This window comes from Burkholderia sp. Bp9142 (genome assembly GCF_003853415.1).
In the GTDB taxonomy this organism is placed as follows: Bacteria; Pseudomonadota; Gammaproteobacteria; order Burkholderiales; family Burkholderiaceae; genus Burkholderia.
This window is the reverse complement of sequence record NZ_QTPP01000019.1, coordinates 55609-110581: the sequence shown is the minus strand read 5'-3', so window position 1 is coordinate 110581 and position 54973 is coordinate 55609. Positions and strand designations below refer to the sequence as shown.

Sequence of the window (54973 nt, the reverse complement as noted above, 5' to 3'; positions counted from 1 at the left end):
TCAGTTCAAATCCCGACTGGCCGAGCGGCTCGAGAATCCCCGCATTCCGTCGGCCAAGCTGCATGGCCATCCGGACCGTTACAAGATCAAGCTGCGCAGCGTCGGCTACCGACTCGTCTACGAAGTGCGCGATACGGAAGTGATCGTACTGGTCGTCGCAGTCGGTCGCCGTGATCGAGATGCCGTCTATCTTGCCGCGATGAAGCGATAGACCGGACGACGCCCGGCGCGCGTGCTGCCGTCGCTTGCGGGCGATGTTGCATCGCTCGTGTTCGGACATGCGATCGACGAAATGGGGGAGTCCACGCGTCTCCGCCAGCTACAAATACATGTCACGACGATGAATCGCAAGTCAATTTTTCGTATGGCAATCCTTATCAATAGAGGCAACCATCCCAAGGTACGTGACCGCTTCAAATGGGGCTCCCCGTCAGACAACATTTTCAGCGTACCGGAGAAGCGGCGTGAGGTCATCGTTCGATGGAAAATCCGTCATAGGAGAACTGGGAAAATCGTCGACGGTGGTGAACGCGGGCGCTACAACTCGGTATGGGTGTCGACGGCCGCGCACGGTAGCACGGTATCCTGGACGCACGATCCCGACGACCCGAAAGCGAGCGGGGGAAAGGCATACCGATGAAATCTGCAGTGATGTGGGCGGCTATCCTGGCGGCCTTCGCAAGCAGCGCCCATGGCTCGACGACCTACGGCAGCTATGACGCGTTCTATGCAGCCCAATCGCGTGCGGCGTTTGGCGGCCCGATCGAGCACGACGCAAGCGTTTTATATTCCGATCGAGGCGGGGATATCTACGGAGATTTCAGCGTCGAGTCGGACGGGAAGACCGTACACGTCGAACTGGCGGGGAACCGCATCGCGATTGGCGGAAAAATCCATCGCTTTTCGAATGCCACGACTTTCCCGGGTGAGCATCCAGTTGAAATTTACCCTGGCAGCGCCAGCGTATTTTTTGCCCAAGGCATGCGCCATCGCCCGTCCGCTCTCTGCGTGGAAGGAAGCGGCAGCGGGTCGGGCGAAGCGAACCGCCACCGGCAGATTTACCTGCTGATCAATCCGTTTGCGGCGAAAAAGCGCGTGACGTTCCTTCATTTGCCCAGCCTGCTTTCGTCCTGTCGGGCTGTATTGGCAACACAGGACGGGAAGCTTGCCTTTCCGAAGAACAGCTATCTGCTGGACGATGCGCAGGCGTCTCGCATTGGCCTTCTCATGTCGTACTACGCTTTTGAAAAGAGACGCTTCGTCCCCGTCCTGAACGACATTCGGCTTCGATTCATGCGTCCGGACGTTCCATTTCAATTTTCGGTTCAGGACAAGGAATAAGGCTCGCCGAAGCAGATCGGCGGCGAACCGTTCTCACGCCGTTTCCTCCGGCGCGTCCGGCATCTTGCCGTCGCCGACCCGATTGATCGTGCCTTGCGCGATCGCGACGAGCCGCTCGTGATCGCCGTCGATGACGAACACATGACACTGGCAGGTCGCCTGGTGCCGGCCCGCGTAGACAACCTTCGCGCGCGCGACGAGCGTGCCGTTCACGGCCGGCCGCAGGTAGTTGATCTTGTATTCGGCGGTGATGACGCGCGGGCCGAGCACGAGCGCGCCGGCGAACGTCAGCGCGTTGTCGGCGAGATAGCCGATCACGCCGCCGTGCACGAAGCCGTGCTGCTGCCGCAGTTCTTCCCGCACGGGCAGGCACAGCGACACCTCGTTGTCGCCGATATGCATCAGCTCCGTGCCCAGCAGCATGCTGAACGGTTGCGCGCGCAATGCGCCGCGCGCGTGGTCCGTGATGTCCGTCATCGACTGCCTCGCAATCCGTGTCCGCTTGCGCTGAACTCTAGGAAGGGGGCTGCGGATAAGCAAGGAAATTCGTCCGCATTTCGCGCAATTGCTGGCGCGATGCGACGCGATTATTGCGCCGAGCGCGCGAGTTGTGCTCGTTTGCGGGCGATTCGGCGGTAATGACGGAGATGCCCAGGCCGGAAGCCTAAAGTCCGACGAAGAAATGCCGCTAATGCCGGGGCATTGCTCCATCGTCGGCTCTCCAGGAATCTCCCCCCATGTTCGGAAAAATCAAGCTCGCGTCGGGTCTGCTCGGCGTGTTGACCGTGTTTTGCCTCTTTCTGTTCGCGATCGAGGCGCTCGGCTTCTGGGCGCTCGCGTCGACGCGCAGCGGCGTCGACGACCTGTCGAACGTCGCGATCGCGCAGGTCGACGCAGCCAGCCAGGCGACCGAGCGGCTGCTCGACGCACGCGTGAACCTGTCGCGTGCCGGCACGCGGATGGTGCGCGGCGGCCCGAAGCCCGACGAGATCATCCGCCACGCCAGCGCTTCGCTCGCCGAAGCGGACAAGGCGTTCGGCGCGCTGACGGCCGCGCGGGCCGTCGATGCAACGAACCGCGCGCGCGTCGCGGCGCTCGCCGAGCGCTATCGCGCGCTGCGCGGCGCGCTCGGCGAACTCGTGCAGTTCCTCGACGCCGACAACATCCAGGCGTTCCTCGACCAGCCGACACAAGGCTTCCAGGATGCGTACCTGGCCGAACTGCACCGCTTCGCCGACTACGGCGGCGCGTCGAGCCGCGCCGCGCTCGACACGATCGACGGCGGGATCCAGTGGTTCAAGTGGGTCGGCATCGTGCTGCTGGTGGCGATGCTCGCGGCGAGCGCGGCCATCTACGCGGCCGCGCGGCGCGCGGTGGTTGCGCCGCTGGACGACGCCGGCCGCCATTTCGAGCGGATCGCTCATGGCCGGCTCGACGAAGCCGTGCGGGCGGGCGGCGTGTTCGAGATCGACCGGATGCTGCGCGGCCTCGCCGCGATGCAGGCGAGCATCGCGGACACCGTGCGTACCGTGCGTCAAGCGTCCGACGCGATCCACCTCGGCGCGGGCGAGATCGCCGGCGGCAACGCGGACCTGTCCGCGCGCACGGGCACGCAGGCCGCGTCGCTCGAGGAAACCGCCGCGAGCATGGAGGAACTGACCGCGACGGTGCGCCAGAACACCGACAGCGCGCGTGCGGCCAGCGCACTGGCCGACGCGGCGCTCGACGCGACGCGCCACGGCGGCGGCGTGGTCGACAGCGTGATCGACCGGATGCGCGGCATCGCGCAGAGCTCCGGGCGGATCGCGGAGATCATTTCGGTGATCGACGGCATCGCATTCCAGACCAACATCCTCGCGTTGAACGCGGCGGTCGAGGCCGCGCGGGCCGGCGAGCAGGGCCGCGGCTTCGCGGTGGTCGCGGGCGAAGTGCGCTCGCTCGCGCAGCGCAGCGCGCAATCGGCGAAGGAGATCAAGGCGCTGATCGAGGCGTCGGTCGCGCAGATCGACGGCGGCTCGGAACTCGTCGAGCGTGCCGGCGACGCGATGCGGACGGTATCGGCATCGATCACGCGCGTCGTGCAGACGATGTCGGAGATCACGGCCGCGTCGGTCGAGCAGAGCGTCGGCATCGAGCAGGTGAACCAGGCCGTCACGCAGATGGACCAGCTGACGCAGCAGAACGCGGCGCTGGTGGAGGAGGTCGCGGCGGCCGCCGCGTCGCTGAACGACCAGACCGCGCACCTGATGCAGGCGGTGTCGGTCTTCGAGCTGGGCGACGCGCGCGCGGCTCGCGGTGTTCGCGATGAGCGCGCGGCGTCGTCGTTTGCCGGCGCCGGTTACGACACGGCGGGCAGCGCCGCGTAAGCGGTCGCGAGGTGGTAGGGCGTCGTCGACGGCATGTCGGCGCGCGACACATGCCCGTCGGCCGTCTTGCACTCGAACCAGCCGCGCGGATGCAGGAAGCGCGCGGCGAAGCGCTCGATCTGCTGCGCGAGCGGCGCGGAGGCCGGCGTGCCGCCGTGCGTCGCGAGCGCGCGCAGGTATTCGGTCTGCGCCCAGATCCGCTGCGTGCCGTCGATGCATGTGCCTTGCGCGTCGACCGCCGCGCACACGGCGCCCGTCTGTGGATCGATGCCGTGCTGTTCGGCGAATGCGAACGCGCGCGCGAGCGCGTCGGGGAGCCCGGTCTGCGCGAGCCGAGCACCGGCCGCGTCGACCAGATAGAACCATTCGAACTGGTGGCCGGGCTCGAAGCGGTTGTCGGCCGCCCCGAGCGGCAGCTCGGCGACGCAGCCGGTCGCCGGATCGACGAACGTGCGTTCGACGGCCTGCGCGGTGCGCGCGAGCGCATCGTCGAACGCCGCGTCGCCGAACGCATCGGCGGCCGCGAGCCATGCTTCGGTCAGGTGCATCAGCGGGTTCTGCAGCGCGCCGCTGCCCGACGACGAGAAATCGGCGTGACGCGCGGCGTCGAGCAGCGCGTCACCCGGCTGCGGCGCGAAGCGGTCCTGGATCAGTGCGGCGGTGTCCTCGGCGACCGTGCGCGCGGCGGCGTCACCCGACGCCGCATGCCATGCGGCGCACGCGAACACGACGAACGCGTGCGTGTACAGGTCCTTGCTCGTGTCGAGCGGCGCGCCTTGCGCGTCGACGCTGTAGAACCAGCCGCCGTGGCGCGGGTCGCGGAAGCGGCTGCACAGCGACTCGAACAGCGTGGCGGCGTGCGCGGTGTTGCCGGCCTGCGCGAACACGAACAGTTGCCGCGCACACGCCATGGCGCGATAACGGGTGACGGGCAGCGGTGCATGGGTGGCCGGATCGACGGCCTCGAACGGCAGCCGCAGCGTGCGGTCGAACCCTGAACCCTGCCAGATCGGCAAGATGACGTGCGCAAAATGGTCGCGCAATCGGGCGGCCTGGGCGGAAGCGGAATCGGGAACGGACATGGCGGGAATGAACGCTTGGATCGAATTGAGTCGGCGCGGCCCGGAGCGGCGCGGCCGGGGCCAAGGATAAACCATTCCGCGCGCCGTCCTCAAAACAGGACACAAATGCGACGCTCGGCAACCAGGCACTCGCGATGCGGCTGGTTCTCGCGGCGGCGCTCGGCAGCGTCATCGGCTTCGAGCGCGAGCGCCTTGCATGGGCGGCCGGCCTGCGCACGCCCATGCCGGTCGGTGTCGGCTCGACGCTCGTCATGAGCGTATCGGCGTTCGGTTTTGCCGATGTGCTCGGCAGCCGCGATCACATCGTGCTCGATCCGTCGCGGATCGCCGCGCAGGTGCTGTCGGGCATCGGTTTCCTCGGCGCGGGCACGACGAGGTGCGCATCGCGCTCGGCCGCGTGTCGGATCTCGAATGCCGTGCGATCGGCGACAAGCTGTGCGGGCTGTCGTGCGTGACGCGGTTCGTGGAACGCAACCGGTTGTCGGGCGACGCGTGGACGGCATCCGATCGGCCGGATCGGCGATCGGTCATGCGACAATGGCCGTCACTGATTCCGTTCGACCTCCGATTCCGCGCTCGCGGGCCTGTCATCCGACTCCATGACCGAATCCGTTTCCCCACCTCGCTCCCGTTCCCGCTCCGACCGCTCGTCGGCCCGTTCTCGCCCGCGCGCCATCGCGGCCGCGGCAGACACCGCCGCCAAGGCAACCGCGCGGCCCGGCAACACGGCGGGCGGCGATGCGCCGCGGGACGAACGCACGCTCGACCTGTTCGGCGATCCGGTGCTCGAGCCGGCGGCGCGTGCGCCGGCCGTTGCGCGCGACGACGCGGTGGCGGACGGCGAGACGGTGCCGGACGGCGAGGACGCCGGCCGGCAGGCGACACTGGACGGATTCACCGCCCCCGGCGACGCTGCCGGTGTGGCGGAGCACACGCTCGACGTCGCGACGACGACAGGGGCGGCATCGACACATGAAAACGGTGAGACGGTCGATGCCGATGCCGATGCCGATGCCGATGCCGCGCGCGATGCCGACGCAGCGAAGCTCGCCGACGTGCGACAGTCCGATGATGCCGCCGCGCCCGTCGGGCACGCCGAAGCCGCGCGGACGCCAGGCGAGACCACGAAGGGGCGTCGCGCATCCTCCGGCGGCAAGCGACGTGCGGCCGCCGGCGCACGCGAAGCGGCAGCGGTGCGCAGCGTGCCGGAAGCGGCGGCTGTCGGCGCCGAGCCGGAATCGCCTCCGGCGCATACCGCACCATCCGCTGAACCGCAGGCGACGGCCGAACCGGCCGAGCCCGCGGTTGCCGCGATTGCCGCGATCGCCGCGAGTCCTCGCGACGCTGCGCGAGCAACCGCGGCGTCGGCCTCGCCGGTCGTGCCGCCGGTGGCGTCCGCGGCGTCGTTCGTGACGAAGCCGTCGGCGGATCGCGTGCAACCGGCCGCGCCGGCCTTCGATCCCGACACCCATCTACGTCCGCTGTCGGATCGGCTTGCCACGCTGCAGGCCGAGACGGCCGGCATCAAGCAGGCGGCCGATCGCGAGATGCGCCGCGTCAACCGGCTGCTGCTGGCGCTGGCGGCCGTCGTGTTCGCGGGACTCGTCGCGCTGGTGCTGCAAACGCGGCAGATCGCGAACCTGAAGCAGGATCTGGAAGCCCGGCAACAGCGGATCGACCGGCTGGCCGCGGATCTGTCGACGCAGCAGGCAACGCTGATGACACTCGCGGAACACCACGAAGCAATGCTGTCGCAGGTCGACCGGCTTCAGCGCAACGCGAACCGTGAGGCGGCAGCCACAAGGCGCGCGCGTCGAACGCACTGAATCTTCCGACCCTACCTGCAAACCAAGGCCTGACAAGGCGGGTGATGACGGTCTGTCCGTCGGCGGTGGCGCGGGTGCGGCAAACGGATGCGGGGAGCTGGCAGAGTTCAGGGAAAACCCTTAGAATGGAGTCAATCTAAGGGAAAACCCTAGCGCCATCTGTCAGGAGTCTCACATGAGCTTCATTTTCGCCCTGCTGCAAAAGATCGACGACCTGTTCGTCTCCCCGCACCTGCCGCTCGACGCCGAATACTCGTACGCCGCGCGTCACGCCGAAGCCGAGCGCGTGCGTCGTGCGAATCTCGTGCCGATCGTCCTGTATCGTCGCTGATTCGCTGATTCGCTGATTCGCTGATTCGCTGATTCTGCGCGGCGCCCGCCGCAACTGCCTGCCCGTTTTCCACCGCCGCCTCGCGCGCCGGTGCGGCCGTCCCGCTACACTGGAAGTTCGACTTCCCTCGCGACACCCGGGCCATGCTGCAGATGCGGCCGATGACGGCCGGCGAATTCCACGCATACCGCACGCGCGCCATTGACGGCTACGCGCGCGATCTCGTGTCATCCGGGCAGAACGAGTCCGGCGACGCGGCGGGCCGCGCCCGCGCCTGCTTCGATACGCTGCTGCCCGACGGCCTGCTCACCTCCGGCCAGACACTCGTCCAGCTGATCGACGCCGCCAGCGGCGACACGGTCGGCGACCTCTGGTACGCGATCGTGCCCGAAGGGCCGAACCGCACGCTGTTCATCTACGACCTCGAGATCGTCCCGTCCCGGCGCCGCCAGGGTTGGGCCACGCGCACGCTCGATGCGCTCGAGGCAGAGGCACGCCGTCATGGCGTCACCGAAATCGGATTGTCGGTGTTCAATCACAACACGGCCGCACGTGCGCTGTATCGGGCCTGCGGCTTCGCGCCGATCACGACGACGCTGATCAAGCCGGTCGTCCCGGGCTGACCCCGTCCGTTTGTGTGCGTGCCGGTGACGTGCATGGCTGTTTCCGCGGCTTTTTTCCGGTTACCTGTCCCGACGCAGGGCATGCAACCCGCGCCCGCAGGTCGGCTGGCGCCGCACTTTCCCCATTCCATGCGCGACGAGCGCCGGACGGCCATCGGACGGTCCGGCGCTCGTCGCGACCCGCTCGTCGCGGCCCGCATCAGCGTGCGCGGCCTTTCCATCTGCGCAGCAGCAACGCGTTCGTCACGACGCTGACGCTGGAGAACGCCATCGCCGCCCCCGCGATCACCGGGTTCAGCCAGCCGAGCGCCGCGAGCGGCACGCCGATCAGGTTGTAGACGAACGCCCAGAACAGGTTCTGCTGGATCTTCCGGTAGGTCCGCTTCGAGATGTCGATCGCATCCGCGACGAGCGCCGGATCGCCGCGCATCAGCGTGATGCCGGCCGTATGCATCGCGACGTCGGTGCCGGTCGCCATCGCGATGCCGACGTCGGCCGCGGCGAGCGCGGGCGCGTCGTTGATGCCGTCGCCGACCATCGCGACGATCCCGCCGTGCGTGCGCTTCAGTTCGGCCACCACGCGCGCCTTGTCGTCGGGCAGCACCTGCGCATGCACTTCACTGATCCCGAGCGACGCCGCGACGGCCGCCGCGCTGCCGCGGTTGTCGCCCGTCACGAGTACGCTCGCGACGCCGCGCGCCGACAGTGCGGCGACCGCGTCGCGCGCGCCGGGCTTCACGGTGTCGCCGAACGCGATCAGCGCGAGCAGCGCACGCGGTGCATCGGCGCGCATCAGCCACGAAATCGTGTTGCCCGCGCGTTCGAGTTCCGCGGCACGCGCGTCGAGCTCGGGCGGCACGACGATGCCGAGCTCGTCGCGCCAGCGGGTGCTGCCGAGCGCGAGCAACTGCCCGGCGACGCGCGCCTCGACGCCGCGTCCGGCCACCGCGCGCGCGTCGGCGGCGACGGCCTCGGCCGAGCCTGCGGCGCCGCCGCGGGCCACGACGTCCGCCTCGTGCGCGGCAACCACGGCGCGCGCGAGCGGGTGATCGCTTTGCCGCTGGACCGCGGCCGCGAGCGTGAGCGCTTGCTCACGCGGGATGCCGACCGCGTCGAACGCCGTTACGGACGGCTTGCCTTCGGTCAGCGTGCCGGTCTTGTCGAACGCGATCACGGTGGCGCGCTGCGCGAGTTCGAGTGCCTGCGCGTCCTTGATCAGCACGCCGTGGCGCGCCGCGACGCCGGTGCCGGCCATGATCGCGGCGGGCGTCGCGAGGCCGAGCGCGCACGGGCATGCGATGACGAGCACCGCGACCGCGTTGAGGATCGCCGTTTCGGTGCCGGCGCCGGCGATCAGCCAGCCGATCAGCGTCAGCATCGCAATGCCGAGGATCACCGGCACGAACACTTCGCTCACGCGATCGACGAGCCGCTGGATCGGCGCCTTTTCCGCCTGCGCGGATTCGACGAGGCGGATGATGCGCGCGAGCGTCGTCTCCGCGCCGATCGCGGTGGTTTCGACGACGAGCGCGCCTTCGCCGTTGATCGAGCTGGCCGTGACCGGATCGCCGTCGTCCTTCGGTACCGGCAGGCTTTCGCCGGTGATCAGCGATTCGTCGACGTGCGAGCGGCCCGACACGATCCGCCCGTCGACGGGCACGCGCTCGCCGGGACGGATGCTGACGGTCGTGCCGACGCGCACCTGCGCGAGCGGCACGTCGCGTTCGACGCCGTGCTCGACGACGCGCGCGCGGTCGGGGCGCAGCGCGTTCAGCGCGCGGATCGCCTCGGTGGTCTGGCGTTTCGCGCGTGCTTCGAGCCATTTGCCGAAGCGCACCAGCGTGATGATGACGGCCGATGCCTCGAAATACAGGTGGCCCGGATGGGCGGGGTCGCGCAGCAGCATCCACAGGCTCAGGCCAAACGCGGCCGACGTACCGAGCGCGACGAGCAGGTCCATGTTGCCGGTGCGCGCCTTCACCGCATGCCAGGCGGCGCGGTAGAAGCGCGCGCCGAAGCCGAACTGGACGATCGATGCGAGCACGAGCTGCAGCCACCCGGGCAGCATCGCGTCGATGCCGAACGGCGCGACGAGCATCGGCACGACGAGCGGCGCGCTCAGCACGGCCGAGCCGATCACCAGATTGCGCTCGCGGATCGCTTCGCGGCGCTTGCGGGCGTCGGGGGTTTGCGCCGCGTCGGCGGCGCGGGCTTCGGCGGCACCGGCGGCGCCGGCATCCGGCGCGGCGGCGAGCGATGCGCGGTAGCCGGCCGTCGTGACCGCCGCGATCAGCGTGGCGGCGTCGAGCGCGCCGGCGCCATGCACCGACGCGCGCTCGGTCGCGAGATTGACCGATGCGCGCGCGACGCCCGGCACCGCGGCCAGCGCTTTTTCGACGCGGCCGGCGCAGGACGCGCACGTCATCCCGCCGATGTCGAATTCGAGATCGGCGGAAGCGGCCGATTCAGCGGAGGCGGCCGGTGGCGTCGCTGCGACCGGTGTCGCGGCATAGCCGGCTTGGTGCACGGCGTCCACCAGTTGCGACGCGGAAACGTCCGCCGCGGCGTCGACCGTCGCGCGTTCGGTCGCGAGGTTGACGGAAGCGCGCGTGACGCCCTGCACCTTCGCCAGTGCCTTTTCGACGCGCGACACGCACGACGCGCAGGTCATGCCGTCGATATCGAGTTCGATCGTGGTCGCGGTCGCGGGCAGTGCCGCCGGCGTTGCGGGCAGCGTTTCGGCGCGTGGCGCGTGCTCCGCATGCGCGGCTGCAACGGCTTCGAACGCCGCTTCGCGCACGGCCGCGCGATAGCCGGCCGCGCCGATTGCGTCGACGAGCTGCACGGGCTCGACCGTGTCCTGCGCGGTCACCGTCGCCGCATGCGCGTCGAGATCGACCGCGGCCTCGACGACGCCCGGCACGGCGGCCAGCGCACGCTGCACGCGGCCCGTGCAGCCGCCGCAATGCATGCCGTCGACGGTCAGTTCGATCGTTTGCACGCCCGCGGACGCGAGTGATTCAGTCATATCGGATTCCCCAAAGGCGCGGTTCGTGCCGCGAATGACTCCAGTATCAACATTCCCATCATGGGAAGGTCAAGGGGGCGATGCGTTGCAGGATCGCGCCGACGGCCGACGTATTCTCGCCGGTCATGCCGGTACGTGCAGTCGGCGGGCTGCTCTCGATAGGGGGCCGGATCAAGGAAAGTCCTGGCTGACGGCAGTCCGGCTAGCGCTCCACCCGTTATTCGGCATATTGGGGGATGCCCTTAGGCGCTATGATACCGGCCTGACATCAGCGCCCGCCCAGCGAACGGCGGTTGGGCAGGCTGGGGTGCCTTGCTTTCGCCGATCGTGAGTCGAACAAGGCGATGACTGACAAGAACGATATTCGGCCAGTACTCAATGATTGAAAACCAACGAGAATCAATTTCTCTGCGGCGCGCGGCAGGCGCGTCGCTGGTCATGGCGGCGCTGCTGGCGGGATGCGCGTCGCAACCGGACGCGATCCAGCGGAAAACCGGCTGGATGCGCGCCGAAGTGGCCGATTCCTATGTGTATGCATATCCGCTCGTGCTGATGGACGTCGCGAAGGAAGCCGCGACGGGCGGCGACGGCGCGCAGCCGGGCCAGGCGCCGCTCAACACGCTGCGTCATGCGCAGGCGCTGCCGCCCGTCGGCGCGCTCAACCCGCCGCTGCCGGGCGTCGACACGCTCGACTCGGCCGGCTGGCTCGACGTCGGCGCGGAGCCGGTGATCGTCACGCTGCCGGACACCCGCGGGCGCTACTGGGATGCCCGCGCGCTCGACATGTGGACGAACGTGCTGTGGTCGTCGTCGAGCGTGACGGCGCGCGTTGCTCACGGCGCCGCGCGATCGCAAACGATTGCCTTTGCCGCGAAGGACTGGCAGGGCACGCTGCCGAAGGGCGCGTTGCGTATCGACGTGCCGTCGGCCAACGCGTGGCTCGAAGTGCGGCTGCAGACGAGCGGCGGTCGCGACCTCACGAACGTGAAGAAACTGCAGCGGGCGATCCGCGTGGTGCCGTTGTCCGTCCATACGGGCAGCGCGCGCGGCGCGTCGGTCGCGGTCCATGCGGGCAGCGCGCCGTCGGAAGCCGCGAGCGGCGGCACGCCGGCCGAGCAGGTCGCGGCGCTCGACCCGAAGGCGTTCTTCACGCGCTTCGCGCAGGCGCTGCAGGACAACCCGCCACCCGCCGACGACGCGCATGCGCAGGAACTGCTGAACGATATCGGCGTGTCGGCCGGTTACCCGGTGCCGTGGACGGGCGATCGCCTGAGCGCCGCAACGGCCGGCGTCGCCGAAGCGCGCGCGCGGCTCGCGGCGCCGCCGCCGAACCTGCTGAACGCGAACGGCTGGAGCTGGATCGGCGACACGGCCGGCAAGTACGGCCAGGACTACGCGCTGCGCGCGTACGCGGCCTATACGCAGTTCGGCACCGCGACGCGCGACGACGAGACGCTCGCACTCGTACGCGTCGACAGCGACGGCCATCCGCTGAACGGCGCGAACCGCTACGTGCTGCATTTCGCGCCGGGTGCCTTGCCGCCGGTGCGCGGGTTCTGGACGCTCACGCCGTATGCGACGAACGGCGCGCTGCCCGACGTCGGCTCGACGCGCCGCTCGCTCGGCGACCGCGACCGGCTGCGCCGCAACCAGGACGGCTCGATCGACGTGGTCGTGTCGGCGTCGCCGGGCGGCACGCATGCGGCCAACTGGCTGCCGGCGCCGCGCGCCGATTTCGCGCTCGCGCTGCGGCTCTACGCCCCGAAGCCGCAAGCGAGCGACGGCGCGTGGATGCCGCCCGTCGTCGTCCGGAAATGAACGGACCGGCGCCGCCGCTGTCCGATCCGCGGGCGCGGCGCTCCGCGCCCGAACGCCGTTCCGTCACCCCCTGAGCCTATACTTTCGGGATAGCGTGCACGGCCGTGCCGGTTTTCCGGTGCGGCCCGGCATCCAATCCCGAGGCATTCAAGCATGGCAAGCGCAGACAAAGAAACCGTACCCTCGACCCTCCATGCCCTTGGCGGCATCGCGCGCTCGCGCCGGACCCGGCGTATCGGCCTCGGCGTGCTGATCTTCCTCGTTTTGTTCGGACTGCTCGGGTTCTTCGCGGCGCCGCCGCTGATCCGCCACGTCGCCGAACAGCAGCTGAGCCAGCAGCTCGGCCGGCCGTCCACGGTCCAGCGCATCGCGCTGAACCCGTACACGCTGAACCTCGAGGCCGACGGCGTGCACGTCGGCGAGCGCGGCGGCCAGGGCGACTTCATCGACATCGGCAAGCTCGTCGTGCGGCCGTCGTGGTCGTCGCTGTTCCGTGGCGCGCCGATCGTCAACGAAGTGCGCGTCGACTCGCCGCGCTTCCATGTCGTCCGCTACGACGCGCAGCGCTTCAACTTCACCGACCTGATCGAGAAGTTCTCGACACCGTCGAAGCCCGAAAGCAAGCCGACGCATTTCTCCGTATCGAACATCCAGGTCAACGACGGCCGGATCGACTTCGACGACCGCCTGCTGAACGAAAAGCACGTGATCGACAACTGGACGCTCGGCATTCCGTTCATCGCGACGCTGCCGTCGAAGACCGACATCTTCGTGCAGCCGAAGCTGCGCGCGCGGGTCGACGGCAGCCCGGTCGCGATCGACGGCAAGACGAAGCCGTTCGCGCAGTCGCGCGAGTCGGAAGTCGCGCTGAAGTTCGACCGGCTCGACGTGCCGAAGCTGATTTCGTACGCGCCGGCGAAGCTGCCGGTGATCGTCACGAGCGGCCTCCTGAGCAGCGACCTCACGCTGAACTTCGTGATGAGCGGCGACACGCCCGCGCTGCGCGTGTCGGGCACCGTCGACCTGAACGACGCGAAGGTCACCGGCCGGGCCGCCGAGCCGCTGTTCGCCGCGCGCGGCGTGCACGTCGCGGCCGCCGGCCTCGAGCCGCTGCGCAACGTGCTGCATTTCGACGAGATCCGGCTCGACCAGCCGGTCGTCGACCTGTCGCGCGACAAGCAGGGCGTGCTGAACGTCGAGAAGCTCGCCGGCCAGCCGGCTGCCGCGCCGAAGGCTGACGCGGGCGAGCCGGCTGCGTCGGGCGCCGCCGCATCGACCGTGGCCGCGACCGCCGCGAGCGCCGCTGCCGCCGCGAGCGGCGCGAAGGCCGATGCCGCCGCGAAGAAGGCGCCGCCGCTCGACCTGACGATCCGTCATTTCGCGATCGACGGCGGCACGATCAACGTCGACGACCGCGTGCCGGCGACGCCGACCGCGATGTCGCTCACGAAGCTCGCCGCGACGCTCGACGGCTTCACGCTGCAGGGCAGGACGCCCGCGAAGTACACGCTGTCGACGTCGCTGTCGCGCGGCGGCGACGTGAAGGCCGAAGGCGCGTTCAGCCTGGCGGCGAAGCAGGCCGACACGAAGCTGACGGTCGACGCGCTCGCGCTGCCGGCGCTGCAGCCGTATCTCGGCGAGGCGACCCGTGCGCGCGTGCTCGACGGCACGCTCGGCGCGAGCGTCAACGCGAAGGCCGACTGGGGCAAGACGCCGCTCGACGCGCAGGTCGCCGACAGCACGGTGAGCCTGAAGTCGCTGAAGCTCGCGACGCCGGACGCGAAGGCGCCCGCGATCGTGCTGCCCGACGCGAGCGCGAAGATTTCGAAGGTCGACGTCGCCGCGCGCACCGCGGAGATCGCGAGCGTCGACGCGACCGGGCTCGCGCTCGACGTGAACCGCCTGAAGGACGGCAAGATCGACCTCGCGACGCTGGCCGAACCCGCGCAGGCGGCGGTGCCCAGGCGCACGGTCGCGCGCAAGGCCGAGGCGGCCGCGCCGTCGTGGCATTACCGGATCGACGCGCTGAACGTGAAGGACTCGTCCGCGAACTTCACGGACCTGTCGACGCCGCGCCCGGTGAAGCTCGCGATCAAGCCGCTCGACCTGTCGGTGCAGAAGATCAGCGACGACATGACGAAGCCGCTGCCGGTGCAGCTGAAGGCGACGCTGAACCGCAAGGGATCGCTGAACGTGTCGGGCGACGTGACCGCGCAGCCGCTGAAGCTCGGCCTGAAGATCAACGGCAACCGCCTCGACGCGGCCGCGTTCGAGCCGTACTTCGGCAGCGCGCTGAACGCGACCATCGCGAGCGCACTGCTCAACGCGCAAGGCAACCTGACGTTCGCGCAGGTAAAGGACACACCGCGTGCGACCTATCGCGGCGATGTCGCGCTGGTCGACGTGCGGATGCTCGACAAGGCGACGTCCGACCCGTTTGCCGGCTGGCGCTCGCTCGCGCTGTCGAACCTGAAGGTGAACTACGACGAGAAGGGCACCGACGTCGACGCCGCGGGCGTGACGTTCTCGAACTTCTACGGCCGCGTGCTGCTCGACGCGCAAGGGCGTCTGAACCTGAAGGACGTCGTCGCGAAGGAGACGGGCCCCGCGCAGTCGCTGACGCGCGACGCGAGCAAGAGCGAACCCGTGCCGCTGTCGCCGGGCGTGACGCCGCCGGCCGCCGCATCGGCCGCGGCGGTGCAGCAGGCGTCCGCGCCGGCCGCCGCATCGGCGACGGTCGTCGTGAAGGCCGCGCCGCCGCCGCAGAATCCGGTGCGCATGCATTTCGGCCAGCTGGTGCTGCAGAACGGCCGCGTGACCTACACCGACAACTTCATCAAGCCGAACTACACGGCGAACCTGGTCGCGATCAAGGGGACGGTCGGCGCGTTCGGCACGGACTCGACGACGTCCGCGCCGGTCGACGTCGCCGCGAACCTCGCGGGCAACGGGCCGATCTCGATCAAGGGCTCGGTGAACCCGCTGATCGAGAAGCCGGCGCTGGACCTGACGGCGACCGCGCACGACATCGAGCTGACCAACCTGACGCCGTACTCGGCGAAGTACGCCGGCTACCCGATCACGAAGGGCAAGCTCAACGTCGACCTGCACTACCAGCTCGCGAACGACCAGCTGTCGGCCAACAATCACATCTTCATCGACCAGCTCACGTTCGGCGATCACGTCGACAACGACACGGCGACCAAGCTGCCGGTGAAACTCGCGATCTCGCTCCTGAAGAACACGCGCGGCCAGATCGACGTGAACCTGCCGGTGTCGGGCTCGCTGTCGAACCCGGAGTTCAGCATCGGCGGGCTGATCTGGCGCGCGGTGCTGAACCTGATCGCGAAGGCCGTCACGTCGCCGTTCACGCTGCTCGCGAATGCGTTCGGCGGCAGCGGCGGCGAGGAGCTCGGCTACGTCGAGTTCGCGCCGGGCTCGTACCAGCTGGACGATGCGCAGCAGAAGAAGCTCGACACCGTCGTGAAGATGCTGACCGAGAAGCCGTCGATCCGGCTCGACCTGATCGGCCGCGTCGATCCGGCGAAGGACACGCCGGGGCTGCGCGACGCGTACGTCGATCGGCTGGTTCGCCAGCAGAAGCTGAAGGACGTGGTCGGGCAGGGCGAGAGCATCGATCCGATGTCGGTGAAGGTCGATCCGGCCGAGTACGGCAAGTACCTGGCGCGTGCGTACAAGGCCGCCGACTTCAAGAAGCCGCGCAACCTGATCGGCCTGCAGAAGTCGCTGCCCGATGCGGACATGAAGAAGGCGCTCGCCGATCACGCGCCGGCCGACGACAACGCGCTGCGCACGCTCGCGCAGCAGCGCGCGCAGGCCGTGCGCCAGTATCTCGACGGCAAGATCGATTCGAGCCGCATGTTCGTCGTGGCGCCGAAGCTCGATGCGAAGGGCATCGAGGACAAGGGCGCGACGACGCGCGTCGACTTCGGCCTGCAGTAAGCCGTTGCGTCATCCTCGGCCGCCGCGTCCGCACCAGCCGGGCGCGGCGGCTTTTTCCTTCAGCGCGCGGCGATCGCCGGTTCGCGCTTGTCCAGCTCCTTCCTCGCGGCCAGCGGCAGACGCGCGTCGTCCCACTGCGTCAGCCATTCGACTTCCTTCGTGGTGAATACCGGCCCGTAGTTGCGCACCGCGTACTGCAGCGCGTCGACGACGTGGTGGCGAATGATTTCGGGGGTGCGTGCATCGTCCAGCACGAACCGGAGAGCTTCCAGGGTCGACATACTCGTGCTCCGGGTCAGGGAAAACCCTTTATCACACGCCAATAGTCGAGCGCCAACCCGAAAAAAAATCGCGCGGCGGGCGAGGGCGCGCACCGTGCACCGGCCCGGTGCGGACGCCGGGCGCACGCGTCGCTTCGTGCGCCGGTTCGCCTGGCTTTGCGACCGCTTCATGTCACTTGCGATTGGTTACGTTTGATAGAGAACAGAAAGCCCCGCTTCATGCGAGCGCCCCACGGCGCGGCGATATTTTGCGCGCCTGATGGCAAGTCACGCAGTTCAACGTCAATCGATGAGGTGGGGTGATGAGGTCTTTCCTTGGTAAGCAGCGGAAGTGGGTGGCGATGGTGGCGGGCGCGCTGGCGCTCGCAAGCGCGGGTGCGCACGCGGCGCAACAGAACGGCAACAGTCAGGGCGAGGATCACGGCCGCGCGAACCGCGTCGTGAAGCACGTGCTGCTGATCAGCGTCGACGGCCTGCACGAGCAGGATCTCGCGCGCTGCATCGGCGCGAACACGTGCCCGAACATCGCGGTGCTGGCGAAGAGCGGCGTGACGTACACGAATGCGTACACGCCCGGCCTGTCGGACTCGTTCCCGGGCCTCGCGGCGCTCGTGACGGGCGGCTCGCCGAAGACGGCCGGCCTGTTCTACGACGTGTCGTACGACCGCAACCTGTACGCGCCGGGCGACACGACCTGCACGGGCAAGCAGGGCTGGAACGTGGTGTTCGACGAGACGACCGGCATCGATGCGCAGAACGGCGGCGCGCTCGTGCACCTCGACGGCGGCGGTGCATTCAACCCGCAGGCGATTCCGCACGCGAAGGTCGACGGCCAGTGCGTGCCGGTGTACCCGCACAACTACGTGAAGACCAACACGGTGTTCGAGGCCGTCAAGGCCGGCGTGCCGAACGCGCATACCGCGTGGGCCGACAAGCACGCGTGGGGCTACGACTGGCTGAACGGCCCGTCGGGCACCGGCGTCGACGATCTGATGCGCACCGAGATCAACTCGATCGACCCGGCGACGAACACGAACTATACGGACGTGTATTCGCATACCGCGCAATTCGACAACCTGCACGTGCAGGCGCTGATCAACCAGATCAACGGCCGCGATTCGACGGGCACGAAGAGCGCACCGGTGCCGACGCTGTTCGGCGCGAACTTCCAGACGCTGAGCGTCGCGCAGAAGGCGCTGGTAACGAAGGGCGGCGGCTACCTGGATGCGAACTTCACGCCGAACGGACAGGTCGCGAACGCGATCACGTATGTCGACAACTCGATCGGCCATGTCGTCGCGGCGCTGAAGCAGGCGAACCTGTATTCGTCGACGGCGGTGATCGTCACGGCGAAGCATGGTCAATCGCCGACCGATCACACGAAGCTCGTGAAGAACGGCGACACGCTGACCAAGCTGCTCGAAGCGAACAACTATCTCGACCCGAACGGCAACTTCGGCCAGAACAACACGACGACGGGCAACCCGAACGACGGTTCGGGCCTGGTCGGCACGGGCCTCGTGCAGACCGACGACGTCGGCCTGATCTGGCTGCGCGACCGTAGCCAGCGCACGGCCGTGGTGCAGACGCTGAAGGCGAACCTCGGCTGCAACGCGCCGGGGATCTGCGCCGACGGTACGCAGGCGGAGATCCTCTACGGCGCGGCGCTGGCCGACCGGTTCGGCGATCCGGCCAACGGCCGCACGCCGGACATCATCGTCCAGCCGAATCCGGGGGTGATCTACACGTCGAGCACGAAGAAGGACGAGGAACACGGCGGCAACGCGCCGGACGACAGCCACCTCGGCCTGCTCGTGTCGTATCCGGGCCTGCATCGCGCACGCACGGTGACCGACACGGTCGGTACGAAGCAGGTCGCACCGACGATCCTCGGGCTGCTCGGCGCGAACCCGCGCCTGCTGCATGCGGTGGTGGCCGAGAACACGCGCGTGCTGCCGGGGCTCGGTATCGAGCGCTGACGACGCCTGCCGGATGCCGCCGCCGGGGCGGTGTCCGGCACACACGGGACGCGCGGCGGCGCGCCCCGCTTCATGACGATGGCGGCCCGGCTCAGGCCGGCGCGCATTCGTCCAGCATCCATTCCCTGAAGTGCCGCAACGCCTCGCTCGTTTCGAGGCGCTCCGGCGCGTAGCACAGGTAGTGCCCCTGCGCGTCGACGTCGACGGGCGCGTCGAACGGCTCGACGAGCGTGCCGGCCGCGAGATTGTCCGCGATCAGGAAGCGCGGCACGAGCGCGAGCCCGAGCCCCGCCTGTGCGGCCTGGATCAGTACCGAATACTGTTCGAAGCGCGGCCCGGCGAGCGCATTCATCTGCGTGGCGCGATGGCGTTCCGCCCACGCGGACCACGCGATTTCCGCCTGCTCGTGCACGAGGCGCGGCGCCGTCACGGTGTCGGCGGGCGTGCGCAGCGCATGCCGCTCCGCGAATTCGTGCGAGCAGACCGGCACGAAGGTTCGACCGTCCAGGTAATCGCTGCGCACGCCTTCCCATGTGCCGTCGCCGTAGCGGATCGCCGCGTCGAGCCCGAACGGGAAGATGTCGCCGTGCGCGAGATGGCGGCGAAAGCTCAGCGTGACGCTCGGCGCGACCGCCAGGAAGCGTGTGAGCCGCGGCACGAGCCACTTGGTCGTAAACGTCGGCACGCTCGCGATCGTCAGCAGGTCGCTGTTCTCGCGTGCGCTCAGCAGTTCGATCGACGCGTTGCCGATTTCGCGCAGCGGGCCGACGACGCGTGCGTGGTACACCTGCCCGGCGCGCGTGAGCACGAGGCTGCGGCCCTCGCGCACGAACAGCTTCACGCCGAACAGTGCCTCGAGATTCGCGATCTGCCGGCTGACCGCGCTGGGCGTCAACCCCAGTTCCCGGGCCGCGTAGGAGAAGTTCAGGTACTTCGCGGAACTCGCGAACGCGTGCAGTTCCGCGACGTTCGGATACAGGTGCTTCATCGCGGCTATTCCTTCTGCGCACAGATCGATGCGGGCTTTGTACGTTTTTTTCATGACGATGCCATGTCGACGCCGCACACTGCCGCCATTCCGAAAACGCGTGACAGCCCCGCCCGGCGGGCGTTGTGCGGTGTGTTTGTCTCTTTCCCGCGAGTGTTTCCATGCCTGCGTCCACCGCCCCGGCACTGGCCGATGGTGTTCCGATTCGTCGTAACAAACCGGCGGGCCCGCGCATCGGCCGGCTGTTGCTGCAGGCGCTCGTCGCGGTGTTCGGGCTCTACCTGCTGCTGCCGATCGTGCTGCTGCTGGTCGGTTCGGTGGGCCAGTCGTGGACGAACACGCTGCTGCCCACCGGCTTCACCGGGCACTGGTTCGCCGACCTGGCCGCGAACCGCAGCTTCACCCGCGCCTTCGGCGTGAGCCTGACGGTGGCGCTGGCGTGCTGCGCGCTCAACGCGGTGATCGGCCTGCCGCTTGCCTATGCGCTGCATCACCGCGCACAGGCCGGGCGCGGCATGGCGACGCGCATCATGATGCTGATGCCGGTGGCCGTGCCCGCGCTGACGCTCGGCTTCGGCTACATCGCGATCTTCAGCGGCGACACGCTGCCGTGGCTCGGCACGCTGCCGCTGATGATCGCGGCGCACGCGGTGCTGACGCTGCCCTACCTGCTGCAGACCCTGCTCAGCGATCTGCGCCACCTGGGCCTCGCGCGCCTCGAGGCCTGCGCGGCGACGCTCGGCGCGACGCCGCTGCGCCAGTTCTTCACGATCGTGCTGCCGAACCTGCGGCACAGCCTGTTTTCCGGGCTCGTGATGGTGGCCGCGCTGTCGATCGGCGAATTCCAGATCTCGAACCTGATCGCCGGCTTTCGCTACCGCAACTATCCGATCGTGCTGCTGCAGGCGTTCTACGGCGCGTCGGGGATGGCGTGCGCGGCCACCGTCGTGCTGCTCGTCCTCGCCGTGCTCGCGACGCTCGTGTCGGTCGGCACCGTGCAACGTATGAAATGAGTCCGTCATGAGTCTCGAATTCGAACACGTCAGTTTCCAGTATCCGGGCGCGCGTCACGGCGTCGACGACGTCACGCTGGCCGCCGCGCAAGGCGAACTGCTCGCGGTGATGGGCCGCAGCGGGTCCGGCAAGTCCACGCTGCTGCGGCTCGCGGCCGGCCTGCTCGACGGCGGCAGCGGCCGCATCGCAATCGGCGGCGACGACATGGCGGGCGTGCCCGTGTGGCGGCGCGAGGTGGGCATGGTGTTCCAGCACTACGCGCTGTTTCCGAACCTGTCGGTGGCCGACAACGTCGCGTACGGGCTGAGGATGCGCGGCGTCGCGGCCGATGCCAGGCGGCGGCGCGCGCACGAGATGCTCGAGCGCGTCGGCTTGTCGGCGCATGCGGAGCGCGGCATCGCGATGCTGTCCGGCGGGCAGCAGCAGCGCGTCGCGCTGGCGCGCGCGCTCGTGATCGAACCGAAGCTGCTGCTGCTCGACGAGCCGCTCGCGGCGCTCGACGCCGGCATCCGCCATCAGCTGCGCGACGAGATTCGCGCGCTGCAGCGCGCGTGCGGCGCGACGACGCTGCTCGTCACGCACGACCAGGACGAGGCGCTGAGCATGGCCGACCGCGTCGCGATCGTCGACGGCGGACGCGTGCTGCAGGTGGGCACCCCGCGCGACCTGTACGAGCGCCCGGCTTCCGCGCAGGTCGCGCGCTTCGTCGGGCATTCGACGCTGCTGCGCGGTCGCGTGATCGCGCACGACACGGTCGACGTGCGGTTCGCGACGCTGCGCGTGGAGACCGGCGCGCACCGGCCGGGCGACGCGATCGAGGTGCTGGTGCGGCCCGAGCACGTCGAGGCCGATCCGCCGGAGCACGGTGTGAACCGCATCGACGGCAGCCCGGGCGACGTGCGCTACTTCGGCGCGACGCAACGTTACGACTTCATTCCCGCCGGCTCGGCCGACCCGCTGCTGTGCGAAGGCCGCTTGCCGGCTACGCGCCGCATCGCGATCGAGCCGCGCCATCTGCTCGTGCTGCCGGCTTCGCCGGCCGCGCAGTGACCCCTTTCATTCAACGGAGATTTCCGATGCTTGCAGGCCAACCCCTTGTGAAGACCCTGCGTGCCGGCGTGCTGGCGCTGTGCGCGCTCGCGGCGCTGGCTGCCGCGCCGGCGCATGCCGCGCCGCTGTATCCGGGCGAGGACGCGCTGTATGCGAAGGCCGCCGACGAAGGGCTCGTCGTGTCGTTCGACACGGGCCCCGAATGGGCGAACTGGAAGGCGCTGTTCGCCGAGTTCCGCAAGCGCTATCCGAAGGTCGAGCTCACCTACAACGACATCGGCTCGGCCGCGACCGTGGTCGCGCTCGACAAGTCGCGCCGCCGTCCGCAGGCCGATACCGCGTACTACTTCGCCGCGTCGGCGCTCGATGCCGAGAGCAAGGACGTCGTCGCGCCGTTCAAGCCGGTCAACTTCGACAAGCTGCCCAACGTGTTCCGCTCGACGGACGGCCGCTGGTTCGCGGTGCACTCGCTGAACATCGCGTTCCTCGTCAACCGCAAGCTCGTGAAGAACGTGCCGCAGCGCTGGTCCGACCTGCTGAAGCCGGAGTATCGCAACGCCGTGGTCTATCTCGACCCGCGTTCGACCGGGCAGGGGCAGGTCGCCGTGTTCGCGGCCGCGTATGCGAATGGCGGCAGCGTCGAGAATCCGAAACCGGGCGCGGAATTCTTCGGCAAGCTCAAGAGCGCGGGCAACGTGCTGCGCGTCGAGGGCACGACGCCGTATGCGAAGTTCGTGAAGGGCGAGATTCCGATCCTGATCGGCTATGAGAACGACGGCCTGAAGGCGAAATACGTCGACGGCATGGGCGATGCGGCCGACGTCGTGATTCCGCAGGACGGCAGCGTGTCGGCGCCGTATGCGATGAGCCTCGTGAAGAACGGCCCGAACCCGTCCGCCGCGCAGCTCTGGCTCAACCTGGTGATGAGCGACGTCGGGCAGGCACTGTTCGCGCAGGGCTTCGTGCGGCCGGCCGTGCCCGGCACGCCGGTCGCGCCGGACGTCGCGGCGAAGCTGCCGAAGGCGCCGCAGGTGCGCCCGCTCGACGTGGCGAAGGCGGCGACGCGCAAGGCCGAGGTCGACCAGCTCTGGTCGCAGGCGACGCTCGGCAACTAAGGGGCGCGCGATGCAGACCTCCCTCGCGGAACGCGGCGCGCTGCGCCGCTTCGGCGCGGCCCCGGCGGCGGGTTTGCTGGCGGTGTGCTTCGTGCTGCCGCTCGCCGCGCTCGTCGGCTCGGCGTTCACGGACGGCGGCCGCGCATTCGGCGCGGTGCTGCGCGACCCGCTCGTCGCCGATGCGATCGCGCGGTCGCTGGCGCTGGCGGTCGGCGCCGGCACGCTGTCGGTCGGCGTGGGCGTGCCGGTCGCGTTCGCGCTGGCCGGGCAGTCGCCCGCCCGTCGCCACTGGACGCTCGCGCTGCTCGGCGTGCCGCTCGCGTTCTCCGGGCTGGTGATCGCGTACGGCTTCATCCTCGCGTTCGGCCGCGCCGGCTTCGTCACGACGCTGGCGGCGTCGCTGGGCGCGGACCCGAACGTGCTCGGCGGCGCGATCTACACGATGCCGGGGCTGGCGGTCGCCTATGCGTATTACCTGATTCCGCGGGTCGCGCTGATGATCTATCCGGCGCTCGCGAATCTCGACCGGCGGCCGCTCGAGGCGGCGCTGACGCTCGGCGCGCGGCCGTGGCGCGCGTGGCTCGACGTCGCGTGGCGCGAACTGTGGCCGTCGGTCGCGTCCGCATGGTGCCTCGTCACGGCGATCGCGCTCGGCACCTACGGCACGGCGCTCGCGCTGGCCGGCACGCAGATCAACATCCTGCCGCTGCTGATGTATCTGAAGCTGTCGGACGGGCAAACCGATTTCTCGCAGGCGGCCGTGCTGTCGATCGTGCTGACGGCGATCTGCACCTGCGTTCTTGCATTGGGGGAAGGCCTTGTTCGGCAACGACGTCATTGAGTGGTCGGAAGCGGCGCGCGACGCGCTCGCGCAACTCGCGCAGCGGCAGCGCGGCGCACGGCGGCATCGCATGCCGGTCGGTTTGATCGGCCCGCGCGACGCGACCGGCGAGCAGATGCGGGTCGCGGAGCGGGTCGCACAGGCGCTCGCGGCGACGGGCGTCGCCATCGTCGGCGGCGGCAAGCAGGGCGTGATGGAGGCGGCCGCGCGCGGCGCGCAGGCGGCCGGCGGGTGCGTGATCGGGCTGTTGCCGGAAGACGATGCTACGCACGCGAATCCGTATCTGAGCGTCGCGCTGCCGACCGGGCTCGGCATCACGCGCAACGCGCTGGTCGCGCGCGCGTCGCTGTGCCTGGTCGCGGTGGGCGGCGGGCTCGGCACGCTGTCCGAGATCGCGCTCGGGCTGCAATGGGGCAAGCCGGTGTTCACGATTTGCGACGCGCCGCAGGTGGCGGGCGTCGAGTGCTTCGACGAAGCGGATCCGCTCGTCGCGCGAGTCGCGCGGTGGCTCGCCGAATCGGCGTAGGCCGCGTCCCGCGCGATCGAAGGCCGGCCGTGTCCGCACGCACGTGGCGGCGCCGGGCTTGAAACGGAGCGCGCGACCCGCCATATTGGCTGCGCACGACCGTTCAACGATGCCTCCAGAGGATTCCCGATGCGCCTTTTGCTTGCCCTGCTGTTGCCGTGGTTCCAGTTCTTCACGATCGGCCGCCCGATCGCCGGCATCATCTGCCTGATCCTGCAAATCACGATCATCGGCTGGCTGCCTGCTGCGATCTGGTCGGTGTATGCGCTGAGCCAGTACAAGACCGATCGGAAGATCGAGGCGGCGCTGCGCGACCGGCGGTAGGCGGGGCTCACCGCGCCGACTCCACGGCGTGATTTTCATTTCGGCAGAAATTTATATAATTCACTGACACTCAGTGGCTTAATTTGTATAGATTTCTACCAAAATGATGGCTTCCTGCACGATCCAGCTTCACGCCGACGGAATCTGGCATGACGTCGGCGGCGTCACCCTGTTCGGCGAACCGGACGAAGGATGGCGCGCGCACGCGTATACGGGCTATGACGTCGAATGGATCGTCCGTCATCAGTCCGCTCGCGACGCGCGCGCGATGTCGTGCACCTTTCCGGTCGACCTCGAGCCGCTGGTCACGCCTCATTGGCCGGTGTTCCTGATCGATTTGCTGCCGCAAGGGTTCGGGCGCCAGGAACTGTTGCGCCACCTCGAACTCCCCGAAACGGCCGAGGAGCGCGCCGACTGGACGTTGCTGCTCGCGGGTGCCGGAAACTCGATCGGCAATTTGCGGGTCAAGGAAGCCGCGCAGTGGCTCGCCGAGCGCGGAGGGCCGCAGCAAGGATTTACGGACGACGATGTTGCTGCACGCGGCGACGCATTCAGCGAATATCTCGCCGAACACGGATTTTTCGTCGCAGGGGTGCAGGGCGAATGGCCGAAGCTGTTGCTGACGCGCGCCGACGACGGGCTGCTCTATCTCGATCACACGCTGCCCGACGAGCGCGCGGTCGAGCATTACATCGTCAAGTTCGGACGTGGCACGAACGAACGTCTTGCCCGGATCCTGCGGCACGAAGCGCCATACATGGCATTGGCTCAGCGCCTTGGCTTGCGCGTGCATGCGTCACTGATGCTGCGGGATCGGTCGTTGTTCATCCCGCGGTTCGATCGCGCGCGCAGCGGCGGGAGCGTCGTTCGGTTCGGGCAGGAAAGCATCGCTTCGTTGACCGGCAACGCAGGCTTCGGCGTCGTGCCGAGTCACGACGAGGTGTGTCGTCATCTCGTGCGTCGATGCACGGATCCCCAGACCGAGGTGGCCGAGTATCTGTGTCGCGATGTGGCGAACCTTGCGCTTGGCAACAAGGACAATCATGCGCGAAACACGGCACTGCAACGAGACTTCGACGGACGCATCGCCTTGACGCCGCTATACGATTTCGCGCCGATGTATCTTCATCCGGACGGCATTGCGCGCCGCATCCGTTGGGAAGGAAATGACGATGGCCGGCCTGACTGGGCGCGGGTGCTCGACGCTGTTGTCCGGTCAAGCGAACCGCAGGCGGGGGAGACGCACGTTGCGCTGGATCGTCACGCGTTGCAGACGCGTCTGCGCGCAATGGCGCCGCATTTGCAGGTCATCGCCGATTACGGTGTCGATCTCGGTCTGGAACACGACGTGCATGCCTTTCTGAAACCCGGTCTCGAGCGGCTTGCTCGCGAGCTCGACAGGCTGCGTTAGCGAGGACGCGACACCATGGACAAACGCTACAACGCGATGTCGCTTCCCGAACAGCTCGCGCTGCGGCGCCAGGCGATCGACGACGTTCTTGCGCATCCGGAATGGCCGTTGCACGAGTCGGTGCGTCATCTGAAGAAGACGATGCGGCTGACGAGCGCCGAAATGGCCAAGCTCGCCGGCGTATCGACGAAGACGATTCAGGATATCGAACAGGGTCGCAGCGACGGAACCGTCCAGACGATGAACCGCATATTCGGCATGCTGGGATTGAAGCTCGGCGTCGTGCGGCGCGCGCCGCAATAACGCCTGCCGTGGTGGCGGGAGCGGCGCATCCGTCGGTCGATCGACAGATGCGCGATGCGTCCGGAGAGGGGGGCCGGTGAGTCGCCCGGCCTACTTCACCGCAAACAGCGTCAGGTTCATGAAGATCTTGAACGCATAGCCGAGCGTGACGGCGCCGAGCACGCCGCCTGCCCACAGGATGACGAACCACATCCAGCCGCGCATCCGCGGCCGCGGCGCGTCGGGCTGGCGAGCGGCGGAATCAGTGGTGGTAGTAATGCTGGTCTTCATGGCGCACCTTGCCTCGGAATACCCAGTAACCCATCGTCGTGTAGGCGATGATGATCGGCAGGATAACCGCTGCGCCGACCAGCGTGAAGGTCTGGCTCGAACGCGGCGCCGCCGCTTCCCAGATCGTCATGGTCTGCGGAATCGCGTACGGGAACATCGTGACGAGCAGGCCGACGTAGCCGAGCAGCACGAGCGCCAGCGCGAGCATGAACGGCGTCATGTCGTGGCGGTCGCGCACCGCGCGATGCATCCACACCGCGCACCCGGCCACCAGGAACGGCACCGGCAGCAGGCGCCAGAACAGCCCCGAATCGAACCAGCGCTGCGCGATGGCCGGATCCTGCAGCGGCGTCCACAGGCTGACGACGGCGATGAAGCCGAGCAGCACGACCGTCAGCGGCCACACGACGCGATGCAGGCGGCGCTGCAGGTCGCCTTCCGTCTTCGCGACGAGCCAGCAGCAGCCGAGCAGCGCATAGGTCACGATCAGGCCGAGGCCCGTCAGCAGGCTGAACGGCGTGAGCCAGTCGAATGCGTCGCCCGCGAACACGCCGTCCTTCACGTTGATGCCCTGCAGGAACGCGCCGAGCGCGATCCCCTGGAACAGCGTCGCGCCGGCCGAACCGCCGATGAACGCGAGATCCCACAGCTGCTTCGTGCGCCGCGCCTTCGCGCGGATCTCGAACGACACGCCGCGGAAGATCAGGCACACCAGCATGAAGATCAGCGGCAGGTACAGTGCCGACAATACCGTCGAATAGACGATCGGGAACACCGCGAACAGCCCGGCGCCGCCGAGCACGAGCCACGTCTCGTTGCCGTCCCACACGGGCGCGACGGTGTTCATCATCAGGTCGCGTTCCTTCTCGTCCGGGAAGAACGGGAAGACGATGCCGATGCCGAGGTCGAAGCCGTCGAGCACGACGTACATGAAGAGCCCCAATGCGATGATCGCGGCCCAGATTACGGTGACGTCCATAGGTTTTCTCGTTTGCGAAATGGGTGGGCTCAGACGGTCTCGATCAGGTCGTCGACGGCGGACATCGGGCGGCGCGCGGTGTGATCGGGGCGTGTGTCGGGCGTGTCGTGTTGCGCGTCGTGCCTGACGTCGGGCAGCGCGGGGCCGGCCTTCATCAGCTTCAGCATGTAGTACACGCCGGTGCCGAACACGAGGAAATACACGATCACGAACGTCATCATCGACAGGCTGACCTGCTGCACCGACAGCGGCGACACGGCCTGCGCGGTGCGCATCACGCCATACACGACCCACGGCTGGCGGCCCGCTTCGGTCGTCACCCAGCCCGCGAGCAGCGACACGAAGCCGGTCGGGCCCATCACGAGCGCGAAGCGCTGGAACCACTTCGATTCATACAGGCTGCCGCGGCGGCGAAGGAACCACGCGAGCGCGGCGAGGCCGATCATCGCGAAGCCGAGGCCGACCATGATCCGGAAGCTCCAGAACACGACCGTCGAGTTCGGGCGGTCTTCCGGCGGGAAGTCCTTCAGCCCGCGGATCTCGCCGTCCCAGCTGTGCGTGAGGATCAGGCTGCCGAGGTGCGGCACCTTCACCGCGTAGCGGGTCGTTTCGGCCTGCATGTCCGGAATGCCGAACAGGTTGAGCGGGGTGCCGCCCTTCTCGGTTTCCCACAGCCCTTCGATCGCGGCGATCTTCGCGGGCTGGTGCTTCAGCGTGTTGATGCCGTGCTGGTCGCCGATCACGGCCTGCAGCGGCGCGAGCACCAGCAGCAGCCACAGCGCCATCGAGAACATCTTCTTCACGCCCTTGTCGCGGCGGCCCTTCAGCAGGTGCCATGCGCCCGTCGCGGCGACGACCAGCGCGGCGACGATGAACGCGGCGATCGCCATGTGGAACAGGCGGTACGGGAACGACGGGTTGAAGATGATCGCGAACCAGTTGGTCGGCACGACGCGGCCGTCGACGATCTCGAAGCCCTGCGGCGTCTGCATCCAGCTGTTCGACGCGAGGATCCAGAACGTCGAGATCAGCGTGCCGATCGCGACCATCAGCGTCGCGCCGAAGTGCGCGCGCGGGCTGACGCGATTCCAGCCGAACAGCATGATGCCGAGGAAGCCGGCTTCGAGAAAGAACGCGGTCATCACCTCGTACATCAGCAGCGGGCCGGTGACGGCGCCGGCGAAGCTCGAGAAGCCCGACCAGTTGGTGCCGAACTGATAGCTCATCACGACGCCGGAGACGACGCCCATCCCGAACGCGACCGCGAAGATCTTCGACCAGAACAGGCAGAGTGTCTTGTAGTACGGCTTGCCGGTCTTCAGCCAGCGATATTCGAGCACGGCGATGAAGCTGGCGAGGCCGATGCTCAGCGCCGGGAAGACGATGTGAAAGGAGACGGTGAACGCGAATTGCAGGCGGGCCAGATCGAGGGCCGAAAATGCGGAGTTCATACGAGTTGACCGAGGCTGACGATACCCGCCGGCGGGTGCCGGCGGACCCCGGCCGGTGGGGCGTCGGGGTTGGCGGGAGTATGGATCGCGATGTTGCGCCGCGAAATGTGCCAACTCGTCGCAGATGTCCAGTCCGCCGCGCGCCATTTCGGGATAAATCGTTGATTCGTATCAAGAACGCGGCTCGCGCCGCATGCGGCCGCGGCGTGGCGGCCTGCCGCACGTGCGGCAATATGGCGCGTCGCGTCATTCGAACGATGCGGCCGGCGCAACGAGGTCGGCGCACGCCGCGGTGTCGCCCGGCGTCCGGTCGGGCCGACGTCGGGTCGCCGCGGCGCGCATCCGGCCACCGGCAGGCGCTGCGCGAATTGCGTACACTCTGAGTCTCGTTTCGTCAGGGCCGGGCACATCGGTTCCGGTCCGCGTTTACTCAGGGCACGAAGTTGACGTCCTCCTCCGCCTAAAGGCGGAGGATTCCCACACCTGGCGATGCACGTCCGCATCGGAGAATGTTCAAAGCAGCATTGACGTCGCGATCATGCACGACACCACAGTCACTACAGACCCACTCTCTAGCAAGAAACGCTTATGGAGCGAGAACGGGTTGAACCTCGCAACCGAGGTCGTTCAAGCGCTTCAGCAAGCGCTGGATAGTTTTGCTCGTGTCGTGCCGGGTAAAGTGATCAGCGCCGAGATCGATTCCGACACCGGAACGGATCGGTCGGGCCTGAATATCGGGTATCTCGATCACGATGTTCAAGAACCAATGGCCGCGCGCATCCTGCGCAAAGTTGGTGCCGTCCTTGATCTTGCCTTCAGGAAGCGGGCGGCTGTTGAACACGCGGAAAGTGTTGCTGGCGAAGCGAAACGCGTCGCCCTCGCGCTTCAGGTCTCGGCCCTTCAGCGGCACCCAGCCCAGCGATTTCCTGCCGCGATAGCGCAGGTAAGGCCGACGGTGCTGACTGCGCGACTTCGCGTATTGCTCGCATGTCGCGTTGATCGTGCCGGAGTGGATACCGAGCGCCTTGCTGCTCCCGTCGTCAGCATGTTCAGATCGAATCCCGTCGGCCACTTCTTGCTCCACTTGAGCGCGTGCTTCTGCGTATCGTTGCAAAAGTTCCAGACATAGTTCACCGCACGGCTCTGCTTGCAAAGCAGTCCGTTGAGCGACCTCACCCGGTAGCGGTAGACAAGAATCATGCCGGTGATCCTAACCCGTGGAAGAAGCTGCCTGTCGACAGCACTCCTTTCCTTCCCGCCATCCGCCCCGAAGGAAGTCCCCTTGGGGGAAATGGCGGGGTTTCTCGGAGCAAATTCTGATGATCGATTTACGCAGCGATACCGTGACACGTCCGAGCCAGGCGATGCTGGCCGCGATGACTGCCGCCGAAGTCGGCGACGACGTATGGGGCGACGACCCGACCGTGCTGCGCCTGCAGGCGGTCGCGGCCGAGCGGGCCGGCAAGGAAGCCGGCCTGTTCTTCCCGAGCGGCACGCAGAGCAACCTGGCCGCGCTGATGGCCCATTGCGAACGCGGTGACGAATACATCGTCGGCCAGCTCGCGCACACCTACAAGTACGAAGGCGGCGGCGCGGCCGTGCTCGGCAGCATCCAGCCGCAGCCGATCGAGAACGCGCCCGACGGCACGCTGCCGCTCGCGAAGATCGCCGCGGCGATCAAGCCGATCGACAACCACTTCGCCCGCACGCGGCTGCTCGCGCTCGAAAACACGATCGGCGGCCAGGTATTGCCGGACGGCTATGTGCAGGAAGCCGTCGCGCTCGCGCGCAGCCGCGGGCTGGCCGCGCACCTCGACGGCGCGCGCGTGTGCAATGCGGCCGTCGCGTCGGGCTGTCCGATCGCGGAACTGTGCGCGCCGTTCGATACCGTGTCGATCTGTTTCTCGAAAGGGCTCGGCGCGCCGGTCGGTTCGGTGCTGGTCGGCCATCGTGCGCTGGTCGAGCGCGCGCAGCGCTGGCGCAAGGTGTTGGGCGGCGGGATGCGGCAGTCGGGCATCCTCGCGGCGGCCTGCCTGTATGCGCTCGACCACAACGTCGAACGGCTGGCCGACGATCACGCGAACGCCGCGCATCTCGCGGCAGGTCTGGCGCGCATCGAGCCGGTGAAGGTGCTGTCGCACGCGACGAACATGGTGTTCGCGCAATTTCCCGAAGCCGATTGCGCGCCGCTCGAGGCGTGGCTGAAGGAGCGCGGAATGCTCACGCAGATGCTGTATGCGTCGCGCTTCGTCACGCACTGCGACGTGTCGCGCGCGGACATCGACACCTTCATCGACGCGGTCGGCGCGTATTTCGCGCAGCGTCGCGCGTAAGGCGGAATGCGCCGGCCGGCGGGGGGGCACCGGCGCGATGTGGCGCGAAGCAGGAAGCGGAGAGGCGACGGGGGCGACGTGGCAACCCGTCCGTCGATATTGGCCGTGCCGGCGGATTACGCTTGCCGGGGCATGTCGGCGGGCGGCGTGCCGTCGCGGAATAGCGCCTTCAACTGCGTGCGCAGTTCGGCGCTGTCGGTGTGCTGGTGCACCGAGACCGCATGTTGCACGGCGGCCTCCAGCAGTTCGTTGTCGGAGTCGGCGGAAATCGCGACCGAGCAATTCATCGCGCTGGGAAACTCGCGGCAATCGATATAGCGGCGGGACATGATGTTCTCCTCACAGGAAAGGGAACGGCCGGATTTGCGTGATCGGCCGCGCGGCGCCTTCGCGAGGCCGATGGAAAAAGTATAGGCGGCGCGGCGGCGTTTCTCGCCGCCACGCTTACCGCACCGCGTGCCGCGTGGGCGATGTCGATCACCCGCGCGTCACGGCAGCGGCGCGAGCAACCGGCGCGCCGCTTCGACCACCCGCGCGGACAGCGACGCCATCGTCGGCGACTGCACGGTCCACGCGTGCCAGTACAGCGTGACGTCGGTCGGATGCACGGGCGCGAGATCGACGAGCCCTTGCGTGTCGAGCGGCGCGCTGCCGATCAGCGGCTCCGGCACCATCGCGTAGCCGAGCCCGTGCCGCACCGCAGCGAAATGCGCATGCGTGCCCGGCACGAAGTGGCACGGATACGCGCCTTCCGGCAACCCGAACTTCTCCTTCAGGAACGTTGACTGCAGCGTGTCGCGCCGCGAATACGCGACGACGGGCGCCTTGCGCGCGCTCGTGCGGTTCAGGCCGCGCGGAAACCAGCGCCCCGCGAACGCGGCGGCGGCGAGCAGCCGGTAGCGCATCGTGCCGAGCGGCGTCGCGACGCAGCCGCGCATCGGTTTCGGCTCGGTCGTCACGCAGCCGACGGCCATCCCGCTTTCGAGCAGTGCGAACGTGTGGTCCTGGTCCTCGACGATCAGCTCGAACAGGATGCGCTCGCCCGCGAGCACCGACGTCAGCGCGGGCAGGAACCAGGTGCCGAGGCTGTCGGAGTTCAGCGCGATCGTGACCGAGATCGGCGATTCGCGCTCGGTCGCGAGCGTGCTTTGCAGGTCGGCCTGCAGCAGCGCGACGCGGCGCAGGTGCTGCAGCACGCGCTGTCCGGCCACCGTCGGCCGGCACGGCCGCGTGCGCAGCACGAGCGGCGTGCCGAGGCTCGCCTCCAGCGCGCGGACCCGCTGCGTGACGGCGGACGCGGTCACGTGCAGGCGTGCGGCGGCCTGCTCGAAGCTGCCGGTGTCGGCGACGGCCAGCAGCGCGGCGGCTTGCTTCGGATCGATCGTCATCGACATGTCGATGGCATTCCTGTGAACGTAAGACGAGAGGCCGTAGTGTAAGGCAGCACGCGCCGCCGGCCCGACGCGGCCAATCGTCCCGCCGTCCACCGGCGGCGCGCGCATTTTGACCTACCCTATAGAAACGCGCGGCGCCCGGCCGGTGCCAGGCCGGCTTGCCGCGTGCGGACGATCGTGCGCCGCGCGGATGCCGCGGCGCGGGCGTCGTGACGATTCCCATTTGACGGAGGACGAACATGTCGATTCGACTAGGCGAGGACGCGCCCGATTTCACCGCGGAGACCACCGAGGGCACGATCCGTTTTCATGAATGGATCGGCGATCACTGGGCGATCCTGTTTTCCCATCCGAAGGACTTCACGCCGGTATGCACGACCGAGCTCGGCTACATGGCCGGGCTCAAGCCGGAATTCGACAAGCGCGACACGAAGATCATCGGGCTGTCGATCGATCCCGTCAGCGACCACCGGAAGTGGGTGGCGGACATCGCGGAAACGCAGGGCCATGCGGTCAACTATCCGCTGATCGGCGACGATGAACTGAAGGTCGCGAAGCTGTACGACATGATCCATCCGAACGCGAGCGGCGGCCCGCGCACCGCGGTCGACAACGCGACCGTGCGCTCGGTGTTCGTCATCGGGCCGGACAAGAAGGTCAAGGCGATGCTCGTCTATCCGATGAGCGCCGGTCGCAACTTCGACGAGGTGCTGCGCCTGCTCGACGCGCTGCAGCTCAACGCGCGGCATACGGTGGCGACGCCAGTCAACTGGAAGCCCGGCGACGATGTCATCATTCCGACCTCGGTGTCGGACGATGCGGCGAAGCAAAAATATCCGCAAGGCTTCCGGACGCTGAAGCCGTACCTGCGGTTCGTGCCGCAGCCGCACTGACGGCTCGGCCCGCATGCAACGGGGCGGCCCGCACGCCCGCGCGCCGGCGACGCGCGGTGCGCGGGCCGGACAACCAGAACGACAGTAGGCGTGAATAAGCGACGGAGCGACTTCGCGATGATCTTCCGGCAACTTTTCGACCCGCAATCGTCGACCTACACGTATCTGCTCGCCGACCGCGGATCGCGCGAAGCGCTGCTGATCGATCCCGTGTTCGAGCAGGTGCGCCGCGATGCGGCGCTGCTCGACGAACTCGGGCTGCGGCTCGTCGCGACCATCGACACGCACGTGCACGCCGATCACGTGACGGGTGCATGGCTGATGAAGCAGCGCACCGGCAGCGCGATCGCGATCTCGGCCGCGAGCGGCGCGCAGGGCGCCGACCGCTACCTGAACGACGGCGATCGCTGCACGTTCGGCACGCGCTACCTGACCGTGCGCGCGACGCCGGGCCATACGAGCGGCTGCATCAGCCTCGTGCTCGACGACGAATCGATGGCGTTCACCGGCGACTGCCTGCTGATTCGCGGCACCGGCCGCACCGACTTCCAGCAGGGCGACCCGCGCGCGCTGTATCGCGCGGTGCACGGCCGGCTCTTCACGCTGCCGGCCGCATGCCTGCTGTATCCCGCGCACGACTACCGCGGGTTGACGGTGACGAGCGTCGGCGAGGAACGGCGCTTCAACCCGCGCCTCGGCGGCGATCTCAGCGAAGACGATTTCGCCGGCTACATGCGCAACCTCGGGCTCGCGCATCCGCGCCAGATCGACGTGGCGGTGCCCGCGAACCTGCAGTGCGGCGTCGCCGAAAACGCGCCCGGCGCGCAGGTGACGGCCGACTGGGCGCCGCTCGTCTACACGTTCGCCGGGTTCTGGGAAATCGATCCGCAGTGGCTCGAGGATCACCTGCCGGCCGTGCAGGTCGTCGACGTGCGCGAACCGGACGAATTCGCAGGCCCGCTCGGCCACCTGCCCGGCGCGACGCCGATTCCGCTCGGCGAACTGGCCGCGCGTACCGGCGAGCTCGCGCGCGACCGGCCGATCGTGACCGTGTGCCGCGCCGGCGGCCGTTCCGCGCAGGCGACGGTGATCCTGCTGAAGGCCGGCTTCGATGCCGTCGCGAATCTCGGCGGCGGGATGCTGCGCTGGCGCGGCGAGGGGCGCGTCGTGATGGACGGCCGGTCGTAGCGGCGCGACGCCGCGCAACGAAAAAATGTTCGGACCGGTGTCGAATCGGCCAGGCGCCGTTCGTCGTCAGGTTATCCGATCACATGGCGCTGCATGACGCGGCGCCGACACCCGAGAGACCACGCGATGATGCCGATGCTTTACGCCCATCCCTTTTCGTCCTATTGCCAGAAGGTGCTGACTGCACTGTACGAGAACGGCACACCGTTCGAATATCGCGTGCTCGCGCACGACGATCCGAAGCCGATGCAGGAACTGGCCGCGCTGTGGCCGATGAAGCGCTTCCCGGTGCTCGTCGACGCGGGCCGCACCGTGATCGAGGCGACCATCATCGTCGAGTACCTCGACCTCTATCATCCGGGCCCCGTGCGGCTGGTGCCCGACGACCGGCGCGCGGCGCTGGAAGTGCGGACGATGGATCGTTTCTTCGACAACTACGTGTCGACGCCGCAGCAGAAGGTCGTGTACGATGCGCTGCGGCCGGAGCACGAGCGCGATGCGCGGGGCGTCGCCGATGCGCGTGCGATGCTCGAGACGTCGTACGCATGGCTGGACCGGACGATGGCCGATCGCGAATGGGCGGCCGGCGACCGCTTCAGCCTCGCCGACTGCGGCGCGGCGCCGTTCCTGTTCTACGCGGACTGGACGCACCGGATCGATCCGTCGTTCTCGAACGTGATCGCGTATCGCCGGCGCCTGCTTGCGCGGCCGTCGTTCGCGCGGGCGGTCGACGAAGCGCGGCCGTATCGTTCGTTCTTCCCGCTCGGCGCGCCCGATCGCGACTGACGGGCGCGGCCGCGCGCGCGGGGCGCGATGCCGCCGCGCAGGGCCGGCAGCGTGTGCCCGGGCGGCGTGACGACAGCAGCGGATGCATCGCGGCGCCGTCCCGTTACATCGTCGTGTGCTTGACCGACTGCGCGAGCGTCAGCAGTTCGTCGAACTGCGTGATCAGCTCGAAGCACAGCAGGAACGCGAGCGTATAGGCCGGCGCGGGGAAGCGCCGGATCGCCGCCAGCACCTGCGGCGCGAAGCGCGACCGGATCGCATCGCGCGTCAGCAGCCATGCAATGGCGATGCCGATCGCGGCACCGGCGATCAGGTCGGTCGGGTAGTGATAGCCGAGATACGCGCGCGGCACGCAGATGAACACGACCGCATACAGTAGCGCGAGCACGCCGGCGCGGCGCGCGATGATGAAGATACCCATCGCGATCGCCATCCACAGCATTGCGTGATCGCTTGGAAACGAACTCCAGGCCTGCAGCGTGGCCGCACGCAGTTCCTCGGACGGGAAGTGCAGGTGCAGGTCGGGGTTGTAGATCGGCCGCACGCGGAACGGCAGGACTTTCGCGAGCAACCGGCCGACCGCGAGTGCGACAAGCCCGCTCGCGACCGTCGCGATGACCAGCTCGCGTTGCCGTTCGCGCTCCGGTCCCGGCTGGAACCATAGCCAGCACAGCACGGGGATGAGCACGAAGCCCTTGAACGTATAGAGGCCGGCGATCACGCGGATCGCATGTTTCATCAGCGGTCCGAACGTGATGTGGGTGAGGAAGATCTGGATCGTGGTGTCGAAATTGTTCATGTTCTGCGACCTCGGCGGACACGTGGCGCATGACATGCGGCCGGCAAGGATCAGGAAGCGCGCTCGCACTGGAGCGCAATGGGGGGCAAGTATGTCATCGGTAATTTCGAAGAAAATGGGAAAAAATACCGGGAATCCCCTGATAAAACGCGATTTCCGCGTGGGGCCGGATGGGGGAGGACCGTGCGGCGCGGCCATGTCGAATCCTCTGACGGTTGTGCGAGGATGCTTCCGTGCCGGCGAAAAATAATCGGTTGAACTAGGCAATTCGTCGAACCGTCGCACACCTTGCACCGGATGACCGGATGCGTCCCGCGTCTCGCACGGATCTGCCGCGCTGCGCCGGGCCGCGCAGCACCGAAAGAAAATAAAAGAAAAGGCGGGCAAGCCCTGCGGCCTGCCCGCCCCGCATGCGCGATGCCGGGCCTTACCGGCGCCACATGCGCACGGCCAGCGCGGCCAGCGACGTCGCCACGGCCAGCACGATCACCGCATTCCAGCCCAGTTGCGCGAGCAATGAACTGCCGAGCGCGGCACCGGCCGCCATCCCGATGAACATGCCGACGAACAGCACCGCGTTGAGGCGGCTGCGCGACGCAGGGTCGATCCGGTAGACGATCGCCTGGTGCGCGATCAGCGTGGCCTGCACCCCGAGATCGAAGCCGATCGTCGCGGCCGCGAGCAGCGCGAGTTGCGCATGCGGCGTCATCAGCGGCGCGGCGGCCATCGCGGCGAACGACACGGTCGCGATCCCGATGCCGACCTGCGTGACGCGCTCCGGACCGTGGTGATCGGCGAGGCGTCCGGCAATGGGCGCGGCCAGTGCGCCGGCAGCGCCTGCCAGGCCGAATGCGCCGGCGGCTGCGCTGCCGAGGTGGAACGGCGCGCCGTGCAGCATCACCGCGAGCGTCGACCAGAACGCGCTGAACCCGACCGCCAGCAGCCCTTGCGCGAACGCGGCGCGGCGTAGCGCCGGATGGCGGCGCCACAGTTCGCCGAGCGACCCGATCAGCGCGCGGTACGACAACTGCGTGGTCGGCTCGAAGCGCGGCAGCCCGCGTGCGGCCACGACGCCGATGGCGGCGACGCTGGCGGCCGCGAGCGCGAACATCACGCGCCAGCCGGCCGTTTCCGCCACGAAGCCTGCGACGACGCGCGACAGCAGGATGCCGAGCAGCAGCCCCGTCATCACCGTGCCGACGATGCGGCCGCGATGCGTGTCGTGCGCGAGTGTCGCGGCGGCCGGCACGACGTCCTGCGCCATCGTCGCGGTCAGGCCGATCGCGAAGCTCGCGGCCAGCAGCAGCCCGAGCGACGGCGCGACCGCCGCGAGCAGCAACGAGACGACCAGCGCGGCGGCTTTCGTCACGATCACCCGGCGCCGGTCGAAGCGGTCGCCGAGCGGCGCGAGCAGCAGGATGCCGAGCGCATAGCCGAGCTGCGTGAGCGTCGGCACGAAGCCGATCGCGCGTGCCGACGCGCCGAGATCGGGCCCGAGCGCGGCGAGCATCGGCTGCGCATAGTAGAGCGGCGCGACGCCGAGACCGGCTGCCGCGGCGAGCAGCAGCACGAGCCGGCGATCGGGCATCGAGGAGGCGGCCGCGCGGGCCGGTGCATGGGCCGCGCGGGGCGCGGCGTCGAGACGGGTCGGAGTGGACATCGCGTACATCCTTGTTCGGGTAACGGATGGACGCGAGTGTGCCGACCGGCGGCCGGCCACGGTAGTGCCGTCCGTCGAAGATTTGTTATACGCTTGGCGAATGACTGAAAAAATCCCCGCTTCGCCCGCTACTGGCGGCTCTCCGCGCGTTCAGGCGGTGCCGGTCGACGGCGCCGGCTATCGTTTCGAGCTGATGGAAACCTTCGTGCGCATAGTCGAGGCAGGCAGCCTGTCGGCCGCCGCCGCGCAGCTGCACACGACGCAGCCGACCATCAGCCGGCGGCTGCAGGCGCTCGAACGCTCGCTCGGGATGCGGCTGCTGCAGCGGACGACCCATGCGATGCGGCTGACCGTCGACGGCGAGCGCTGCTTCACGCGCGCGAAGGAACTGCTCGCGAACTGGGCGGCGTTCGAGGCCGACCTGCGCGGCGCGCAGGAGGAGCCCGACGGCCTGTTGCGCGTCGCGGTGCCGCATGCGTTCGGGCAGGAGCGTTTCGTCGCGCCGCTTGCGCAGTACCTGCGCGAGTATCCGCGCGTCTCGGTGGAATGGCTGCTGCAGGACGAGGTGCGCGATTTCGTCGGCAGCGGGATCGACTGCGCGATCCAGGTGGGCGAGCCGACCGATCCGGGCGTGGTCGCGATCCGGCTGTCGAAGGTGCCGCGCTTCGTGGTGGCCGCACCGTCCGTGCTGAACGGCGCGGATGCGCCCGCCGATCCCGACGCGCTCGCCGCGTTGCCGTGGCTCGCGCTGCGCACGTATTACCGGACCGAGTTGACGTTGACGCACGCCGTCACGGGCGACACGCGACGCATCGCGATCCGGCCGCGCATCACGACCGCGAATCTCTACGCGCTGCGCAGCGCGGCGCTGCTCGGGGTCGGCGCGTGCGTCGGTTCGTCCTGGATGCTGGCGGACCATCTCGCGCGCGGCGAGCTCGTGCATCTCGCGCCCGACTGGCAGGCCGCGCCGTTGCCGGTCTACCTGACCTACCCGCACGCGCAGTTCTATCCGTCGCGGCTCGTGCGTTTCGTCGCGATGATGCGCGAGGCCGTGCCGCCGCTCGTCGAAGGGCGCGACACGTGAGCGCCGTCGCGTGCAGCGTCAGCCGCGCCGGATGCCTTCGGGCAGCGCGCTGATGCGACGCACTTCAGGCGAGTCGAGCCACGCGCGGGACGTCGCGCAGTCGACGAACATGTCGGTCGCATCGTCGCCCCAGAAGAGGTCGCCGTCGAGTTCGAAGGTCGGCACGCCGAACACGCCGTGCGCGATCGCCTGATCGGTGTTCGCGCGCAGTGCATCCTTCACCGGCTGCGCTTCGACGGCCGTCACGCCTTCGGGAAAACCGACCGCCTCGCACAGCGCGGCGAAGCCGTCCGGCGTCGACACGTCCTGGCCGTCGCGCCAGATGTGCCGGAAGATCCGCCGGATCGCATCGGGCGAGCTGCCCATCGCGATCGCGAGACGCAGCGGCCGGATCGGGTTGAACGGGTGCGCGGGCGGCATCCGGAATGGAATGCCGAGCTTGTCCGCGCGGTATTGCGCGTGGCGATAGGTGAAGATGCGCTTCGCCGCGATCTCGGCCGGCGCTTTCTGGCCCCAGTGCGCGAGCAGCGCGCCAAGCACGATCGGCTTCGGCGCGTATGCGGCGGCAGGCGGTAGTTGATCGAACCGTTCCTGCTGCAGGTAGGCGAACGGCGAAACGAAATCGAAATACCAGGTGGCGGTGCGCGCTGCGTTCATCGAGGGGGTTCCCTTCCACGTGTCCGGACGGCAGTTGTGTATCGCGCCGGGCGGCGCGGTGCAGGTGTTGGTGGGCAGTGTCGCATGCGGCCGCCTTTTGCGCTGTCGCGCCGCCGGACGCGCGTGGCCGGCTAGGGCTGCGCGGTATCGTCCGCCGCCGCCGCGAACCGCGCGAGACTGTCGCGCACGGCCGGCGCGTCGTAGCGCGCGCCTGCGCCACCGAGCGCGACGGTCGCCTTCTGCGCGAGCGGCAACAGCATCGCGAGCGCCGCGGCCATCGCCGGCGCGGCGGCAAGCCGCGATTTCGGGCCGGACACCGTCAGCGCGCCGACGCAATCGCCGGCTGCGCCGAACACCGGCGCGGACGCCGACGCCGTCTCCGGGTCGCGCTCGCCGTACGACGCGGCCCACAACTGTTCGCGGACGTCGTCCCACCGTGCATCGTGCGGGTCGGTGAACGCGAGCAGCACTTTCCCGGACGCCCCCTGGCGAACCGGAAACTCCTCGCCGACCCGGATCGACACACGCACCGTGCGCGAGGGTTCGACGCGGTAGAGCACCGAGCGCATGTCGCCATGCCGGACGTAGAACGATGCCGTTTCGCCGAGTTCTCGGCTCAGCGTCTCGAGCAGCGGTTCGACGACCGGGCCGACCCGGAACGAGCGTTGATACAGCGCGGCCAGCCGCAACGGCTCGTGTCCGACCGCGTACTGGCCGTCGTCGAGCTTGCGCACGAAGCCGCCGTGCTCGAGCGCGGCGAGCAGGCGCAGGATCGTGCTCTTGTACAGCCCGGTGCGGCGCGACAGTTCCGCGAGCGACAGCCGGTCGTCGGTGGGTCCGAACGCATGGAGGATCGCGAACGCGCGATCGAGGACGGCGACGCCGCTGGAGGTTTCGGCCGACGAATCGGGCGCTTCGTCGGTGTGATCTGCGGGAGTCGAGGTCGGGGGCACGGCTTGCGGTTCCTTGGGGTGGCGGTCGATCGACTATATCGTTCTGTCTGACAGAACTCAAGTTCCAAAAAATCGCAATTTCACGGGTATACCCCGCTTACGTCACGTTCGATGCGCCTCTAAAGTTCCGTCAAACAGAACGATGTTCTTCTAGATAGAACTTTGAGGTGTCGAATGAGCGTTTCCGAATATCCGAAGGTGCGGGTCAGCGAAGTCGGGCCGCGTGACGGCCTGCAGAGCATCAAGGCCGTGATGCCGACGGCCGGCAAGTTGCGCTGGATCGCCGCGCTTGCGGCGGCCGGCTTGCGCGAGATCGAGGTCGGGTCGTTCGTGCCCGCGCGGCTGTTGCCGCAGATGGCCGACGTGCGCGAAGTCGTCGCGCATGCGCTGGCGATTCCCGGGTTGCACGTCGCCGCGCTGGCGCCGAACCTGCGCGGCGCCGAAAGCGCGTTCGACGCGGGCGTCCACAAGCTGACGCTGCCGGTGTCGGTGACCGAGGCGCACTCGCTGGCGAACATCCGCAAGACGCCGGCGCAGATGATCGACGAGGTGCGCGCGATCGTCGCGCTGCGCGATGCACGGTTTCCGTCGGTGCAGATCGAGGCGGGCGTGTCGGTCGCGTTCGGCTGCACGATCGCGGGCGCCGTCAGCGACGACGAGACGATCGCGATGGCGGTCGCGATGGCCGAATGCGGCGTCGACGAGATCGGGCTCTCCGATACGAGCGGCTATGCGAACCCGGCGCAGGTGCGCCGGCTGTTCATGCGCCTGCGGCGCGAAGTCGGCGACAAGGCCGGCGGCGCGCACTTCCACAACACCCGCGGGCAGGGGCTCGCCAATGTCGTCGCGGCGCTCGACGCCGGCGTGACGACGATCGACGCGAGCCAGGGCGGCCTGGGCGGCTGCCCGTACGCGCCGGGCGCGACCGGCAACATCGTCACCGAGGATCTCGTATTCCTGCTGGAGTCGATGGGGTACGACACGGGCGTCGACGTGGACGCGCTGCTCGCCGCGCGCGCGATCCTGCACGCGGCGCTGCCGGCCGAGGCGCTGTACGGCCATGTGCCGGACGCGGGGCTGCCGAAGGGTTTCCGATATGCGGCCGGCCGGGTGCCGACCGCGGCCCAGCCGGAAGGCTGCCTCGCGGGAGTCGCGCAATGAACGATCGCCAACCGGCTTCGCCGCTGCCGTACGAAGGCGTGCGCGTGATCGAGATGACGCACATGGTGATGGGTCCGACCTGCGGGATGCTGCTCGCGGATCTCGGCGCGGAAGTCATCAAGATCGAACCGATCGCGGGCGACAGCACGCGCGCGCTGCGCGGTTCCGGCGCGGGCTTCTTCGGGATGTTCAACCGCAACAAGAAGAGCCTCGCGGTCGACGTGAAGGATCCGCGCGGGCTCGAGATCGTGCGGCGGCTCGTCGCGACCGCGGACGTCTTCAGCGAGAACTTCAAGAGCGGCACGATGGACCGGCTCGGCCTCGGCTATCCGGCGCTGTCCGCGCTGAATCCGCGCCTGGTGTACGTGTCGCACAAGGGCTTCCTGCCCGGGCCGTACGAACATCGCACCGCGCTCGACGAAGTGGTGCAGATGATGGGCGGCCTCGCGTACATGACGGGCCCCGAAGGCCGGCCGTTGCGTGCGGGCTCGAGCGTGAACGACATCATGGGCGGGATGTTCGGCGCGATCGGCGCGATGGCCGCGCTCGCGCAGCGCGAACGCACCGGCCGCGGCCAGCAGGTGCAGAGTTCGCTGTTCGAGAACAACGTGTTCCTCGTCGCGCAGCACATGATGCAGTTCGCGGTGACGGGGCAGGCCGCGTCGCCGATGCCGAGCCGGATCTCCGCGTGGGCCGTCTACGACGTGTTCTCCGTCAAGGACGGCGAACAGATCTTTCTCGCGGTCGTGTCGGACACGCAGTGGGCGCTGTTTTGCGACGCGTTCGGCTTCGCCGCGCTGAAGGACGACGCGCGCCTCGCCACGAACAACCTGCGCGTGCAGGCCCGCGACTGGCTGCTGCCTGAACTGCGTGCGCGGCTCGCCGCGCATTCGGCGGCGGAGATCGGCGCGACGTTCGAATCGATCGGCTTGCCGTATGCGCCGATCACGAAGCCGCAGGACCTGTTCGACGATCCGCACCTGCTCGCCACCGGCGGCCTCGAAGCCGTGACGCTGCCGGCCGACGCGAGCAGCGCCGGCCGGCCGGTCGACACCCGTACCGCGCTGCTGCCGCTCACGCTCGCGGGCGAGCGCCTGCGGCTGCGTTCGGCACCGCCCGCGCTCGGTCAGGACACCTGCGCGCTGCTCGGCGAGCTCGGCTATACGCCGGACGACGCGCGGGCGCTGATCGAAGCGGGCGTCGTCGCGGGGCGGCACGGACACGGTGCGGACGGGCTGCCGCCGGGCGTGACGGGCTTACCGGGCGATACGCCGTCGCCGAACGAAGTGGCGAGCGCGTAGCGCCGCCGCGATCCATCGAACGAACAAGGCATCCCGCCCGCGATCGCGCGGGCGCGGACTGCCGCATCCACGGAGACAACCATGACATCCGCTTCCCCGGCGCTGGCCGCCGATCGCGAGACCGACGCGTCGATCGAGCAACGGGCCGTGCGCAAGGCCGCGTGGCGCTTCATTCCGCTGCTCGCGCTCGCGTACTTCTTCAATTATCTCGACCGCACGAGCGTCGGGTTCGCGGCGCTGACGATGAACCGCGATCTCGGCCTGACCGCGACGCAGTTCGGCTGGGGCGCGGGGATCATGTTCGCGGGCTATTGCGTGTTCGAAGTGCCGAGCAATCTCGCGCTGTATCGCTTCGGCGCGCGGCGCTGGCTCGCGCGCATCATGATCACGTGGGGGCTGATGGCGGCGGCGACCGCGCTCGCGACGGGGCCGACCAGTTTTTATGCGATCCGGCTGCTGCTCGGCATCGGCGAGGCCGGCTTCTTTCCGGGCGTGATCTTTTTCCTCGCGGTGTGGTTTCCGGCGAGCTATCGCACGCGCGTGCTTGCCTGGTTCACGGTGTCGACACCGCTGTCGTCGCTGATCGGCGGTCCGCTGTCGACCTGGCTGCTGCAACTCGACGGCGCGCTCGGCCTGGCAGGCTGGAAGTGGATGTTCATCGTCGAAGGGCTGCCCGCGTGCGCGCTCGGCTTTTTCGTGCTGAAGCTCCTGTCCGACTCCCCGGCCACGGCTGCCTGGCTGTCGGACGACGAGCGTGCGGCGCTGCAGCGTGCGTTCGAGCGCGAAGGCGCCGCCGGCCGCAAGAAGCGCTTCGGCGTCGCGCTGCGAGACGTGCGCGTGTACCTGCTCGCGCTGATCTCGTTCGGCTTCACGATGGGCTCGTACGGCATCGGCATCTGGCTGCCGCAAATGCTGAAGGCGCACGGGATGTCGACGATGCAGACCGGCTGGCTGTCCGCGGTACCTTACTTCTTCGCGACGGTCGCGCTGCTGTGGTGGGCGAAGCGGGTGGACCGGCGCGGCGGCCCGGTCGCGAACCTGGCGATCGGATTGTTCATCGGCGCGGTGGCGCTCGGCGTGTCGACCCATTTCCTGACGCTCGGGCCCGCGCTCGTCGGCATCACGCTCGCGCTGATCGGCACGATTGCCGGACGTACGATCTTCTACACGCTGCCTTCGCGCTTCCTGTCCGGCCAGGCAGCGGCCGGCGGCCTGGCGCTGATCAATTCGATCGGCGCGCTCGGCGGATTCGCGGGCCCTTATCTCGTCGGCTACCTGAAGGACAGCTTCGGCACCTTCACGGCCGGCATGCTCGGCCTCGCGATCGTCCTGGCGATCACGACGCTGCTGACGCTGTCGCTGTACGCGTTCGACCGGAGCGAATGACATGACGATTTCGATCAAACGACGCCGGTTGCTCGGCGCGGCCGCCGCCACGCTCGCGCTCCCGGCATTGGCCGACACGCGCCCGCCGGCTGAAAACGGAGCTTCCCGCATGACGACGCAAAGCAACTATCTCGCGGTACGAAACGACTGGCTGGCCTCCGCGCTCGAACCCGCACTCGAGCCGGATCTGCCGATCGTCGATGCGCATCACCACTTCTACGAGCGGCCGGGCTGGATCTATATGCTCGACGACTATCTGCAGGATGCGCGGTCGGGCCACAACATCCAGGCTTCCGTCTACATGCAGGCGCTGACGCGCTATCGCGATGCGGGGCCGGCCGAACTGAAGCCGGTCGGCGAGACGGCTTACATCGCCGGCGCGACCGCGCCGCTTCAGCAGAGCGGTCCGGCCGTCGCGAAAGGCATCGTTGGGCATGCGGACCTGCGGCTCGGCGAGCGTGTGCGCGACGTGCTCGAAGCGCATCTCGACGCGGGGCGCGGACGCTTTCGCGGCGTTCGGCACCTGAGCACGTGGGATGCCGATCCGTCGCTCGCGAATCCGCTGTCGGCGGTGCCGCGCGGGTTGCTGCTCGATCCCGCGTACCGGGCCGGTGTCGCGCAGCTCGCGCCGCTCGGACTGTCGTACGACGCGTGGCTGTTCTTCCCTCAATTGCCCGAGCTGTTCGACCTGGCGAAGGCGAACCCCGACACGCGGATCGTCGTCAATCACTGCGGCGGTGTCGTGCGGATCGCGAGCTATGCGGACCAGCGGCCGGAAGTGTTCCAGCGCTGGTCGGCGTCGATGCGCGAACTCGCGCAACTGCCGAACGTATTCGTGAAGGTGGGTGGCCTCGGCATGCGGATCAACGGGTTCGATTTCGAGAAGGGCGCGCGGCCGCCGTCGTCCGAACAGCTCGCCGATGCATGGAAGCCGTGGATGCATACGTGCATCGACGCGTTCGGCGCCGAGCGCTGCATGTTCGAGAGCAATTTCCCGGTCGACAAGGGCTCGTATTCGTACGTGAACGGCTGGAACGCGTTCAAGCGGCTGACCGCGCACGCCAGCCCGAACGAGCGCGACGCGCTGTTCCGCGGGACCGTCTCGCACGTGTACCGGCTCGGCTGACGCGTATCGCGCGCGTCGCGTGGCTCTAGCCCGTCTCCACCAGCGCCGCGAGCCGGGCGAGCGCCATGCACCAGCCGGTCTCGTTGTCGGCGGCCGGCACGCCCGGCGGCACGCCGTCGTGCACTGCATCGACGCGCGTGCCGCCTGCTTCGTCGGACAGCGTGATCGTGATCGTCATGGCGCCGCGCAGCATCGGATCGTCGGTTTCGAACACGTCGATTTCGACGATCCGCTCGTCGGGCACGAGCGTCACGAAGCGGCCGTGATAGGTGTCGGTGTGCGCGGTGGTCTTGCCGGTGCCGTCCGACGGTTCGTCGTAGCTCAGCGACACGCGCAGCGCGCCGCCTTCGCGCGCGTCATAGGCGTCGACGCGGCACGTCATGCCGTCGGGCACCTTCCATTGTTCGACCGCGCGCGGGTCGAGCAGCGCGCGGTAGACGCGCCCGCGCGGCGCGTTCAGGTGCCGGCTGACCCGGGTCGAATGCGTGTGCATGTGCAGCATGTCGCCTCCCGCGGAGCGCGCGCGACGGTGCACGCCGGATGCCGGCGTGTCGTCACGCTTCCTTCAGGAATCCTAGGCGCGCGCGCGGCGGCATGCAATCGGACCGTACACTCGCCCGCATTCAGCGCAACGCGGCCGCGAATTCGTCGAGTTGCGTGATGCAGGTGTTCCAGCCTTCGAAGAAGCCGAGTGCCTCGTGGCGCTCGCGCGTCGCCGCGTCGGGATGCATCACGCGCGCCTCGTAGCGGCAACCGGCGTCGTCGTCGGCCATCGTGATGATGGCCGTGAAGCCCAGCCACGGCACCTGCGGGCGCCAGCCGCCCGCGAGCATCGACGTGAACGCGATCCGCGCTTCCGGCACGATGTCGAGGAAGCAGCCGGGGTTGTCGCTCGTGCCGCCGTCGGGGCCGCGCATGAACGTGTGGAAGGCGCCGCCCGGGCGCAGGTCGAACGCACGCACTTCGGTGGTCCACGGTTTCGGGCACCACCACTCCTTCAGCAGTTCGGGATCGGTCCAGGCGCGCCAGAGCGCCGGGCGCGGCGCGCGCAGCGTGCGCGTGATGACGAGGTCATGGGCTTCGGCGGGTTCGGCGTGGCTTGCTGACATGCGCGTATTCCTCCTGATGGCGGCGTTCGACGAATTCCACGAGACGATCGGCGCGCGCTTCCCACAGCGCGCGCTGCGCGGCGAGCCATTGCTCGGCTTCCGCCAGCCGGCCGCCGACCAGCTCGCAGGTGCGCGAGCGGCCGGCTTTCCGGGTCTGGACGAGGCCGCTGCGCTCGAGCACCGCAACATGCTTCATGAACGACGGCAACGCCATGTCGAACGGCGCGGCCAGTTCCGAAACGGTCCGCCCGCCGTCGCCGAGCGCGCTGACGATCGCGCAGCGCGTCGGATCGGCGAGTGCGTGGAATACGTCGCTGATACCGGGTTGAAAGTTAGCCATGCGGCTAAGTATAGGCGATGCAACGGGAATTTTCACCGCGTAGGATGATGGGGCGGTAACGCGTCGACCGGGCCGGGCGCCGTGTTGCCGGACACCGACCGCCGGCGCGCATGCTCGACCGCATGCCGGTGTTCCTTGTGGATCCTGGCAGGCGCATGCCACCGAACGCGTGCCGTCCGCGTGATTGCCGGAGAAGATATGACCGAATCCGTTACCGTCCGCCGCGTCGACGCGAGCGAAGCGCGTGCGTGCATCGACGCGCTGGCCGACGTACTGATCGATTGCGTCGAAGGCGGCGCGTCCGTCAGCTTCATGTTGCCGATCGAACGTTCGACGGCCGTCGCGTTCTGGATGCGCGTCGCCGACGGCGTCGCGAGCGGCGAGCGCATCCTGCTGGTCGCCGAGAACGCTGCCGGCCGGATCGTCGGCACCGTGCAGGTCGTGACCGCGCAGCCGGAGAACCAGCCGCACCGCGCGGACATCGCGAAGATGCTCGTGTCCCGTCATGCGCGCCGGCAGGGGATCGCCGCACGGCTGATGGCGGCGGCCGATGACGCCGCGCGCGACGCCGGCAAGACCGTGCTCGTGCTCGACACGGTGACGGGCGGCGATGCCGAGCGCCTGTACGAGCGGGCCGGCTGGCAGCGCGTCGGCGTCGTGCCGAACTATGCGCTGATGCCCGACGGCGCGTTGTGCGCGACCACGTATTTTCACAAGCAGCTCGTGTAACGGGGCGCGATGCGATCGCGATCCGGTTCGCGATCGGCACGCGTGCGGCGGAGCGGGGCCGCAGGCTCGAGGCCGGGCGGAAAGGAAATGCCGGCCGGCGGCAGTGCGGCTCCGATATATTCATGCTGGAACACGCCGCCACAGCACTACTAAAACGCCACCACAACGTCACCCGAACCGCCGCCTCGATGAACCGCTCCCATGTCGCCTTTGCCCTCACGGGCCTGCTCGTCGCGCTGCCGATTGCCGCGTACGCGCTCGTCAAGCCGCTGCGTGTCGTCGCGCCCGCGTTGCTTCCCGGCGTGTCATGCCCGAGCGCGGACATCTGCACGGACGACGCGGCGAAGCTCGGCGCCGCGCAGCAGCTCTATCGCGACGGCTACGCGCGCGCGGCGGCGGCCGTGGGCGCGTTTCGCGACGCGCCGCGCGTCGTGTTCTGCTCGACGCGCGCATGTGCCGACCAGTTCGGTCTCGGCGATCGCGCGGCACTGACGCTCGGGGATTTCGGCGTGGTCGTCGCGCCGCGCGGCTGGCAAGCCTACTTTCTCGCGCACGAACTGATCCATCACCGCCAGGCCGAAGTGCTCGGCAACCTCGCGGTCGCGACCAAGCCGCGCTGGCTGATCGAAGGGATGGCGTATGCGCTCAGCGACGATCCGCGTCATCCGCTGAAGCAACCGTTCGAGTCGTGGCGCACGCAATTCGAAACATGGCATGCCGCGTTGGGCCGGCAGCCGCTGTGGGATGCGGCGAGGGCCGTGGAATAGCGATCGCGCGCGACTGGCGCCCGCCGTGCCGCTACGCCGGCACGGCCGGATCGTCGGGTTGCCCGACGAGCGTGCGCCGCCCCGCGTCGAGGATCTCGTCGGCCAGCGCCGGATCGGTGCCGGCGAGCGCGCGCGACAGCACGAGCGCGCCGACCATCTGGCTGAAGACCGCGATCGCGTCGCGGCGCGTGTCGGCCGCGGCCGCGCCTTCCGCGGCCACCATCCGTTCCAGCCGGTCGAGATACGCGGCGACGCCGTGCGCGTAGCAGGCGCGCGCCGCGTCGGTCAGGCGCGGCGCGTCGCCCGCGAAGCCGGACAGCGGGCAGCCGGCTTCGACATTGTCGCGATGCGCGGTCGACAGGTACGACGTCACCTGTTTCGCGACGCTGCCGGCGTTCGGCGAATCCGCGCGGTCCCGCATGGCCTTCTCCATCACCGCGGCGACCAGCGCATCCTTCGATTTGAAGTGGTTGTAGAAGCCGCCCTGCGTGAAGCCGGCCTCCTTCATCAGCTCCGTCAACCCCACCGCGTCGACGCCGCGCACCCGGAACAGCCGCTCGGCGGCCGCGACGATCGCGTTGCGGTTTTCGGCAGCCTGTTGTCTCGAGACGCCCATCGATCTCTCCCTCATTCCGGCAATTGCATCGATTGAAAAACACAATGGTGATCGCCATTGACGTGCCGGAATTGCGCTGACACAATGCAACCGCAAAGACAATGGTGATCGACATTGACATCAAGTGTAGCCGACTTCGCGAACGAAGCGAAGCGACCGGCGCGGCACGGGTGGAAGCCGGCACCGGTCTTTTGCGCCACGGTGCGCGGGCGGCGGGGCGATCCGGCTCCCGGCGCCGGCGGTGCCGCGATTCGGTACGCGATGGCAGCGTGGTTTTCCACCGGATCCGTTCGCGCGGCGAACCCGCGCGAACGGGATTCATTCACTCGCTGAAAGGAACGATCATGAAGATCGAAGGTGCAGTCGTTTTCGTCACGGGCGCGAACCGCGGGCTTGGCCTCGAGTTCGCGAAGCAGGCGCTCGCACGCGGGGCGCGCAAGGTCTATGCAGGCGCGCGCGACCCGGCCAGCGTGACGCTGCCGGGCGTGGTGCCCGTGAAGCTGGACGTGACCGATCCGGCGGCGGTCGCCGCGGCCGCCGACGCCGCGCGCGACGTCACGCTGCTGATCAACAACGCGGGCATCGCGCGGCTCGGCAGCCTGACCGACGACGGCGCGGTCGACGCATTGCGCGATCACCTCGAAACCAACGTGTTCGGGGTGCTGGCGATGTCGCGCGCGTTCGCGGGAACGCTCGCCGGCCACGGCGGCGGCGCGATCCTGAACGTGTTGTCCGTCGCGAGCTGGATGAACCGGCCGATCCTGTCGGGCTACGGCGTGTCGAAGTCGGCCGCGTGGGCGCTGACCAACGGGCTGCGGCATTCGCTGCGCGAGCAGCGCACGCAGGTGGTCGGGCTGCATGCCGGCTTCATCGATACGGACCTGACGCGCGGTCTCGACGTGCCCAAGGCGACGCCGGCCGACGTCGTGCGCCAGGCGTACGACGCGATCGAATCCGGTGCGGAGGAGGTGTCCACCGACGACTTCACGCGACAGGTGAAGGCCACGCTGTCGGCCGGTGTGTATCTGGACGAGGCGACGCCGCTCTGACGCCGCCCGTGGAAGACCGCCCGCCGCCCGCCCCTGCGCGCGGCGGGCCCGGTCGTCAGACAGTGGTGTCGATGATGCCCGGGATCTTCACGTCCGGGTTCACGTCCGCGTCGTAGTCGACGCCGGCGATCTCGAAGCCGAACAGGCGCAGGAACTCGGTCTTGTAGCCGGCGAAGTCGGTCATCTCGTACAGGTTCTCGTTCGTGACGTTGTCCCACATCGCGACGACCTTGCCCTGCACTTGCGGATCGAGTTCCTTGTAGTCCGCACGCAGACGGCCTGCTTCGTCGACGTGCGGCGTCGCGCCGTACAGGCTGTCCTTCAGGAGCCCGTACACCTGCTCGATGCAGCCTTCGTGCGTGCCTTTCTCCTTCATCACCTTGAACAGCAGCGACAGGTAGAGCGGCATCATCGGAATCGCCGAGCTCGCCTGCGTGACGACGGCCTTCAGCACCGACACGCGCGCATCGCCGCCGTGCGCGGCCAGCGTGTCGCGGATCGACAGCACCTTCTTGTCGAGATCCTTCTTCGCTTCGCCGATCGAGCCGTTCCAGTAGATGTCGTGCGTGATCTGCTCGCCGAGATACGTGAACGCGGTCGTCTTCGCGCCGTCGGCCAGCACGCCGGCTTCATCGAGCGCGTCGATCCACATCTGCCAGTCCTCGCCGCCCATCACGGCGACGGTGCCGTCGATCTCTTCCTGCGTCGCCGGCTCGAGCGAGACTTCGCGGATCACTTCCTTGTCGGTGTCGAGGCCGCGGAACGTGACCGACTTGCCGACCGGCTTGAGCGTCGAGCTGATCGTTTCGCCCGTCTTCGGATGCGTGCGGCGCGGTGCCGCGAGGCTGTAGACGACCAGGTCGACCTTGCCGAGATCCTGCTTGATGGTGTCGATCGTGACCTGCTTGACCTTGTCGGAGAAGGCGTCGCCGTTGATGCTGCGCGCATAGCGCCCCTTTTCCGCGGCGAACTTCTCGAACGCGGCGCTGTTGTACCAGCCGGCGGTGCCCGGCTTCGTCTCGCTGCCGGCGCGCTCGAAGAACACGCCCAGCGTGTCCGCACCCGAGCCGAAGGCGGCCGAGATCCGGGCGGCGAGGCCGTAGCCGGTCGACGCGCCGATCACGAGCACCTTCTTCGGGCCGTTGGCGATCGGGCCGTGCGAAGTCACGTAGTCGATCTGTTCCTTGACGTTGGCTTCGCAGCCGACCGGATGAGTCGTCACGCAGATGAAGCCACGCACGCGCGGTTTGATGATCATGGAAACCTCTGTCTAGTCAGAAAGGCGGGGACGGCCTGAAATCGGAAAAATTCCGCGCATTGTAAAGGAAGCGGGCGGGCACGGAGGGAAAGGCGGGCGGTGACGGCCGTCGCGAACGCCCGGCGGCGGACCGCCGGCGCAGCGATTCACGTCGCCGTCAGTTATTTCTCTCTTGACAGAAATAACTGAAAAAACTAAATTTCCCGACATGGAACTCACACCGATCGCCGAACGATTCATCCTCCACTGGGGCGAAATGGGCTCGCGCTGGGGCGTCAACCGCACCGTCGCGCAGATTCACGCGCTGCTGTACCTGGCCGGGCGGCCGGTCGCGGCCGACGAGATTGCCGAGACGCTCAACGTCGCGCGCTCCAACGTCAGCACCAGCCTGAAGGAACTGCAGGCGTGGCGGCTCGCGAAGGTCGTGCACGTGCTGGGCGATCGCCGCGACCACTTCGAGACGTCGACCGACATCTGGGAACTGTTCAAGCTGATTGTCGAAGGGCGGCGGCAGCGCGAGATCGAACCGACGCTCACGGTGCTGCGCGATTGCCTGACGAGCCCCGAGATCGCCGATGAAAGCCGCGAGACCGAACAGCGCATCCGCGACACGCTGCAGTTCGTCGAGACGCTCACGACCTGGTCGGACGAGATGCTGCGGCTCAAGCCCGACACGCTGATGAAGGCGCTCGGGATCGGCGCGAAGATCAGCCAGGCGGTCAGGCGCAAGTCGTCGAAGTAAGCGGGATCGGACGTGCGGGCACGCAGCCCGCTTTTTTTGAGGTCGTTATTTCTGTAATTACAGAAATAACTGTAGATAGAGGATGAAAATGAACAAGGCCATGCTGTCGATCCGCCGGCATGCCGCACCGCGGAGTGCGACATGAACATCCTCGTCTGCGGCGCGAACGGGTTCATCGGGCGGGCGCTGGGCGCGCGGCTCGAAGCCGGCGGCCATCGCGTGCTGCGCGGCGTGCGGCATGCAGCCGGCCCGCACGACGTCGCGATCGATTTCGCGAAGGATCTCGATCCCGACGCGTGGCTCGCCCGGCTGGACGGTGTCGACGTCGTGATCAATGCGGTCGGGATCCTCGCCGACCGGCGCGATGCGACGCTCGATACCGTGCATCGCGCGGCGCCGTGCGCGCTCTTCACCGCATGCTGCCGCGCCGGCGTGCGACGCGTGATCCAGATCTCGGCGCTGGGCGTCGAGCGCGGCGACACGCCGTATTTCGCCAGCAAGTCCGCCGCCGACACCTTCCTGCAGACGCTGCCGGTCGATTACCGGATCGTGCGGCCCGCGCTCGTCTACGGAACGTCCGGCACGTCGGCACGATTCTTCCGGATGCTCGCGAGCCTGCCCGTGCACGCGTTGCCGGCGGGCGGCCATCAACGGCTGCGCCCCGTGCACGTCGACGATCTCGCCGAACTCGTCGCACGGCTCGTCGATTCGCCGGCGGCCGGCAACCCGGTCATCGACGCGGTCGGCGGCGATGAAGTCGAGTACCGCGACATGCTGAGCAGCTATCGCGCCGCGCTGGGCTTCCCGGCGGCGGCCCGCATTGCGCTGCCGGGCCCGCTGGTCGGCGCGGCGGCCGCGCTGTTCGGCACGATGCCGGGCGCGATGCTGACCCGCGACACGTGGACGATGCTGTGCGGCGGCAACACCGGCGATCCCGCGGCGTTTGCGGCCGTGCTCGGCCGGCCGCCGCGCGGCCTGCGCAGTTTCATCGGCGCCGACGCGATCACGCTGCGCCGCGACGCGCTCGCGATGTGGCGGCGGCCGCTGCTGCTCGGCGCGCTTGCGATCGTCTGGATCTGGACGGCCGTCGTGAGCGCTTTCGTCCACCCGCTGAGCGACAGCCTCGCGATGCTCGCCCGCGCGCACCTGACCGGGCTGCCCGCGCTGATCGCGCTCTACGCGGCCTGCGCGCTGGACTTCGCGTTCGGCGTGGCGACCGTTGCCGCGCCGTCGCGTCGCCTGTGGGCCGCGCAAGGCGCGCTGATCGTCGCGTATTCGGCCGTCATCGCGGTCACGATGCCCGGCCTGCTTGCCGAACCGTTCGGCCCCGTGCTCAAGAACGTGCCGATTCTCGCGATCCTGTTGATCCTTTTTTCAGAAGAAGAACACGTATGAATACCTATCTCGTCGTCAAGGCGCTGCATATCCTGTCCTCGGTGCTGATGGTCGGCACGGGCTTCGGCACCGCGTTCTACCTGTTCTTCGCGAACCGCACGCGCTCGGTGCCGGCGATCGCCGCCGTGTCGCGCCTCGTGGTGCGCGCGGACTGGTGGTTCACGACGCCGGCCGTGCTGTTCCAGCCCGCGTCCGGACTGTGGCTCGCGCATACGGCCGGCTGGCCGTGGGAGACACCGTGGCTCGTCGCGTCGATCGTGCTGTATGCGATCGCGGGCGCGTGCTGGCTGCCGGTCGTGTGGCTGCAGATCGAGCTGGCCGCGATGGCGAAGCTCGCGCACGCGAACGGCGACGCCGCGCTGCCGGCGCGCTACTGGCGCTATGCGAAGCGCTGGGAACTGCTCGGCTATCCGGCGTTTTTCGCGATGCTGACCGTCTATTTCCTGATGGTGCTCAAGCCGATGTGAGCGAGGCGGCGGGCCGGAAACACCGATTTCGTGTGCGGCCCTGTCGATTCCCGCGCGCTCGTGTATAACTTCGACGGGAGCGCGTTCGGGCCGTGTCGCGCGTCCCGATCGCTTCGCATCCGACCTCACAAGGAGCCTGCATGCTGCACATCCTCGGCAAGATCCCGTCCATCAACGTCCGCAAGGTGCTGTGGCTGTGCACCGAGCTGAACCTGCCGTTCGAACAGGAAGACTGGGGCGCGGGCTTTCGCACAACCAACGACCCGACCTACCTCGCGCTGAATCCGAACGGCCTCGTGCCCGTCATCAAGGACGACGACTTCGTGCTGTGGGAGTCGAACACGATCATCCGCTATCTCGCGAACCGCTATGGCGGCGACGCGCTCTATCCGGCCGAGCCGCAGGCACGCGCGCGGGTCGATCAGTGGATCGACTGGCAGGCGTCGGACCTGAACCGTTCGTGGGTCGGCGCGTTCCTCGGCCTCGTGCGCAAGTCGCCCGATCACCAGGACCCGGCGGCGATCGCGCAGTCGATCGCGGGCTGGACGACGCATATGAAGGTGCTGAACGCGCAGCTCGAGGCGACCGGCGCGTTCGTGGCCGGCGATCATTTCACGCTCGCCGACATTCCGATCGGCCTGTCGGTGAACCGCTGGTTCGGCACGCCGTTCGAGCATTCGGACTTCCCGGCGGCGAAGCGCTACATCGAGCGTCTGGCGACGCGCGAAGGCTTCAAGCAGTACGCGGGCAGCGCGAACCCGTAACGCATCGCAGGTCGCGCGGTGCGGCGGCGTGGCGGCCTGATTGCCGCCGCCGCGCCGCGGCCGTCACGAGCCGGATGCCGGTACGGCCTCGAGCACGCGCGCGAGA

53 protein-coding genes and 2 pseudogenes (2 of these 55 running past the window's edge) are annotated in these 54973 nt (G+C 68.5%); 34 read left to right on the top strand and 21 right to left on the bottom strand.

Features of this window, described 5'->3' with window-relative positions; all coding sequences use genetic code 11:
* Positions 1–211, top strand: partial view of a type II toxin-antitoxin system RelE family toxin gene (locus DIE22_RS21390; protein WP_124606052.1) — the 3' portion only. 71 nt of this gene lie to the left of the window's left edge; 211 of the gene's 282 nt are visible here — the last part of the coding sequence; its start codon lies beyond the left edge, outside the window; its stop codon occupies positions 209–211.
* A gap of 425 nt (positions 212–636) precedes the next feature.
* The gene (locus tag DIE22_RS21380; RefSeq protein WP_124606051.1) at positions 637–1341 is read left to right on the top strand and encodes a hypothetical protein; all 705 of its coding nucleotides are present in this window, start codon (positions 637–639) and stop codon (positions 1339–1341) included.
* 33 nt (positions 1342–1374) lie between these two features.
* Here the strand turns inward: DIE22_RS21380 and DIE22_RS21375 are convergent, their stop codons facing one another.
* Positions 1375–1818, bottom strand: coding sequence for a PaaI family thioesterase (locus DIE22_RS21375; protein ID WP_059467287.1), 444 nt, complete (start codon positions 1816–1818; stop codon positions 1375–1377).
* A 260-nt stretch (positions 1819–2078) separates the two neighbouring features.
* Here DIE22_RS21375 and DIE22_RS21370 point away from each other — a divergent pair, with 260 nt between their 5' ends.
* Positions 2079–3707 carry a methyl-accepting chemotaxis protein gene (locus DIE22_RS21370; RefSeq protein ID WP_124606050.1) on the top strand — a complete coding sequence of 543 codons (1629 nt, stop codon included), beginning with the start codon at positions 2079–2081 and terminating at the stop codon, positions 3705–3707.
* Here the strand turns inward: DIE22_RS21370 and DIE22_RS21365 are convergent.
* Positions 3680–4789, bottom strand: a complete 1110-nt coding sequence (locus DIE22_RS21365) for an AGE family epimerase/isomerase (RefSeq protein ID WP_124606049.1) — start codon at positions 4787–4789, stop codon at positions 3680–3682. The two genes, DIE22_RS21370 and DIE22_RS21365, sit on opposite strands and share 28 nt — an antisense overlap.
* A gap of 134 nt (positions 4790–4923) precedes the next feature.
* Here DIE22_RS21365 and DIE22_RS21360 point away from each other — a divergent pair.
* From DIE22_RS21360 to DIE22_RS21350, 4 genes and pseudogenes are all read left to right on the top strand, one after another.
* Positions 4924–5232 (top strand): annotated as a pseudogene (locus DIE22_RS21360) (MgtC/SapB family protein); the annotation flags it as partial.
* Positions 5233–5388: 156 nt separating this feature from the next.
* The gene (locus DIE22_RS21355) at positions 5389–6615 is read left to right on the top strand and encodes a flagellar hook-length control protein FliK (RefSeq protein WP_124606048.1); all 1227 of its coding nucleotides are present in this window, start codon (positions 5389–5391) and stop codon (positions 6613–6615) included.
* Between the two features lie 175 nt (positions 6616–6790).
* Entirely contained in the window at positions 6791–6946 is a 156-nt protein-coding gene (locus DIE22_RS38295; RefSeq protein WP_011548928.1) for a hypothetical protein, read from the top strand.
* Positions 6947–7089: 143 nt separating this feature from the next.
* Positions 7090–7569, top strand: coding sequence for an N-acetyltransferase (locus DIE22_RS21350; RefSeq protein ID WP_124497288.1), 480 nt, complete (start codon positions 7090–7092; stop codon positions 7567–7569).
* Between the two features lie 199 nt (positions 7570–7768).
* On the opposite strand, the gene DIE22_RS21345 is transcribed toward DIE22_RS21350, so the two are convergent.
* The gene (locus tag DIE22_RS21345) at positions 7769–10597 is read right to left on the bottom strand and encodes a heavy metal translocating P-type ATPase (RefSeq protein WP_124606047.1); all 2829 of its coding nucleotides are present in this window, start codon (positions 10595–10597) and stop codon (positions 7769–7771) included.
* Positions 10598–10975: 378 nt separating this feature from the next.
* On the opposite strand from DIE22_RS21345, the gene DIE22_RS21340 reads away from it, so the two are divergent.
* Positions 10976–12415 (top strand): DUF1254 domain-containing protein, encoded by a 1440-nt coding sequence (locus DIE22_RS21340; RefSeq protein WP_124497286.1) that lies wholly within the window; start codon positions 10976–10978, stop codon positions 12413–12415.
* Positions 12416–12568: 153 nt separating this feature from the next.
* The gene (locus DIE22_RS21335; protein WP_124606046.1) at positions 12569–16378 is read left to right on the top strand and encodes a DUF748 domain-containing protein; all 3810 of its coding nucleotides are present in this window, start codon (positions 12569–12571) and stop codon (positions 16376–16378) included.
* A 59-nt stretch (positions 16379–16437) separates the two neighbouring features.
* On the opposite strand, the gene DIE22_RS21330 is transcribed toward DIE22_RS21335, so the two are convergent.
* A complete protein-coding gene (locus DIE22_RS21330) occupies positions 16438–16659 on the bottom strand; it encodes a hypothetical protein (protein WP_124497284.1) in 222 nt (73 codons plus the stop codon).
* A 302-nt stretch (positions 16660–16961) separates the two neighbouring features.
* On the opposite strand from DIE22_RS21330, the gene DIE22_RS21320 reads away from it, so the two are divergent.
* On the top strand, positions 16962–18638 hold the full coding sequence (locus tag DIE22_RS21320) for an alkaline phosphatase family protein (RefSeq protein WP_124606045.1): 1677 nt from the start codon (positions 16962–16964) through the stop codon (positions 18636–18638).
* Positions 18639–18729: 91 nt separating this feature from the next.
* Here DIE22_RS21320 and DIE22_RS21315 read toward each other — a convergent pair whose 3' ends face one another.
* Positions 18730–19626 (bottom strand): LysR substrate-binding domain-containing protein, encoded by an 897-nt coding sequence (locus DIE22_RS21315; protein ID WP_124606044.1) that lies wholly within the window; start codon positions 19624–19626, stop codon positions 18730–18732.
* Between the two features lie 161 nt (positions 19627–19787).
* On the opposite strand from DIE22_RS21315, the gene DIE22_RS21310 reads away from it, so the two are divergent.
* From DIE22_RS21310 to DIE22_RS21275, 8 genes are all read left to right on the top strand, one after another.
* Entirely contained in the window at positions 19788–20639 is an 852-nt protein-coding gene (locus tag DIE22_RS21310; RefSeq protein ID WP_124497281.1) for an ABC transporter permease, read from the top strand.
* Between the two features lie 7 nt (positions 20640–20646).
* Positions 20647–21690, top strand: coding sequence for an ABC transporter ATP-binding protein (locus tag DIE22_RS21305; RefSeq protein ID WP_124497280.1), 1044 nt, complete (start codon positions 20647–20649; stop codon positions 21688–21690).
* 26 nt (positions 21691–21716) lie between these two features.
* A complete protein-coding gene (locus DIE22_RS21300) occupies positions 21717–22805 on the top strand; it encodes an extracellular solute-binding protein (RefSeq protein ID WP_124606043.1) in 1089 nt (362 codons plus the stop codon).
* Between the two features lie 10 nt (positions 22806–22815).
* Entirely contained in the window at positions 22816–23646 is an 831-nt protein-coding gene (locus DIE22_RS21295) for an ABC transporter permease (protein WP_124497278.1), read from the top strand.
* A 70-nt stretch (positions 23647–23716) separates the two neighbouring features.
* On the top strand, positions 23717–24172 hold the full coding sequence (locus DIE22_RS21290) for a TIGR00725 family protein (RefSeq protein ID WP_124606058.1): 456 nt from the start codon (positions 23717–23719) through the stop codon (positions 24170–24172).
* A 129-nt stretch (positions 24173–24301) separates the two neighbouring features.
* Positions 24302–24496 (top strand): YqaE/Pmp3 family membrane protein, encoded by a 195-nt coding sequence (locus tag DIE22_RS21285; RefSeq protein WP_124606042.1) that lies wholly within the window; start codon positions 24302–24304, stop codon positions 24494–24496.
* 103 nt (positions 24497–24599) lie between these two features.
* Positions 24600–25907 carry a type II toxin-antitoxin system HipA family toxin gene (locus DIE22_RS21280; protein ID WP_124606041.1) on the top strand — a complete coding sequence of 436 codons (1308 nt, stop codon included), beginning with the start codon at positions 24600–24602 and terminating at the stop codon, positions 25905–25907.
* A gap of 15 nt (positions 25908–25922) precedes the next feature.
* On the top strand, positions 25923–26210 hold the full coding sequence (locus DIE22_RS21275) for a helix-turn-helix domain-containing protein (RefSeq protein WP_124497276.1): 288 nt from the start codon (positions 25923–25925) through the stop codon (positions 26208–26210).
* Positions 26211–26300: 90 nt separating this feature from the next.
* Here DIE22_RS21275 and DIE22_RS21270 read toward each other — a convergent pair whose 3' ends face one another.
* From DIE22_RS21270 to DIE22_RS21255, 4 genes and pseudogenes are all read right to left on the bottom strand, one after another.
* Positions 26301–26480: a hypothetical protein gene (locus DIE22_RS21270; protein ID WP_124497275.1), complete on the bottom strand. Its 180-nt coding sequence runs from the start codon at positions 26478–26480 to the stop codon at positions 26301–26303.
* A complete protein-coding gene (gene cydB, locus DIE22_RS21265) occupies positions 26452–27459 on the bottom strand; it encodes a cytochrome d ubiquinol oxidase subunit II (protein WP_124606040.1) in 1008 nt (335 codons plus the stop codon). The genes DIE22_RS21270 and cydB overlap by 29 nt, the downstream gene beginning before the upstream one ends.
* Positions 27460–27488: 29 nt before the next feature.
* Positions 27489–28910, bottom strand: coding sequence for a cytochrome ubiquinol oxidase subunit I (locus DIE22_RS21260; RefSeq protein WP_124497273.1), 1422 nt, complete (start codon positions 28908–28910; stop codon positions 27489–27491).
* A 460-nt stretch (positions 28911–29370) separates the two neighbouring features.
* Positions 29371–30110, bottom strand: a pseudogene (locus DIE22_RS21255) (zinc ribbon domain-containing protein).
* Between the two features lie 119 nt (positions 30111–30229).
* On the opposite strand from DIE22_RS21255, the gene ltaE reads away from it, so the two are divergent.
* The gene (ltaE, locus tag DIE22_RS21250; protein WP_124606039.1) at positions 30230–31243 is read left to right on the top strand and encodes a low-specificity L-threonine aldolase; all 1014 of its coding nucleotides are present in this window, start codon (positions 30230–30232) and stop codon (positions 31241–31243) included.
* 116 nt (positions 31244–31359) lie between these two features.
* Here ltaE and DIE22_RS21245 read toward each other — a convergent pair whose 3' ends face one another.
* Together DIE22_RS21245 and DIE22_RS21240 are read right to left on the bottom strand one after the other, a co-directional pair.
* The gene (locus DIE22_RS21245; RefSeq protein WP_124497271.1) at positions 31360–31572 is read right to left on the bottom strand and encodes a DUF1059 domain-containing protein; all 213 of its coding nucleotides are present in this window, start codon (positions 31570–31572) and stop codon (positions 31360–31362) included.
* A gap of 159 nt (positions 31573–31731) precedes the next feature.
* The gene (locus DIE22_RS21240) at positions 31732–32637 is read right to left on the bottom strand and encodes an HTH-type transcriptional regulator ArgP (protein WP_124497270.1); all 906 of its coding nucleotides are present in this window, start codon (positions 32635–32637) and stop codon (positions 31732–31734) included.
* 239 nt (positions 32638–32876) lie between these two features.
* On the opposite strand from DIE22_RS21240, the gene DIE22_RS21235 reads away from it, so the two are divergent.
* From DIE22_RS21235 to DIE22_RS21225, 3 genes are all read left to right on the top strand, one after another.
* Positions 32877–33530, top strand: coding sequence for a peroxiredoxin (locus DIE22_RS21235; RefSeq protein ID WP_124497269.1), 654 nt, complete (start codon positions 32877–32879; stop codon positions 33528–33530).
* A 117-nt stretch (positions 33531–33647) separates the two neighbouring features.
* The gene (locus tag DIE22_RS21230; protein ID WP_124497313.1) at positions 33648–34718 is read left to right on the top strand and encodes an MBL fold metallo-hydrolase; all 1071 of its coding nucleotides are present in this window, start codon (positions 33648–33650) and stop codon (positions 34716–34718) included.
* Positions 34719–34844: 126 nt separating this feature from the next.
* Entirely contained in the window at positions 34845–35504 is a 660-nt protein-coding gene (locus DIE22_RS21225; protein WP_124606038.1) for a glutathione S-transferase family protein, read from the top strand.
* A gap of 103 nt (positions 35505–35607) precedes the next feature.
* Here DIE22_RS21225 and DIE22_RS21220 read toward each other — a convergent pair whose 3' ends face one another.
* Positions 35608–36303, bottom strand: a complete 696-nt coding sequence (locus tag DIE22_RS21220; protein WP_124606037.1) for a phosphatase PAP2 family protein — start codon at positions 36301–36303, stop codon at positions 35608–35610.
* Positions 36304–36730: 427 nt separating this feature from the next.
* A complete protein-coding gene (locus tag DIE22_RS21215; RefSeq protein ID WP_124497266.1) occupies positions 36731–37963 on the bottom strand; it encodes an MFS transporter in 1233 nt (410 codons plus the stop codon).
* 100 nt (positions 37964–38063) lie between these two features.
* Between DIE22_RS21215 and DIE22_RS21210 the strand changes: the two genes are divergently transcribed.
* The gene (locus DIE22_RS21210; protein ID WP_124497265.1) at positions 38064–39047 is read left to right on the top strand and encodes a LysR family transcriptional regulator; all 984 of its coding nucleotides are present in this window, start codon (positions 38064–38066) and stop codon (positions 39045–39047) included.
* Between the two features lie 18 nt (positions 39048–39065).
* Here the strand turns inward: DIE22_RS21210 and DIE22_RS21205 are convergent, their stop codons facing one another.
* Both DIE22_RS21205 and DIE22_RS21200 read right to left on the bottom strand, forming a co-directional pair.
* Entirely contained in the window at positions 39066–39704 is a 639-nt protein-coding gene (locus DIE22_RS21205; protein ID WP_124497264.1) for a 2-hydroxychromene-2-carboxylate isomerase, read from the bottom strand.
* A 131-nt stretch (positions 39705–39835) separates the two neighbouring features.
* Positions 39836–40657: an IclR family transcriptional regulator gene (locus DIE22_RS21200; RefSeq protein WP_124497263.1), complete on the bottom strand. Its 822-nt coding sequence runs from the start codon at positions 40655–40657 to the stop codon at positions 39836–39838.
* Between the two features lie 174 nt (positions 40658–40831).
* On the opposite strand from DIE22_RS21200, the gene DIE22_RS21195 reads away from it, so the two are divergent.
* From DIE22_RS21195 to DIE22_RS21180, 4 genes are all read left to right on the top strand, one after another.
* Positions 40832–41818 (top strand): hydroxymethylglutaryl-CoA lyase, encoded by a 987-nt coding sequence (locus DIE22_RS21195; RefSeq protein WP_124606036.1) that lies wholly within the window; start codon positions 40832–40834, stop codon positions 41816–41818.
* Positions 41815–43119 (top strand): CaiB/BaiF CoA-transferase family protein, encoded by a 1305-nt coding sequence (locus DIE22_RS21190; RefSeq protein ID WP_124497261.1) that lies wholly within the window; start codon positions 41815–41817, stop codon positions 43117–43119. Before DIE22_RS21195 ends, DIE22_RS21190 begins: the two co-directional genes overlap by 4 nt.
* A gap of 81 nt (positions 43120–43200) precedes the next feature.
* The gene (locus tag DIE22_RS21185; protein ID WP_124497260.1) at positions 43201–44505 is read left to right on the top strand and encodes an MFS transporter; all 1305 of its coding nucleotides are present in this window, start codon (positions 43201–43203) and stop codon (positions 44503–44505) included.
* Position 44506: 1 nt separating this feature from the next.
* The gene (locus tag DIE22_RS21180; protein WP_124497259.1) at positions 44507–45631 is read left to right on the top strand and encodes an amidohydrolase; all 1125 of its coding nucleotides are present in this window, start codon (positions 44507–44509) and stop codon (positions 45629–45631) included.
* Positions 45632–45656: 25 nt separating this feature from the next.
* Here the strand turns inward: DIE22_RS21180 and DIE22_RS21175 are convergent, their stop codons facing one another.
* From DIE22_RS21175 to DIE22_RS21165, 3 genes are all read right to left on the bottom strand, one after another.
* Positions 45657–46133, bottom strand: coding sequence for an SRPBCC family protein (locus DIE22_RS21175; RefSeq protein WP_124497258.1), 477 nt, complete (start codon positions 46131–46133; stop codon positions 45657–45659).
* Positions 46134–46254: 121 nt separating this feature from the next.
* A complete protein-coding gene (locus tag DIE22_RS21170; RefSeq protein ID WP_124497257.1) occupies positions 46255–46740 on the bottom strand; it encodes an SRPBCC family protein in 486 nt (161 codons plus the stop codon).
* Positions 46703–47080 carry an ArsR/SmtB family transcription factor gene (locus DIE22_RS21165; protein WP_124497312.1) on the bottom strand — a complete coding sequence of 126 codons (378 nt, stop codon included), beginning with the start codon at positions 47078–47080 and terminating at the stop codon, positions 46703–46705. The genes DIE22_RS21170 and DIE22_RS21165 overlap by 38 nt, the downstream gene beginning before the upstream one ends.
* A 198-nt stretch (positions 47081–47278) precedes the next feature.
* Between DIE22_RS21165 and DIE22_RS21160 the strand changes: the two genes are divergently transcribed.
* Positions 47279–47809 (top strand): GNAT family N-acetyltransferase, encoded by a 531-nt coding sequence (locus DIE22_RS21160; protein WP_124497256.1) that lies wholly within the window; start codon positions 47279–47281, stop codon positions 47807–47809.
* 188 nt (positions 47810–47997) lie between these two features.
* Positions 47998–48576, top strand: a complete 579-nt coding sequence (locus tag DIE22_RS21155; RefSeq protein ID WP_124497311.1) for a hypothetical protein — start codon at positions 47998–48000, stop codon at positions 48574–48576.
* A gap of 31 nt (positions 48577–48607) precedes the next feature.
* Here the strand turns inward: DIE22_RS21155 and DIE22_RS21150 are convergent, their stop codons facing one another.
* Positions 48608–49192, bottom strand: coding sequence for a TetR/AcrR family transcriptional regulator (locus DIE22_RS21150; protein WP_124497255.1), 585 nt, complete (start codon positions 49190–49192; stop codon positions 48608–48610).
* 344 nt (positions 49193–49536) lie between these two features.
* Here DIE22_RS21150 and DIE22_RS21145 point away from each other — a divergent pair, with 344 nt between their 5' ends.
* On the top strand, positions 49537–50241 hold the full coding sequence (locus DIE22_RS21145; protein WP_124606035.1) for an SDR family oxidoreductase: 705 nt from the start codon (positions 49537–49539) through the stop codon (positions 50239–50241).
* Between the two features lie 55 nt (positions 50242–50296).
* Here the strand turns inward: DIE22_RS21145 and fabV are convergent, their stop codons facing one another.
* Entirely contained in the window at positions 50297–51499 is a 1203-nt protein-coding gene (gene fabV, locus DIE22_RS21140) for an enoyl-ACP reductase FabV (protein WP_124497253.1), read from the bottom strand.
* A 208-nt stretch (positions 51500–51707) separates the two neighbouring features.
* Between fabV and DIE22_RS21135 the strand changes: the two genes are divergently transcribed.
* The 4 genes from DIE22_RS21135 (at position 51708) to DIE22_RS21120 (ending at position 54867) form a co-directional block, all read left to right on the top strand.
* Positions 51708–52241 carry a GbsR/MarR family transcriptional regulator gene (locus DIE22_RS21135; RefSeq protein ID WP_124497252.1) on the top strand — a complete coding sequence of 178 codons (534 nt, stop codon included), beginning with the start codon at positions 51708–51710 and terminating at the stop codon, positions 52239–52241.
* A gap of 141 nt (positions 52242–52382) precedes the next feature.
* Positions 52383–53636 (top strand): SDR family oxidoreductase, encoded by a 1254-nt coding sequence (locus DIE22_RS21130; RefSeq protein WP_124497251.1) that lies wholly within the window; start codon positions 52383–52385, stop codon positions 53634–53636.
* The gene (locus DIE22_RS21125; protein ID WP_124497250.1) at positions 53633–54103 is read left to right on the top strand and encodes a DUF2269 domain-containing protein; all 471 of its coding nucleotides are present in this window, start codon (positions 53633–53635) and stop codon (positions 54101–54103) included. The genes DIE22_RS21130 and DIE22_RS21125 overlap by 4 nt, the downstream gene beginning before the upstream one ends.
* Before the next feature lie 140 nt (positions 54104–54243).
* A complete protein-coding gene (locus tag DIE22_RS21120; protein WP_124606034.1) occupies positions 54244–54867 on the top strand; it encodes a glutathione S-transferase family protein in 624 nt (207 codons plus the stop codon).
* A 63-nt stretch (positions 54868–54930) separates the two neighbouring features.
* Here DIE22_RS21120 and DIE22_RS21115 read toward each other — a convergent pair whose 3' ends face one another.
* On the bottom strand, positions 54931–54973 hold the 3' portion of the coding sequence (locus tag DIE22_RS21115; protein ID WP_124497248.1) for a serine hydrolase. It continues 1361 nt past the right edge of the window; the window shows 43 of its 1404 coding nt (coding positions 1362–1404); its start codon lies beyond the right edge, outside the window; it ends in the stop codon at positions 54931–54933.

What these genes read in the sequence shown, in the direction of transcription:
- DIE22_RS21285 (WP_124606042.1), top strand. Translation starts at nt 24,302, where the DNA reads ATGCGCCTTTTGCTTGCCCTGCTGTTGCCGTGGTTCCAGTTCTTCACG.
- DIE22_RS21170 (WP_124497257.1), bottom strand. Translation starts at nt 46,740, where the DNA reads ATGTCAGCAAGCCACGCCGAACCCGCCGAAGCCCATGACCTCGTCATC.
- DIE22_RS21155 (WP_124497311.1), top strand. Translation starts at nt 47,998, where the DNA reads ATGAACCGCTCCCATGTCGCCTTTGCCCTCACGGGCCTGCTCGTCGCG.
- DIE22_RS21375 (WP_059467287.1), bottom strand. Translation starts at nt 1,818, where the DNA reads ATGACGGACATCACGGACCACGCGCGCGGCGCATTGCGCGCGCAACCG.
- DIE22_RS21300 (WP_124606043.1), top strand. Translation starts at nt 21,717, where the DNA reads ATGCTTGCAGGCCAACCCCTTGTGAAGACCCTGCGTGCCGGCGTGCTG.
- DIE22_RS21345 (WP_124606047.1), bottom strand. Translation starts at nt 10,597, where the DNA reads ATGACTGAATCACTCGCGTCCGCGGGCGTGCAAACGATCGAACTGACC.
- ltaE (WP_124606039.1), top strand. Translation starts at nt 30,230, where the DNA reads ATGATCGATTTACGCAGCGATACCGTGACACGTCCGAGCCAGGCGATG.
- fabV (WP_124497253.1), bottom strand. Translation starts at nt 51,499, where the DNA reads ATGATCATCAAACCGCGCGTGCGTGGCTTCATCTGCGTGACGACTCAT.
- DIE22_RS21235 (WP_124497269.1), top strand. Translation starts at nt 32,877, where the DNA reads ATGTCGATTCGACTAGGCGAGGACGCGCCCGATTTCACCGCGGAGACC.
- cydB (WP_124606040.1), bottom strand. Translation starts at nt 27,459, where the DNA reads ATGGACGTCACCGTAATCTGGGCCGCGATCATCGCATTGGGGCTCTTC.
- DIE22_RS21145 (WP_124606035.1), top strand. Translation starts at nt 49,537, where the DNA reads ATGAAGATCGAAGGTGCAGTCGTTTTCGTCACGGGCGCGAACCGCGGG.
- DIE22_RS21225 (WP_124606038.1), top strand. Translation starts at nt 34,845, where the DNA reads ATGATGCCGATGCTTTACGCCCATCCCTTTTCGTCCTATTGCCAGAAG.
- DIE22_RS21220 (WP_124606037.1), bottom strand. Translation starts at nt 36,303, where the DNA reads ATGAACAATTTCGACACCACGATCCAGATCTTCCTCACCCACATCACG.
- DIE22_RS21230 (WP_124497313.1), top strand. Translation starts at nt 33,648, where the DNA reads ATGATCTTCCGGCAACTTTTCGACCCGCAATCGTCGACCTACACGTAT.
- DIE22_RS21240 (WP_124497270.1), bottom strand. Translation starts at nt 32,637, where the DNA reads ATGTCGATGACGATCGATCCGAAGCAAGCCGCCGCGCTGCTGGCCGTC.
- DIE22_RS21120 (WP_124606034.1), top strand. Translation starts at nt 54,244, where the DNA reads ATGCTGCACATCCTCGGCAAGATCCCGTCCATCAACGTCCGCAAGGTG.
- DIE22_RS21290 (WP_124606058.1), top strand. Translation starts at nt 23,717, where the DNA reads ATGCCGGTCGGTTTGATCGGCCCGCGCGACGCGACCGGCGAGCAGATG.
- DIE22_RS21260 (WP_124497273.1), bottom strand. Translation starts at nt 28,910, where the DNA reads ATGAACTCCGCATTTTCGGCCCTCGATCTGGCCCGCCTGCAATTCGCG.
- DIE22_RS21315 (WP_124606044.1), bottom strand. Translation starts at nt 19,626, where the DNA reads ATGAAGCACCTGTATCCGAACGTCGCGGAACTGCACGCGTTCGCGAGT.
- DIE22_RS21205 (WP_124497264.1), bottom strand. Translation starts at nt 39,704, where the DNA reads ATGAACGCAGCGCGCACCGCCACCTGGTATTTCGATTTCGTTTCGCCG.
- DIE22_RS21280 (WP_124606041.1), top strand. Translation starts at nt 24,600, where the DNA reads ATGATGGCTTCCTGCACGATCCAGCTTCACGCCGACGGAATCTGGCAT.
- DIE22_RS21130 (WP_124497251.1), top strand. Translation starts at nt 52,383, where the DNA reads ATGAACATCCTCGTCTGCGGCGCGAACGGGTTCATCGGGCGGGCGCTG.
- DIE22_RS21370 (WP_124606050.1), top strand. Translation starts at nt 2,079, where the DNA reads ATGTTCGGAAAAATCAAGCTCGCGTCGGGTCTGCTCGGCGTGTTGACC.
- DIE22_RS38295 (WP_011548928.1), top strand. Translation starts at nt 6,791, where the DNA reads ATGAGCTTCATTTTCGCCCTGCTGCAAAAGATCGACGACCTGTTCGTC.
- DIE22_RS21180 (WP_124497259.1), top strand. Translation starts at nt 44,507, where the DNA reads ATGACGATTTCGATCAAACGACGCCGGTTGCTCGGCGCGGCCGCCGCC.
- DIE22_RS21380 (WP_124606051.1), top strand. Translation starts at nt 637, where the DNA reads ATGAAATCTGCAGTGATGTGGGCGGCTATCCTGGCGGCCTTCGCAAGC.
- DIE22_RS21195 (WP_124606036.1), top strand. Translation starts at nt 40,832, where the DNA reads ATGAGCGTTTCCGAATATCCGAAGGTGCGGGTCAGCGAAGTCGGGCCG.
- DIE22_RS21165 (WP_124497312.1), bottom strand. Translation starts at nt 47,080, where the DNA reads ATGGCTAACTTTCAACCCGGTATCAGCGACGTATTCCACGCACTCGCC.
- DIE22_RS21335 (WP_124606046.1), top strand. Translation starts at nt 12,569, where the DNA reads ATGGCAAGCGCAGACAAAGAAACCGTACCCTCGACCCTCCATGCCCTT.
- DIE22_RS21305 (WP_124497280.1), top strand. Translation starts at nt 20,647, where the DNA reads ATGAGTCTCGAATTCGAACACGTCAGTTTCCAGTATCCGGGCGCGCGT.
- DIE22_RS21135 (WP_124497252.1), top strand. Translation starts at nt 51,708, where the DNA reads ATGGAACTCACACCGATCGCCGAACGATTCATCCTCCACTGGGGCGAA.
- DIE22_RS21270 (WP_124497275.1), bottom strand. Translation starts at nt 26,480, where the DNA reads ATGAAGACCAGCATTACTACCACCACTGATTCCGCCGCTCGCCAGCCC.
- DIE22_RS21365 (WP_124606049.1), bottom strand. Translation starts at nt 4,789, where the DNA reads ATGTCCGTTCCCGATTCCGCTTCCGCCCAGGCCGCCCGATTGCGCGAC.
- DIE22_RS21320 (WP_124606045.1), top strand. Translation starts at nt 16,962, where the DNA reads ATGAGGTCTTTCCTTGGTAAGCAGCGGAAGTGGGTGGCGATGGTGGCG.
- DIE22_RS21160 (WP_124497256.1), top strand. Translation starts at nt 47,279, where the DNA reads ATGACCGAATCCGTTACCGTCCGCCGCGTCGACGCGAGCGAAGCGCGT.
- DIE22_RS21245 (WP_124497271.1), bottom strand. Translation starts at nt 31,572, where the DNA reads ATGTCCCGCCGCTATATCGATTGCCGCGAGTTTCCCAGCGCGATGAAT.
- DIE22_RS21275 (WP_124497276.1), top strand. Translation starts at nt 25,923, where the DNA reads ATGGACAAACGCTACAACGCGATGTCGCTTCCCGAACAGCTCGCGCTG.
- DIE22_RS21210 (WP_124497265.1), top strand. Translation starts at nt 38,064, where the DNA reads ATGACTGAAAAAATCCCCGCTTCGCCCGCTACTGGCGGCTCTCCGCGC.
- DIE22_RS21150 (WP_124497255.1), bottom strand. Translation starts at nt 49,192, where the DNA reads ATGGGCGTCTCGAGACAACAGGCTGCCGAAAACCGCAACGCGATCGTC.
- DIE22_RS21295 (WP_124497278.1), top strand. Translation starts at nt 22,816, where the DNA reads ATGCAGACCTCCCTCGCGGAACGCGGCGCGCTGCGCCGCTTCGGCGCG.
- DIE22_RS21310 (WP_124497281.1), top strand. Translation starts at nt 19,788, where the DNA reads ATGCCTGCGTCCACCGCCCCGGCACTGGCCGATGGTGTTCCGATTCGT.
- DIE22_RS21215 (WP_124497266.1), bottom strand. Translation starts at nt 37,963, where the DNA reads ATGTCCACTCCGACCCGTCTCGACGCCGCGCCCCGCGCGGCCCATGCA.
- DIE22_RS21330 (WP_124497284.1), bottom strand. Translation starts at nt 16,659, where the DNA reads ATGTCGACCCTGGAAGCTCTCCGGTTCGTGCTGGACGATGCACGCACC.
- DIE22_RS21175 (WP_124497258.1), bottom strand. Translation starts at nt 46,133, where the DNA reads ATGCTGCACATGCACACGCATTCGACCCGGGTCAGCCGGCACCTGAAC.
- DIE22_RS21190 (WP_124497261.1), top strand. Translation starts at nt 41,815, where the DNA reads ATGAACGATCGCCAACCGGCTTCGCCGCTGCCGTACGAAGGCGTGCGC.
- DIE22_RS21340 (WP_124497286.1), top strand. Translation starts at nt 10,976, where the DNA reads ATGATTGAAAACCAACGAGAATCAATTTCTCTGCGGCGCGCGGCAGGC.
- DIE22_RS21185 (WP_124497260.1), top strand. Translation starts at nt 43,201, where the DNA reads ATGACATCCGCTTCCCCGGCGCTGGCCGCCGATCGCGAGACCGACGCG.
- DIE22_RS21355 (WP_124606048.1), top strand. Translation starts at nt 5,389, where the DNA reads ATGACCGAATCCGTTTCCCCACCTCGCTCCCGTTCCCGCTCCGACCGC.
- DIE22_RS21350 (WP_124497288.1), top strand. Translation starts at nt 7,090, where the DNA reads ATGCTGCAGATGCGGCCGATGACGGCCGGCGAATTCCACGCATACCGC.
- DIE22_RS21125 (WP_124497250.1), top strand. Translation starts at nt 53,633, where the DNA reads ATGAATACCTATCTCGTCGTCAAGGCGCTGCATATCCTGTCCTCGGTG.